The 57,168-nt window shown below is 66.0% G+C and carries 50 protein-coding genes and 1 tRNA gene (2 of these 51 cut by a window edge); 39 read left to right on the top strand and 12 right to left on the bottom strand.

Going from position 1 to position 57,168, the window contains the following annotated elements; translation table 11 throughout:
- Both ACQY78_RS27080 and ACQY78_RS27085 read right to left on the bottom strand, forming a co-directional pair.
- A protein-coding gene (locus ACQY78_RS27080) for a thiol-disulfide oxidoreductase DCC family protein (RefSeq protein WP_428681143.1) crosses the window boundary here: on the bottom strand, positions 1-214 show its 5' portion. 218 nt of this gene lie to the left of the window's left edge; the window shows 214 of its 432 coding nt (coding positions 1-214); it begins with the start codon at positions 212-214; its stop codon lies beyond the left edge, outside the window.
- The gene (locus ACQY78_RS27085; protein WP_428686521.1) at positions 211-816 is read right to left on the bottom strand and encodes an HAD family hydrolase; all 606 of its coding nucleotides are present in this window, start codon (positions 814-816) and stop codon (positions 211-213) included. Before ACQY78_RS27085 ends, ACQY78_RS27080 begins: the two co-directional genes overlap by 4 nt.
- A gap of 213 nt (positions 817-1,029) precedes the next feature.
- Between ACQY78_RS27085 and gyrA the strand changes: the two genes are divergently transcribed.
- The 13 genes from gyrA to ACQY78_RS27150 all read left to right on the top strand — a co-directional run bounded on the left by gyrA (position 1,030) and on the right by ACQY78_RS27150 (position 14,698).
- Complete coding sequence (gene gyrA / locus ACQY78_RS27090) at positions 1,030-3,885, top strand: DNA gyrase subunit A (RefSeq protein ID WP_428681145.1); 2,856 nt, start codon at positions 1,030-1,032, stop codon at positions 3,883-3,885.
- A 55-nt stretch (positions 3,886-3,940) separates the two neighbouring features.
- Positions 3,941-4,447: a pantetheine-phosphate adenylyltransferase gene (coaD, locus tag ACQY78_RS27095; protein WP_428681147.1), complete on the top strand. Its 507-nt coding sequence runs from the start codon at positions 3,941-3,943 to the stop codon at positions 4,445-4,447.
- Between the two features lie 86 nt (positions 4,448-4,533).
- Positions 4,534-4,608: transfer RNA gene (locus ACQY78_RS27100), tRNA-Lys, on the top strand.
- 28 nt (positions 4,609-4,636) lie between these two features.
- Complete coding sequence (locus ACQY78_RS27105) at positions 4,637-5,515, top strand: ABC transporter permease (protein ID WP_428681149.1); 879 nt, start codon at positions 4,637-4,639, stop codon at positions 5,513-5,515.
- Positions 5,493-6,299 carry an ABC transporter ATP-binding protein gene (locus ACQY78_RS27110; RefSeq protein ID WP_428681151.1) on the top strand — a complete coding sequence of 269 codons (807 nt, stop codon included), beginning with the start codon at positions 5,493-5,495 and terminating at the stop codon, positions 6,297-6,299. Before ACQY78_RS27105 ends, ACQY78_RS27110 begins: the two co-directional genes overlap by 23 nt.
- A gap of 6 nt (positions 6,300-6,305) precedes the next feature.
- A complete protein-coding gene (locus tag ACQY78_RS27115; RefSeq protein ID WP_428681153.1) occupies positions 6,306-7,472 on the top strand; it encodes a glycosyltransferase in 1,167 nt (388 codons plus the stop codon).
- Positions 7,469-7,852, top strand: coding sequence for an STAS domain-containing protein (locus tag ACQY78_RS27120; RefSeq protein ID WP_428681155.1), 384 nt, complete (start codon positions 7,469-7,471; stop codon positions 7,850-7,852). Before ACQY78_RS27115 ends, ACQY78_RS27120 begins: the two co-directional genes overlap by 4 nt.
- A 155-nt stretch (positions 7,853-8,007) precedes the next feature.
- The gene (locus ACQY78_RS27125) at positions 8,008-9,096 is read left to right on the top strand and encodes a polysaccharide biosynthesis/export family protein (RefSeq protein ID WP_428681157.1); all 1,089 of its coding nucleotides are present in this window, start codon (positions 8,008-8,010) and stop codon (positions 9,094-9,096) included.
- Between the two features lie 86 nt (positions 9,097-9,182).
- Positions 9,183-10,136: an HlyD family secretion protein gene (locus ACQY78_RS27130; RefSeq protein WP_428681159.1), complete on the top strand. Its 954-nt coding sequence runs from the start codon at positions 9,183-9,185 to the stop codon at positions 10,134-10,136.
- Entirely contained in the window at positions 10,136-11,410 is a 1,275-nt protein-coding gene (locus ACQY78_RS27135; RefSeq protein ID WP_428681161.1) for a hypothetical protein, read from the top strand. The genes ACQY78_RS27130 and ACQY78_RS27135 overlap by 1 nt, the downstream gene beginning before the upstream one ends.
- A 5-nt stretch (positions 11,411-11,415) precedes the next feature.
- The gene (locus ACQY78_RS27140) at positions 11,416-12,129 is read left to right on the top strand and encodes an ABC transporter ATP-binding protein (RefSeq protein WP_428681163.1); all 714 of its coding nucleotides are present in this window, start codon (positions 11,416-11,418) and stop codon (positions 12,127-12,129) included.
- 15 nt (positions 12,130-12,144) lie between these two features.
- Positions 12,145-13,389 (top strand): glycosyltransferase family 2 protein, encoded by a 1,245-nt coding sequence (locus ACQY78_RS27145; RefSeq protein ID WP_428681165.1) that lies wholly within the window; start codon positions 12,145-12,147, stop codon positions 13,387-13,389.
- A gap of 10 nt (positions 13,390-13,399) precedes the next feature.
- Positions 13,400-14,698 carry a glycosyltransferase gene (locus ACQY78_RS27150; RefSeq protein ID WP_428681167.1) on the top strand — a complete coding sequence of 433 codons (1,299 nt, stop codon included), beginning with the start codon at positions 13,400-13,402 and terminating at the stop codon, positions 14,696-14,698.
- Here the strand turns inward: ACQY78_RS27150 and ACQY78_RS27155 are convergent.
- From ACQY78_RS27155 to ACQY78_RS27170, 4 genes are read right to left on the bottom strand one after another with little or no spacing between them, the layout of a single operon-like run.
- Positions 14,695-15,657, bottom strand: coding sequence for a hypothetical protein (locus ACQY78_RS27155; protein WP_428681169.1), 963 nt, complete (start codon positions 15,655-15,657; stop codon positions 14,695-14,697). The genes ACQY78_RS27150 and ACQY78_RS27155 overlap by 4 nt on opposite strands.
- Before the next feature lie 2 nt (positions 15,658-15,659).
- A complete protein-coding gene (locus tag ACQY78_RS27160; RefSeq protein WP_428681171.1) occupies positions 15,660-17,066 on the bottom strand; it encodes a mannose-1-phosphate guanylyltransferase/mannose-6-phosphate isomerase in 1,407 nt (468 codons plus the stop codon).
- A gap of 26 nt (positions 17,067-17,092) precedes the next feature.
- On the bottom strand, positions 17,093-18,784 hold the full coding sequence (locus ACQY78_RS27165) for an FAD-dependent oxidoreductase (RefSeq protein ID WP_428681173.1): 1,692 nt from the start codon (positions 18,782-18,784) through the stop codon (positions 17,093-17,095).
- Positions 18,781-19,989: a cyclic nucleotide-gated ion channel gene (locus ACQY78_RS27170; RefSeq protein WP_428681175.1), complete on the bottom strand. Its 1,209-nt coding sequence runs from the start codon at positions 19,987-19,989 to the stop codon at positions 18,781-18,783. Before ACQY78_RS27170 ends, ACQY78_RS27165 begins: the two co-directional genes overlap by 4 nt.
- 94 nt (positions 19,990-20,083) lie before the next feature.
- On the opposite strand from ACQY78_RS27170, the gene ACQY78_RS27175 reads away from it, so the two are divergent.
- The 8 genes from ACQY78_RS27175 (at position 20,084) to ACQY78_RS27210 (ending at position 31,793) form a co-directional block, all read left to right on the top strand.
- Positions 20,084-22,162 carry a hydantoinase/oxoprolinase family protein gene (locus tag ACQY78_RS27175; RefSeq protein ID WP_428681177.1) on the top strand — a complete coding sequence of 693 codons (2,079 nt, stop codon included), beginning with the start codon at positions 20,084-20,086 and terminating at the stop codon, positions 22,160-22,162.
- A 10-nt stretch (positions 22,163-22,172) separates the two neighbouring features.
- Positions 22,173-23,846: a hydantoinase B/oxoprolinase family protein gene (locus ACQY78_RS27180; protein WP_428681179.1), complete on the top strand. Its 1,674-nt coding sequence runs from the start codon at positions 22,173-22,175 to the stop codon at positions 23,844-23,846.
- Between the two features lie 56 nt (positions 23,847-23,902).
- Positions 23,903-24,916 (top strand): TRAP transporter substrate-binding protein, encoded by a 1,014-nt coding sequence (locus ACQY78_RS27185; RefSeq protein WP_428681181.1) that lies wholly within the window; start codon positions 23,903-23,905, stop codon positions 24,914-24,916.
- A complete protein-coding gene (locus ACQY78_RS27190) occupies positions 24,913-25,497 on the top strand; it encodes a TRAP transporter small permease subunit (RefSeq protein ID WP_428681183.1) in 585 nt (194 codons plus the stop codon). Before ACQY78_RS27185 ends, ACQY78_RS27190 begins: the two co-directional genes overlap by 4 nt.
- A gap of 23 nt (positions 25,498-25,520) precedes the next feature.
- On the top strand, positions 25,521-26,825 hold the full coding sequence (locus ACQY78_RS27195) for a TRAP transporter large permease (RefSeq protein WP_428681185.1): 1,305 nt from the start codon (positions 25,521-25,523) through the stop codon (positions 26,823-26,825).
- A gap of 28 nt (positions 26,826-26,853) precedes the next feature.
- A complete protein-coding gene (locus ACQY78_RS27200; RefSeq protein WP_428681187.1) occupies positions 26,854-28,218 on the top strand; it encodes a glutamine synthetase family protein in 1,365 nt (454 codons plus the stop codon).
- A gap of 72 nt (positions 28,219-28,290) precedes the next feature.
- On the top strand, positions 28,291-30,759 hold the full coding sequence (locus ACQY78_RS27205) for a GcvT family protein (protein ID WP_428681189.1): 2,469 nt from the start codon (positions 28,291-28,293) through the stop codon (positions 30,757-30,759).
- Between the two features lie 23 nt (positions 30,760-30,782).
- Positions 30,783-31,793: a putative 2-aminoethylphosphonate ABC transporter substrate-binding protein gene (locus ACQY78_RS27210; RefSeq protein ID WP_428681191.1), complete on the top strand. Its 1,011-nt coding sequence runs from the start codon at positions 30,783-30,785 to the stop codon at positions 31,791-31,793.
- On the opposite strand, the gene ACQY78_RS27215 is transcribed toward ACQY78_RS27210, so the two are convergent.
- Positions 31,794-33,479, bottom strand: a complete 1,686-nt coding sequence (locus ACQY78_RS27215; RefSeq protein ID WP_428681193.1) for a Na/Pi cotransporter family protein — start codon at positions 33,477-33,479, stop codon at positions 31,794-31,796. It abuts the gene before it with no gap.
- A gap of 69 nt (positions 33,480-33,548) precedes the next feature.
- Complete coding sequence (locus ACQY78_RS27220; RefSeq protein ID WP_428681195.1) at positions 33,549-34,415, bottom strand: LysR substrate-binding domain-containing protein; 867 nt, start codon at positions 34,413-34,415, stop codon at positions 33,549-33,551.
- A 73-nt stretch (positions 34,416-34,488) separates the two neighbouring features.
- Between ACQY78_RS27220 and ACQY78_RS27225 the strand changes: the two genes are divergently transcribed.
- From ACQY78_RS27225 to phnY, 3 genes are read left to right on the top strand one after another with little or no spacing between them, the layout of a single operon-like run.
- A complete protein-coding gene (locus ACQY78_RS27225) occupies positions 34,489-35,640 on the top strand; it encodes a 2-aminoethylphosphonate--pyruvate transaminase (protein WP_428681197.1) in 1,152 nt (383 codons plus the stop codon).
- Between the two features lie 10 nt (positions 35,641-35,650).
- Positions 35,651-36,907 (top strand): phosphonoacetate hydrolase, encoded by a 1,257-nt coding sequence (gene phnA / locus ACQY78_RS27230; RefSeq protein ID WP_428681199.1) that lies wholly within the window; start codon positions 35,651-35,653, stop codon positions 36,905-36,907.
- A 12-nt stretch (positions 36,908-36,919) separates the two neighbouring features.
- A complete protein-coding gene (gene phnY, locus ACQY78_RS27235; protein WP_428681201.1) occupies positions 36,920-38,374 on the top strand; it encodes a phosphonoacetaldehyde dehydrogenase in 1,455 nt (484 codons plus the stop codon).
- A 9-nt stretch (positions 38,375-38,383) separates the two neighbouring features.
- Here the strand turns inward: phnY and ACQY78_RS27240 are convergent, their stop codons facing one another.
- Together ACQY78_RS27240 and ACQY78_RS27245 are read right to left on the bottom strand one after the other, a co-directional pair.
- Entirely contained in the window at positions 38,384-39,316 is a 933-nt protein-coding gene (locus ACQY78_RS27240; protein WP_428681203.1) for a DUF2950 domain-containing protein, read from the bottom strand.
- Positions 39,313-40,629 (bottom strand): DUF3300 domain-containing protein, encoded by a 1,317-nt coding sequence (locus tag ACQY78_RS27245; protein WP_428681205.1) that lies wholly within the window; start codon positions 40,627-40,629, stop codon positions 39,313-39,315. Before ACQY78_RS27245 ends, ACQY78_RS27240 begins: the two co-directional genes overlap by 4 nt.
- A gap of 244 nt (positions 40,630-40,873) precedes the next feature.
- Here ACQY78_RS27245 and ACQY78_RS27250 point away from each other — a divergent pair, with 244 nt between their 5' ends.
- From ACQY78_RS27250 to ACQY78_RS27260, 3 genes are all read left to right on the top strand, one after another.
- Positions 40,874-41,725, top strand: a complete 852-nt coding sequence (locus ACQY78_RS27250; protein ID WP_428681207.1) for a bile acid:sodium symporter family protein — start codon at positions 40,874-40,876, stop codon at positions 41,723-41,725.
- 65 nt (positions 41,726-41,790) lie between these two features.
- Positions 41,791-42,615, top strand: coding sequence for an isocitrate lyase/PEP mutase family protein (locus ACQY78_RS27255; protein ID WP_428681209.1), 825 nt, complete (start codon positions 41,791-41,793; stop codon positions 42,613-42,615).
- 9 nt (positions 42,616-42,624) lie between these two features.
- Positions 42,625-43,254, top strand: a complete 630-nt coding sequence (locus tag ACQY78_RS27260; RefSeq protein ID WP_428681211.1) for a hypothetical protein — start codon at positions 42,625-42,627, stop codon at positions 43,252-43,254.
- Between the two features lie 3 nt (positions 43,255-43,257).
- Here the strand turns inward: ACQY78_RS27260 and ACQY78_RS27265 are convergent, their stop codons facing one another.
- A complete protein-coding gene (locus ACQY78_RS27265) occupies positions 43,258-43,638 on the bottom strand; it encodes a rhodanese-like domain-containing protein (protein ID WP_428681212.1) in 381 nt (126 codons plus the stop codon).
- Positions 43,639-43,758: 120 nt separating this feature from the next.
- Here ACQY78_RS27265 and ACQY78_RS27270 point away from each other — a divergent pair, with 120 nt between their 5' ends.
- From ACQY78_RS27270 to ACQY78_RS27280, 3 genes are all read left to right on the top strand, one after another.
- Positions 43,759-44,130: a RidA family protein gene (locus tag ACQY78_RS27270; RefSeq protein ID WP_428681214.1), complete on the top strand. Its 372-nt coding sequence runs from the start codon at positions 43,759-43,761 to the stop codon at positions 44,128-44,130.
- 65 nt (positions 44,131-44,195) lie between these two features.
- Positions 44,196-45,680 (top strand): flavin-containing monooxygenase, encoded by a 1,485-nt coding sequence (locus ACQY78_RS27275; RefSeq protein WP_428681216.1) that lies wholly within the window; start codon positions 44,196-44,198, stop codon positions 45,678-45,680.
- The gene (locus ACQY78_RS27280) at positions 45,681-46,946 is read left to right on the top strand and encodes an MFS transporter (protein WP_428681218.1); all 1,266 of its coding nucleotides are present in this window, start codon (positions 45,681-45,683) and stop codon (positions 46,944-46,946) included.
- A 143-nt stretch (positions 46,947-47,089) separates the two neighbouring features.
- Here the strand turns inward: ACQY78_RS27280 and ACQY78_RS27285 are convergent, their stop codons facing one another.
- Positions 47,090-47,746 carry a 2-keto-4-pentenoate hydratase gene (locus tag ACQY78_RS27285; protein ID WP_428681220.1) on the bottom strand — a complete coding sequence of 219 codons (657 nt, stop codon included), beginning with the start codon at positions 47,744-47,746 and terminating at the stop codon, positions 47,090-47,092.
- Between the two features lie 39 nt (positions 47,747-47,785).
- On the opposite strand from ACQY78_RS27285, the gene ACQY78_RS27290 reads away from it, so the two are divergent.
- From ACQY78_RS27290 to speB, 9 genes are all read left to right on the top strand, one after another.
- On the top strand, positions 47,786-48,604 hold the full coding sequence (locus tag ACQY78_RS27290; RefSeq protein ID WP_428681222.1) for an isocitrate lyase/PEP mutase family protein: 819 nt from the start codon (positions 47,786-47,788) through the stop codon (positions 48,602-48,604).
- The gene (locus ACQY78_RS27295) at positions 48,601-49,083 is read left to right on the top strand and encodes a MarR family winged helix-turn-helix transcriptional regulator (protein ID WP_428681224.1); all 483 of its coding nucleotides are present in this window, start codon (positions 48,601-48,603) and stop codon (positions 49,081-49,083) included. Before ACQY78_RS27290 ends, ACQY78_RS27295 begins: the two co-directional genes overlap by 4 nt.
- Before the next feature lie 92 nt (positions 49,084-49,175).
- The gene (locus ACQY78_RS27300) at positions 49,176-50,222 is read left to right on the top strand and encodes a putative 2-aminoethylphosphonate ABC transporter substrate-binding protein (protein WP_428681226.1); all 1,047 of its coding nucleotides are present in this window, start codon (positions 49,176-49,178) and stop codon (positions 50,220-50,222) included.
- An 82-nt stretch (positions 50,223-50,304) separates the two neighbouring features.
- The gene (locus tag ACQY78_RS27305) at positions 50,305-51,372 is read left to right on the top strand and encodes a putative 2-aminoethylphosphonate ABC transporter ATP-binding protein (protein ID WP_428681228.1); all 1,068 of its coding nucleotides are present in this window, start codon (positions 50,305-50,307) and stop codon (positions 51,370-51,372) included.
- A 13-nt stretch (positions 51,373-51,385) separates the two neighbouring features.
- Positions 51,386-53,074 (top strand): putative 2-aminoethylphosphonate ABC transporter permease subunit, encoded by a 1,689-nt coding sequence (locus ACQY78_RS27310; protein WP_428681230.1) that lies wholly within the window; start codon positions 51,386-51,388, stop codon positions 53,072-53,074.
- A 20-nt stretch (positions 53,075-53,094) separates the two neighbouring features.
- Complete coding sequence (gene prpF, locus ACQY78_RS27315; protein WP_428681232.1) at positions 53,095-54,282, top strand: 2-methylaconitate cis-trans isomerase PrpF; 1,188 nt, start codon at positions 53,095-53,097, stop codon at positions 54,280-54,282.
- Positions 54,279-55,421, top strand: a complete 1,143-nt coding sequence (locus ACQY78_RS27320) for an NAD(P)/FAD-dependent oxidoreductase (RefSeq protein ID WP_428681234.1) — start codon at positions 54,279-54,281, stop codon at positions 55,419-55,421. Before prpF ends, ACQY78_RS27320 begins: the two co-directional genes overlap by 4 nt.
- 29 nt (positions 55,422-55,450) lie before the next feature.
- The gene (locus tag ACQY78_RS27325) at positions 55,451-56,788 is read left to right on the top strand and encodes an aspartate aminotransferase family protein (RefSeq protein WP_428681236.1); all 1,338 of its coding nucleotides are present in this window, start codon (positions 55,451-55,453) and stop codon (positions 56,786-56,788) included.
- A gap of 17 nt (positions 56,789-56,805) precedes the next feature.
- A protein-coding gene (gene speB / locus ACQY78_RS27330) for an agmatinase (RefSeq protein WP_428681238.1) crosses the window boundary here: on the top strand, positions 56,806-57,168 show its 5' end (the start). The gene runs 612 nt beyond the window's last position; the window shows 363 of its 975 coding nt (coding positions 1-363); its start codon is at positions 56,806-56,808; the stop codon falls past the right edge of the window.

Raw genomic sequence — 57,168 nt, forward strand, 5'->3', positions numbered from 1 at the left:
CCAGCAGCAAGATCGTGTGGTCCAGCGTGTCATGGGGCAGGTCGAGGGCGGCGAGGACCCGCTTGCCAAGGGCCGACTGTGCGCTGGCGAACCTGAGGCGCCCGTCGGCATCGCGCTTCAGGCAGAAGGCGACGAAGCGGCTGCACAGGACGCATTGGCCATCGAAGAAGTAGAGCGGCTGCGGCAGTTCCGCCAGAGCCGGAGGTATCTTCATGCCGGAAGGCCGAGGGCCCGCAGTTCGGCAATCGTCTCTTCTGCCGAGCGGTGATGGATGGCGCTCATGCCGGTGGCCCGGGCCCCCTCCACATTCGCCACCACGTCGTCGATGAACACCGCATCCTGTGGACTGAAACCGCCGGTGTCGCAGGCAAGCCGGTAGATGGCGGCGTCGGGTTTCCAGCAGCGGACGTTGCCGGAGACGATGAAGTCGCGGAAGCGACCGACGAAGGGGTGTTTTGTCTTTGCCGGTCCGCGCAGCCACGCGTCGAGGAAGCCGGGCGCGTTGGACAACAGGTAGAGCGGCACGCCGGCGTCGCCTAGGCGCTCGACAAGGGCGGCCATCGCCGGGAAGGCGTGGTCGAGCATCTCGTCGAAACGGTCGTAATAGGCCGAAATCAGCGCCTCCTTGCCCGGATGACGCGCCTGCAGCTCGCGCGTGGCGGTGGCGGGATCGCCATCATAGTCCTGCCGCATGTGCCATTCGCGGGTGGTCACGTTGGCCAGGAATGCCTCCATCTCCGCCTTCTGCGGGATCAGCTTCCGGTAGAGGTGTCGCGGATTGTAGTCGATCAGCACGCCGCCCATGTCGAAGACCACGACGGAGGTGCGGGACGGGGCATTTTCTGGGGGCAATTCTCGGCCTTTCCGCGAGGTATTTTCGGTGCGAATTTAGTCAATAATATCAAAGCATTAAAGGGCAGTTCTTCGGGCGATTTTTGTTGGTCTTCCGGGGCATGTTTGGTAGGTTGCGAAATACCCCTGCCGGAGTCTCCGGACGGGCTGCAAGAACGAGAAAAATCCCAGGTCTCCGTGAGCGACGATACGACACTGCCGCCGGCGCCGCCGCCGCCCTCCGACGCGCCTCCGCCCCCGTCATCTCCGCACGATATCGCCCCGATCACGATCGAAGAGGAGATGCGCCGCTCCTACCTCGATTACGCCATGAGCGTGATCGTGTCGCGCGCTCTTCCCGATGCGCGCGACGGCCTGAAGCCCGTGCAGCGCCGCATCCTCTACGCGATGAAGGAGGGCGGCTACGACTCGACGCGGCCCTTCCGCAAGTCGGCGCGCATCGTCGGCGACGTGATGGGCAAATATCACCCGCACGGCGACAGCGCGATCTACGACGCCATGGTGCGCATGGCGCAGGACTTCTCGATGCGCCTGCCGCTGATCTCGGGGCAGGGCAACTTCGGCTCGATGGACGGCGATCCGCCGGCGGCGATGCGCTATACCGAGGCGCGTCTGGCCAGCGTCTCCGAGACGCTGCTTGAGGACATCAACAAGGACACGGTCGAGTTCCAGCCGAACTACGACGAGCGCGAGAGCGAGCCGACGGTGTTGCCGGCGGCCTATCCGAACCTGCTGGCCAACGGCGCCGGTGGAATCGCGGTCGGCATGGCGACAAACATTCCGCCGCACAATCTCGGCGAACTGATCGATGCCTGCCTGGCGCTGATCGCCAATCCGGAGCTGACCGTGCCGCAGCTCACGGAATACGTGCCGGGTCCGGATTTTCCGACCGGCGGCATCATCCTCGGCCGCAACGGCATCCGGGCTGCTTTCGAGCTAGGCCGCGGCTCGATGATCATGCGGGCCAAGACCAACATCGAGGCGAAGTCCGGAGGCCGCGAGTCGATCGTCGTCACCGAGATACCTTACCAGGAAAACAAGGCCCGGCTGCACGAGCGCATCGCTGAGGTGGTGCGCGACAAGAAGGTCGAGGGCATCTCCGAGATTCGCGATGAGAGCGACAGGGATGGCGTGCGGCTGGTGATCGACCTGAAGCGCGATGCCATGTCCGATATCGTGCTCAACCAGCTCTATCGCTTCACGCCGCTGCAGACGAGCTTCAGCGTCAACGCCCTGGCGCTTGACGGCGGCCGTCCGAAGCTGATGAGCCTCAAGGAGCTGCTCGAGGCTTTCATCCGGTTCCGGGCCGAGGTGATCACCCGGCGCACGCGCTTCGAGCTCAACCATGCGCGCGACCGCGCCCATGTGCTGGTCGGTCTCGCGATCGCCGTCGCCAATATCGACGAAGTGATCGAGATGATCCGTCGCTCGCCCGACCCGAACGTGGCGCGCGAGCGGTTGATGGCCAAGGACTGGCCGGCTGCCGATGTGAAGCCGTTGATCGACCTGATTGCCGAGCCCGGCCGCGAAGTGTCGACCGAGGGAACCTACCGTCTGTCCGAGGTGCAGGCCCGCGCGATCCTCGAACTGCGCCTGCAGCGCCTGACCGGCCTGGAACGCGACAAGATCGCCGAGGAGTTGACCGAGGTCGCGAAGCTGATCGAGGGCTATCTCGAGCTGCTGGGCGATCGCGGCAAGCTGTTCGCGCTGATGGGCGAGGAGCTCCGCGAGATCAAGGAGAAGTACGCCACGCCGCGGCGGACCCAGATCGTCGACAACGAGTTCGAGCAGGACATCGAGGACCTGATCCAGCGCGAGGACATGGCCGTCACGGTGACCCATGGCGGCTATGTGAAGCGAGTGCCGGTGTCGGCCTATCGCGCGCAGCGCCGAGGCGGCAAGGGCCGCTCGGGCATGGCCACACGCGAGGACGATTTCGTGTCGAGCCTGTTCGTGGCCAACACGCACACGCCGGTACTGTTCTTCTCCAGTCGCGGCATCGTCTACAAGCTCAAGGTCTGGCGCCTGCCACTGGGCGCGCCGCAGGCGCGCGGCAAGGCGTTCGTGAACCTGCTGCCGCTCGGCGAGGGCGAAACCATCAGCGCCGTCATGCCGATGCCCGAGGACGAATCGAGCTGGGCGAAGCTGAACGTCATGTTCGCGACGGCGCGCGGCGGCGTGCGTCGCAACGAGCTCAGCGATTTCACCAGCGTCAACCAGGGCGGCAAGATCGCCATGAAGTTCGAGGGGGAAGACGCGGGCGATCGGCTGATCGGCGTAAGCGTCTGCTCCGAGGAGCAGGACGTTCTGCTGGCGACGCGCCAGGGCCGCTCGATGCGCTTCCCGGTCTCCACCGTGCGCGTATTCGCCAGCCGCAACTCGACCGGCGTGCGCGGCATCGCGCTGGCCGAGGGCGACGAGGTGATCTCGATGTCGCTGGTCGACGGCGGCAAGGGAATCCCCACCGAGGACCGCGACGCTTACCTGCGCCAGTCGCGCGCGCTGCGTCAGGCGGAGAACGCGGTGGACTCCGGCGAGCCGGTCGCGGAAGCGGCAGAGGAGGAGGCGGTCGCGGGCGAGGAGGCATCTTCGACGACCTACACCCTGTCGCCCGAGCGTTTTGCGGAGTTGCAGGCCAAGGAGGAGTTCGTCCTCACGGTGGCCTCGTCTGGCTTCGGCAAGCGCACCTCGGCCTACGAGTATCGGGTGACCGGTCGCGGCGGCAAGGGCGTGGAACTGATGAGTCTCGCCAAGGGTGGCGAGATCGTCGCGGCACTGCCGGTGCTCAACACCGACGAGATCATGCTGGTGACAGATGCCGGCACGCTGATCCGTTGTCCGGTGGATGGAATCCGCATCGCGGGGCGGGCGACGCGCGGCGTGCGCATCGTCAACGTGAGCGAGGGCGAGCGCGTCGTGACGGCTGTGCGGATCGGCGACGACGATGCCGGCAACGTCGGAAATGGCGACATCCAGGCGGAGCCGGGTACGGGAACAGAGCAGGACTCCAGTTCCGAAACAAACGGTGGATAAGGATCGGTCGTGTCGCTAAGACTTCGCCGTCGCAGTCTGCGCACAAGGGGGAGACATGGCCGTAGAACGCACCGGGGTGTATCCGGGCACGTTCGATCCCATCACGAGCGGGCACATGGAAGTGGTGCGGCGCTCGCTGCGCCTCGTCGACAGGCTGGTGATCGGCCCGCACATCAACGTGGGCAAGGGACCGCTGTTCTCGCTCGAGGAGCGGATCGAAATCATCAACGAGGACATCGCGGATTTTCCACAGGCGGACCGCGATCGCATCACGGTGGTGCCGTTCGAGGGGCTGCTGATTCACTTCGCCCGCGACGTGAACGCGTCGGTCATCATCCGCGGACTGCGGGCCGTCTCGGACTTCGAGTACGAGATCCAGATGGCCAACATGAATGCGCGCATGGAGCCTGCAATCGAGACGATCTTCCTGATGGCGTCGGACCGTCACCAGTTCATCGCCTCGTCCCTCGTGAAGGATATCGCCCGTCTGGGCGGCGACACGTCGCAATTCGTGTCCAAGAGGGTATTCGAGCGTCTGAAAGCCAAGTTCAGCAAGGCGTGAGGCCGGCAAGGTCGCGTTGACCATCGGCCCCCCGCACTTTATATGGGCGCCGCGCGGCGGAGAAGCCCGCGGCGCGGAACCGGAAAGAGCCCGTAGCTCAGCGGTAGAGCATCTGACTTTTAATCAGAGGGTCGTGGGATCGTACCCCACCGGGCTCACCACTGGACCCAAGAAGGAGAAGAACGGCTCATGCCGTCGGTGAAAGTCGTCAACGGCAAGCAGATCGTGGTCGAGCATCTCGGTCCGATCGAGCGCCTCTTCAGCTTCATCGTGAAGCCGTTCGTCCGCATGCTTCAGCATCGCGACCTGATCGCTGCCATCCTGCGGCGTGAAGTGCGCGAACGCTTCAAGGGATCGATCGCCGGATGGATCTGGGCGATCATTGCGCCCCTGCTGATGATCGCCGTCTATTCCTTGGTGTTCAGCACGGCCCTGACTCTGCCGCTGCCCGAAAATCTGGCCAAGAGCCAGGCCGGTTACGCCCTATTCATCTTCGGCGGCCTCATCATCTTCAATTTCTTCTCAGAGATGGCATTTCGTGCACCGATGCTGCTGCACGAGTACACCCATTTCATCAAGCAGACGATCTTTCCCAGCGACATGCTGGCGGTGATCTCGACGCTGCGCGCCACGGCCTATACGCTGATCTCCCTGGGGGTGATGCTGCTGTTCCAATTGGCGGTGATTGGCGAGCTGCCCGTGACGGTGCTGTTGCTGCCGTTCATTTTCATCCCGTTCATCGCGTTCTTGATCGGCATGTCATGGTTCTTGGCGGCTCTCGGAGCATTCACGCGCGATGCCGGCTATCTGATGATCACGATCGTGCCTCTTTTCATGTTTGCGACGCCGATTTTCTATCTGCCGTCGATGGTGCCGGCGCCCTACGATTTTTGGATGTATGGCAATGCGCTGGTTTGCTTTGTCGAAATTCTGCGCGACTTGGTGCTGGGGGGCAGATTGCCCAACATGATCCTCTACGGCTGGACATTGTTTATTTCGCTGTTCAGCTTCTATTTCGGCTACTGGTTCTTTGACAGGTATCGGAATGTCATCGTCGACGTCCTCTGAGATCGTCGTTGAGGCGAAGAACCTCGGCAAGGCTTTCCAGCTCTATGCTCACCGCAATGACTGGTTGAAGCAGGTCCTGTTCGGCTGGTGGAAGGCGTACTTCAAGCCGTTCTGGGTGCTGCGCGACATCAGCCTCGAGGTCAGGAAGGGCGAGAGCATCGGCATCCTGGGTCGCAACGGCTGCGGCAAGTCCACTCTGCTGCAGGTCGTCTGCGGCATGACGCTGCCCAGCCATGGTGAACTCAGGGTCAATGGCCGCATCGCACCGGTGCTGGCCCTGGGCTCGACCTTCGACATGGAGTTGTCGGGTCGCGAGAATGTCCTGATCGGAGGCGCCGTGCTCGGGCTGAAGCGCAGCGAGGTCCTGCGCAAGTTCGACTCGATCGCCGAGTTCGCCGGCATCGGCGAATATATGGACCAGCCGGTGAAGCACTATTCGATGGGCATGCGCACACGCCTGGCCTTCTCGATCTGCGCCCATGTCGAGGCCGAAATCCTGGTCGTCGACGAAGCGCTGTCGGTCGGTGACGCCGCGTTCCAGCGCAAGTGCCTCGACTGGATCGACAATTTCCGCAAGACGGGGACGCTGCTCTTCGTGTCCCATTCGATGGCCGAGGTCCGCCGCCTGTGCACGCGCGCGATCTGGATCGAGGAGGGACGCATCCGCGAGCAGGGCGATCCGAACGACGTCATCCGCTCCTACCATCGTGCCCTGCTGGTCGAGAAAGACGACGTCCAGCGCTTCTCCTCCGGCAACGCCAAGCAGGTTGCTGCGGGCGAGTAGTGCCGCATGGAGCCGGGCATCCTGGCATGGCTCGGCTTCGGCTGGTGGTCGCTCGGCTCGGCCATCCAATGGACAAGTGCCGCACTGGCGCGGTCCCCCCGGCAAACCCTCGCTGCGAGCCACACGCCGCGTGATTTCAGCATCGTGGCGCCCATGGCCGGCGTCGAGGATGCGACGGCGGACTATGTGCTGGTCCTGCGCCGGCTCGCGGAGGCCGGTGCGGAAGTTCTGATCTGCGTGGCGCGCGACGACGATCCCGCGGTGGCGCCGACGATAAGAATCTGGCCGGAGGCGCAAATCCTCGTCGGCACAGACGATACCTTCAATCCCAAGATGAACAATGTGCGGAAGGGGCTCGAGGCGGCCAGCCGGGAAGTCGTCGCCCTGTGCGACGCCGGCATCCAACTCAGCCTTGAGGAGTTGACCCGGGCAGCCGCGCCGCTCGCGGCAGGGACGGGGCTGGTGCTCGCTCTCAAGGCGGCCGACGCGCCGCAGAACTTCGCGGCCGAGATCGAGCGTGCCTACATCGACGGCCATCAAGCGAAGTTTCTGTTTGCCGCCGATCGGCTCGGTCTCGCCGTGGCCTCCGGCGGCGTTACGATCATGACCCGCGACACGCTGCAGCGGATCGGCAACTGGAGGGGCTTCAACCGCTGGATTGCCGACGACTATTCGGTCGTGCGCTCGGTTCGCGAACTGGGCCTGCCGACATCTCTCGGGGCGGTGATGCCGCGCCTGCCACTCGGGGAGCGGTCCTGGTCGACCGTGTGGCGGCGTCAGGTGCGATGGGCCCGCACGCGATTGCGTCTGCCGGTCTGGCCGCTCGTCCTCTGGGAGCCCGCGATCGGCTGGGCCGCTACGGGCGCGGCCGGCGTCGCCGCCCTCGTCTGTTCGGGGGCGAACGGGGGGCTCGTCGTTGGCGCCCTGTTGCTCCATACCCTTGCCTGGCTGTTGGCCGAGAAATGGTTCATGACGGGACGCGGCCTGCCGTTCGGGATGCGCGGAGCGACCGCGGCGCTGGTGCGAGAGCTCCTCGCACCCGTCTTGATCGTAAGTGCTTTGTCGGGTCGTGCCATCCAGTGGCGTGGCACCGATCTCGGAGGCCAGTGGCGGGATCGACGCGGACCCGCTGAAGACTCGTCGAAGAATACCGAATCCGGGAAGCCCACATGAACAGCAACAGTAGCAGGCAGCCGATTTCCACCGTGATGTTGCCGGCGAAGGTCGACACGGTGACCGTATCGGCGGTCGAGGGCATGTTGTTGGCAGCCCTGCGCCCTGGAGCGCGTGTCATCGTCGACGGAAGCGAGGTCGCCTACATGAGTGCTGCCGGCGTGCGAACCTTCGCGACCGTGATGCACAAGGCGGCTAAGGTGCAGGCGCAGATCGTTTTCTGTCGCTTCGGAGGCGCCGCCTGGGACTGTCTCCTGGTCAGTGGCTTTTCCGAACTTCTCGAAATCGCCGCGACGACCGAAGAAGCCGCGGCACGACTTGAGAAGGATCCGCGCCCATCCACTGGGGAAAGCTTGCACCGGCGCCGTACCGCGGGTTAACTACGGTTTGGGCTGAGAGCGATATCAATGAGTTGGGACAAGGCGCGACGCGAAGCGTGGCGACAGTTCCGGACGGAGATTGGGATTTGACAATCTGGAGCTGGCTGCGTGCTACCGCGCGCCCTACCGCCATTGTCCTCGGCTTGGGAGTTGGCTTGGCGGCTTGTACCGCCTTGCCAGGCGATGGCCCCTGGATGGGAGGCGCATCCTCTGCTGCGACCGATGCGTTGCCGTTCGATGTGATCGACCTCACGCCCACGACCATTGCGAACTACCGCCAGCCCCCGCCCATCGACAGACCCTCGACGGTAAGCCAGCTACCGGCTGGAGCCAGGGTCGCGGTTGCCCCGGGTGACGCCATCAAGGTCCGGATCTTCGAGCCCTACGAAGGCAGCATTTTCCCGACCATTCAGCGGCCGGGAGCGGATTTCGGTGTCCAGCGCGTAACCGACGACGGGACGATCAACGTGCCCTTCGTCGGCACGGTCAAGGTTGCAGGCCTCGACCTGAGCCAGATCGAGAAGAAGGTTGCCCAGCAGGTGGCGGCTTCCGGCAAGGCCCAGGACCCGCAGGTCATCGTCGAATTCGTCGCCGACCGGACGCACACGGTCATGGTCTCCGGCGATGTGAGGAACCCCGGGCGGGTGTCCCTGCTTGAAGGGGTGCGCTCCGTCGTCGAGGCCATCAACAAGGCGGGCGGTCCGTCCGGCATCGGCGGGCAGGCCCCCAACGGCGTCGGCGCCAACCAGTTCGAAGTGGTCGTCCGCCGCAACGGCCAGATGATCCTGCAGTCGCAATTCTCCGACCTGCTCGCCGGGGCGGACATCGCTCTCCAGAAGAACGACGAGATTGTCGTGCGCCCCAATCCGCGGATGTTCACGGTGCTTGGCGCTGTGATCAAGGCGGGCAATGTCGACATGTCCAAGCACACGATCAGCCTGCTCGAGGCCATGGGCATGGTCGGTGGGCTCAATGATGCCCGTGCGAACAAAACGGGCGTTTATGTGTTCAGGATGGGGGATTTGCAGAACAATCCCACGGCCCGGGCGCGCGTTTTCCGGCTGGACCTTTACCAGCCCGTGTCTATTTTCATCGCGCAGCAGTTCCCGGTGCTGCCGAAGGACGTCGTCTATATCACCAACGCCCCGCTTTACGAGTACGACAAGATATTGACATCAATCTATCGTACTTTCTCGATCGTGGGGGTCGCGCGAGGAAATCTCGTCACGTCGACCAGCTTCTAACTAGGGGCAGCGTGCCCGAGGGTTTTCTGGTACCATCTATTATGGCGCAGGCAAAAAAGTTCACTTGGGGCGCCGCAGGATTCGCCGTGTTGCTCGTTGCCGCGGCGCTGACCCTGTGGATCATGCCCAGTCGGCAGACGAGTAGCGCTCAGGACGGACCACGTCCGGTGGCGCCGCTGATCACGCGGGGATACACCGATGCTCCGGCCGGCACGGCGCTGATTGCCGGCGATCCCGCCGGCGGCGGCGTGCTGATCGAACTCAAGATCTCCGACGGCCAGAAGGTGAAGCGCGACGAGGTCATCGCCGTGCTCTCCAATTATCCCAAGGCCGACATAGCCGTGCGTACCACGGAGGCTGAACTCTCGAAGACCCGGCAGGCCCGCGAAGCGATGGTCAGCGGCTATCGTGCGGCCGAGATCGCCATGCAGGAAGTCGTGGTCAAGTCGACGGCCGAGGAGGTCAAACTCAAGAACCTCGAAATGCAGCGTTCGGGTAAGCCGCCGGATCAGAAGCAGCTCGAGCAGAGCATTTCCCTCCAGAGTCTTGAGCGCGAGCAGGCCAAGCTCCGCGTTCTGAAGGAGACGCTGCAGACTGATCTTCAGCAGATCGATACCGATATTTCCATCATCCAGGCGAAGCTCGACAATGCGCGCAACACGCGCGAGCAGGCGCTGGTGCGTTCGCCCCTCGATGGGATGGTGATCCAAGTTTATACGCGCCAGGGCGAGCGCGTCTCGCAGAACGGGATCGCCAAGATCGTCGACCTGTCGCAACTCCGCGTTCTGGCGGATGTCGACGAGTTGAACGTCGGGCGAATTGCGACCGGCGGGAAGGTGGAGGTGACGTTCCGCGGCAGCCCCACCGTCTACTACGGCACGATCTCGCGCGTTGCGCCGACCGTGAAGCGCATGCAGCGCATGGAGCCCGATGGCGGTTCCTCGACCGACGCGCGCGTGGTCCAGGTCGAGATCCAACTCGATGACCCGTCCAGCATGCCGCAGGTCCTCGGCCGCGAGACGCGCGTCACCTTTCTCTGATGGCGTTGACGCTGCCAGCGGTCAAGTCGCTGCCGCGGCGCTGGGCTAACTGGCGTCCGAGCTTCTCGCTCGCCCGGTTGCGTGCAGCAGCTATAACCGCCACGCGCATGCCGCTGGGCTCCCAACAGCTCAAGCGCCAGCGTACGAGCACACTTCTGTCGCTCGCCGGTGTGACGGCCAGTTTGCTGGTGATCTTCGCACAGCTCGGCATCGAGCGTGCCGTATACGATTCGGCGATCCGTCTTCATCGCTCGGTGGTGGGCGATCTCGTCCTAGTGCCCTACGGCTTCAAGTCGCTGCAGCTCCATGCCGAGGTGCCGGCGTCCTTGACCGACGTCGTTGCAGCCAACCCGGCGGTAACCAACACGCTGCCGTTCTGGTTCGGCGTCATGTCGATCATGCACAAGGGCATGGAAAGCGCACGCCGCATCGCCTGGTATGCCGTCGATGTCGAGCGGCCTGCGATCGACGTTCCCGGGCTGCGAGAGAATCTCTATCGCCTGCGCGAAGCCCGCAGGATGCTCTACGATCGCGAATCACGGCCCTATTTCGGCGACCTCGCAGATCAGGTCGGCCCGGGCAAGCCGGAGTTCCAGGTTCTGGGGCCGCCGGACAATCGCGGCCTGCTGCGCCAGCTTTTCGTGGTCGGCAACTTCTCGCTCGGTCCCAACGTGCTGAACGACGGCTCGATCATCATGTCGGAGGACACGATGGCCGAGGTGTTCGGGTCGTGGTGGTCGGACCGGCCGGCGTTCATTGCGATCCAGCTCGCGAAGGGCTCCGACGTCAGCGCCGTTCGCCAGGAAATCAACACGGCCCTCGCCGGCCGAGGTGAGGTCCTCACGCTGCGTGAATTCGAGAAGCGCGAGCGCATCTACTGGTCGCGCGAGACGCCGGTCGGCTACATCACCGATCTCGGTTTCGTCATGGGCGTGATGATCGGCATGGTCTTCATCTACTATGCCCAGTACCAGATCATCCGCTTCTACCTGCCCGAATATGCCATCCTGAAGAGCCTCGGTTACGACTGGTGGTTCTTCCTGTTCATGATCGGCCAGATCGGCGCGGCCATCATCACGCCGGCCTTTCTCGTGGCCTTCACGCTCGGTCGCTTCGTCTACGGCGCCACGGAAGCGGCCATGCATCTGGGCATGACGATGGGCCTGCGCGAGATGGTCGTGGCGCTGGTCGCCTGCCTGATCATGACGCTCGTCTCCAGCCTGTTCGCCATCCGGCGGCTGTGGCGGGTCGATCCCATCATGCTGTTCGAGTGACCGAGATGTCAGACACGCAGGGGTTCGGGCCGGCGGTCGTCGAGGCGGTGGATGTTCACCACCACTACGGCGAGGGGCCGCAGCGGGTGGACGTGCTGTACGACATCAACATGCAGGTCCGCGAGGGCGAGCTGGTGATCGTCACCGGCCCGTCGGGCTCGGGCAAGACGACGCTGCTCACCATTCTCGGCACCATGCGCAAGCCGTCGGAAGGCAAGCTACGGCTGCTCGGCACCGACATCGTGGGGCTGGGCGGTTCGGACCTCGACGTCCTGCGCAATCGCATCCGCTTCCTGTTTCAGAAGCGCAACCTCCTGTCCTCGCTGACGGCGCTGCAGAATGTGGTCGCCGGCGTATCGACGACGCCGCTCGCCGATCCGGCGTGGGACGAACTGCGGGCGCGGCATCTGCTCGGCATGCTTGGCCTCGGCGACAAGGCATCCGCTTGGCCGGACGAGCTGTCGGGCGGCCAGCAGCAGCGCGTCGCGATCGCCCGTACCATGATCGGGCTGCCCGATTTGATCATCGCCGACGAACCGACCTCGGCGCTGGACCGCGTCTCGGGCCGTCTGGTGGTCGACCAGCTCAAGGATCTGTCGATGCGCGCCAAGTGCGCGGTGGTCCTGTCGACACACGATGAACGCATCTTCGACGTCGCCTCGCGTCGCCTCCACATCGAGGACGGCCGCTGCTTCGAAGTGCCCATTCACTATCACTGAGAGCGGCGGCCCGGCATGCTGCTGTTCCTGATCGATCTCCTCGTTTTCCTGTGCCTGGCCGCGCAGTTCGCGATCGCGGGCTATTTCCTGTATCTCGTCTACTGGCTGTTCGAATTGCCGCGCGACGAAACCGCGGCGCCGTCATTGCCCGAGGAACTGCCGCGCGTCCTGGTACAGGTGCCTGTCTACAACGAGCCGCTCGTGGTCGAGCGCTCAATGGCCGCGATGGGCGCGCTCGACTGGCCGCGCGACCGGCTTACCATCCAGCTCCTCGACGACAGCACCGACATCACCTCCGACATCGCCGCGCACGCCATTGCGCGCCTGCGCCGGGAAGGCATCGACGCGCATCACGTCCGCCGCAGCGACCGCGGCGGCTTCAAGGCCGGTGCGCTGGCGGCCGGCCTGGCGCTCGACGATGCGCCCTATGTCGCGGTGTTCGACGCCGATTTCGTGCCGCCGCCCGGCTGGCTGAAGCAGGCCATGGCCGCGATGCTGAGCCATCCGCGCGCCGCTTTCGTTCAGACGCGCATTGAATGGGGCAATGGCGAGCGCAACTGGCTGACGCGCGCCCAGCGCCTCATGCAGGACGCGCACTTCGCCGTGGAGCAGGATGTGCGGGCTCGGCGCGGTGTGCCGTTCCAGTTCAACGGTACCGGAGGCATCTGGCGCCGGGCTGCGGTCGAGGAGGCAGGCGGCTGGTCGCACGACACGCTGTCGGAGGACCTCGACCTGGTTCTGCGCACCTACCTGAAGGGCTGGACCGGCGTGTTTCTGATGGACACGCATGTGGTCGGCGAGCTGCCGCAGAAGGTCGAAGACTTCGGCGCCCAGCAGAGCCGCTGGTCGAAGGGCTTTGTGCAGGTTGCCCGCAAGCTCCTGGGACCGATCTGGAGGTCGGCCTGGCCGACCGAGGCCAAGCTCACCACGACCGTGGCGCTTGCCCAGCAGCTGATCTTTCCGCTGCTCGTGGTCGGAGTCCTGAGTCTGGTCGTTTCGATCCTGGGCCATGGCCGGGTGCTCGGCCTTTTCCGTTTCGGTCTCTGGCTGTGGCTGATCGGCATGCTCGCCGTGCTTTTCGGCATGACCTGGGGGGCCTATCGACGCCTGAAGCGCGGCGGAACGGTGCGCTACCTGGTCACGGCTGCCAGCGTGCCGGCGCTCATCGTATATCTTGCCGTCGCCAACGCCACCGCGATCGTTGGCGCAGGCTTCGGAAAGAAGACAGAGTTCAACCGCACCCCCAAGACGGGTACCTGAGGCAGCGTCGATGGCCATTCTCGCCACCCTGGCGCTTCTCTTTGGCGCTGTCTTCGCGATCTGCTGCGTATTGCTCGCGGCCTTCATCGGCAGCCTTCTCTACATGGTCGTGCTGCATCATCGCCTGAAGCCTGCGGGCCTTCGTCGTGAGGAGCTCCTCCTGGCGACGCCACTGCCGCGCGACGCCGACCTGCCGCATGTCGTGGTGCAGATACCGTCGTTCAACGAAGGCCCTGTGGTGCGTCGCGGCGCCGAATCGGCGGCGGCGCTCGACTGGCCGCGCGACAAGCTCCATATCCAGCTCCTCGACGACAGCACCGACGAGACGGCGGAGATGGTGCGCCAGGTCGCAGCCGAGCTGCGCGCGAAGGGCTTCGACGTCGTGGCGCTGCAGCGCACCGACCGCAGCGGCTACAAAGGCGGTGCCCTGCACGAGGCGATGCAGAAGACCCCTTACGACTTCTTCGCGATCTTCGACGTCGACTACATTCCTCCGGTGGACTTCCTGCGCGTCTGCATGCGCCCGTTTTTCGCCGAGCCGAAGACGGCCTTCGTCCAGGCGCGCTTCGATTTCCTCAATCCGCACGAGAACGCCCTGACCGAGATGCAGATGGTCACGCTCGACGCCCATCTCGGCATCGAGCAGGCGACGCGCTGCTGGGCCGGCCATCCGCTGCCCTTCAACGGCACCTGCGGAATCTGGCAGCGCGCGGCGATCGAGGCCGGCGGCGGCTGGAAGGGTGACACGGTCACCGAGGATCTCGATCTCACGTATCGCGGCTGGGTGAAGGGCTGGCGGGCCCTGTTTTTGACCAGCGTCGGCGTGCCGGGCGAACTGCCGGCCGACACCAAGACTTGGCTGCGTCAGCAGCAGCGCTGGCAGGACGGGTTCCGCCACGTTTCGATGCGGATGTTCCCCGAGATTCTGAAGAGTCGCGACATCACCCCATCTGCCAAGCTGGCGGCCCTGCTGCATCTGTGCATGGCGCTGAACCAGCCGGTGCTCCTGGTCGGCGTCGCGTCGGGCATCCTTGCGGGCCTGCTGGCGCCGTCGCTCGTGCCGCTTCTGCTCACGCTGTTCGTCGTGACGGTGGCATGGGTTCTGGTCTGTGCGACCACCTTCCTGCGGGCCGGGCACAACTTCATCCGCGGCGGCGAGATCCCGCCGCTCCAGTTCGCCGTGGTGCTGCTGCGCTTCGTGGGCGGGCAGGTCGCGACCGTGGTGCGCTCGCTCGGTGTCCACGTGAAAAAGCTGTTCAGCAAGCCCAAGCCGGTCGTCTTCGACCGCACGCCCAAGCGCGGAACCTAAGCCAGCACGCTCTCGCGCAGCAGCGGATGGTGGGCACAGCGCAGGCCGCCCCCGGTCCTGATCGGCCCGTCGAAGAGAAGCGGGATGACGTCGACCTTGCGCTTGCGCAATTCGTCGATCACGTGCCGGTTGTCGGCGTCGATGATGACCCGCCCCGGTTCGAGGACGAGGGCATTGGTGGCGAGAAGCGTGGCTTCCTCAGGCGAGACCTCGATCTTGTCCCAGTCGCGCAGCGACATCGGCAGGCCGTCGATCAGCTTTTGCGGGCAGTGGATGACCAGGCCGGGCTGGATCAGCGCCATCGCGCAGTCGAGATGGAGGACGTGCGACTTCAGCGCGACCGGGATCACGCGATAGCTGTCGCCGAGCAGGGCCTGCAGCCAGTCGGCGCCGGCGAGATCGGAGGCGCAGCCCGAGATTCCCACATAGATTTCGCGGCCGTTGAGCAGCGTATCGCCGCCTTCGAGGAAGGGGCCGTCGACGCATCCCGGCGAGCCCAGCGGGACGCTCGACCATTGTGCGCCCTTGGTTGCGACGGCCTTCTGGACGACCGGTCGCAGGCCATAGCGCTCGCGCTGGCGGCACTTCAGGCGCAGCGACGCATCGATCACGTGCCTGTCGACGACGATCATCCCGTCACGCGCAAAGAGCTGGGCGCCTTCGCCGTTCGGGGCGAGGAAAGTGCGCTCCTCGCCCTTCAGCCGCTGCGGGCGGTGAACAGTGACGCCCTCGCGGGCCACGAGTTCGGCCAGCGCATCGACTTGGCGCTCTATGCGGTGCGCCCATTCGGGATCGACGTCGATCAGGCGCTGTCCGGCGTGGCGACGGCTGAATTCGAGTCCCTCCGGCGTCAGCCAGCGGCAGGACTCCTCATGGAAGACGACAAAGTCTTCGGCCGGCGAGATGCCGATCACTACTTCGTGCAGCTTGCCCCACTCATGATGTGCGCCGAACAGCATGCTCAGACCCGGGCGTAGATGTCCTCGTAGCGGACGATATCGTCCTCCTCGACATAGTCGCCGGTCTGCACCTCTACCACTTCGAGCAACTCGGTCCCCGGATTGGCGAGGCGATGGACGCCGCCGATCGGAATGTAGGTCGATTCGTTCTCGCGCAGCGTCATGATCCTGCCGTCGAGCGTGACCTCGGCGATGCCCTTCACGACGACCCAGTGCTCGGCGCGGCGGTTGTGGCTCTGTAGGCTGAGCTTGGCGCCCGGCTTCACCGTCAGCCGCTTGGCGCGGAAGCGCTCGCCGCGATCGATGTCCTGATAGCTGCCCCATGGACGATGCATCACCGCATGCTCGGTCGCGGCCCGGTGCTTACCATCGGACATGCGCTGCACGACGTCCTTGAGACGGGGGAGGTTGTCGCGATGGCCGACCAGCACGGCGTCGTTCATCGACACCACGACGACGTCCTCCACGCCGATCACGGCCGTGAGCGGACCATCGGACCGGATGTAGGAATTGCGCACATGGTCGATCTCGACCGGACCTTCGGTGACGTTGCCTTCGCTGTCGGCATGACCGACATCGAGCAGCGCGTCCCAGGTGCCGAGGTCGGACCACCGGAAGCGGGCGGGCACCACCCAGCATTTGTCGGTGCGTTCCATCACGGCATAGTCGATCGACTTGGCCGGGGCCTTGGCGAAGGCCTCGGCGTCGAGGAACACCGTTGAGCCGGTCGTCCTGGCCTTGGCCACGGCCTCTTCTGCCGCGGCAGCCATCGCCGGCTCGAAGCGGGCCATTTCCGACAGCAGGAGGGCGGGGGCGAACAGGAAGTTGCCACTGTTCCACAGCAGCCCTTCGGCGATGTACTGCATCGCCTTCTGGGCGTTGGGCTTCTCGACGAAGGCCGCGACTTTCATCACCGGGCCGATCTTCTCGCTGCCCGGACGGATGTAGCCGTAGTCGGTCTTGGGCTCCGTCGGCGGAATGCCGAAGGTGACGATGCCGCCCTGTTCGACGGCCGCGAGGCCTTCGCGGCATCCGGCGAGGAACTCTTCCGCGCCGATCACCAGATGGTCGGAGGCCAGCGCCAGAACCGCCTTCGCGCCCAGGCCGCGCGTGTAGGCGGCGGCGGCGGCCATGGCCGGTCCTGAATCGCGTCGGGACGGCTCGACCAGGATGTCGATGTCGACGCCGATCTCCCCGGCCTGGCTCTCGCACATGAAACGATAGGCGTCGTTGGTCGCGATCACGGGCTTGCCGAACAGGCCGCGATCGGCCACGCGCAGCAGGGTCTGCTGGAAGGTCGACTGCTTGCCGAGCAGCGGCACGAACTGCTTGGGCATGCTTTCGCGCGACAGCGGCCACAGGCGCTTGCCGGAGCCTCCGACGAGGATAACGGGCGTGATGAGCGACATTTCGACGGCTTTCGTTACGGAGGGGCTTATTGGCCGGCTTCTGCGGCGGCGTGCCGGGCCGCGATATAGCCGAAGGTAAGGGCCGGGCCAATGGTGATGCCAGCGCCGGGATAGGTGCCGCCCATGACGCTGGTCATGTCATTTCCGGCGGCATAGAGGCCGCGGATCGGGTCTCCCGCGGCGTCGAGGACGCGGGCGTGGCCGTCGACCCGCAGGCCGAGGAAGGTCCCGATGTCCCCGGGCAGCATTTTCATCGCGTAGAAGGGCCCTTGCTCCAGCGGTGCCAGGCAGGGATTGGGAGCGTGCGTCGGGTCCCCGTTGAAGCGGTGATAGGCATCGGTGCCCTTGCCGAAGTCGGGATCTTCGCCTCGTGCAGCATTGGTGTTGAAGCGACGGATCGTATCTTGCAGATCGTGTGAATTGATGCCGATCTTTGCGGCAAGGGCCGACCAGTCGACCGCCGTCAGAAGATAGCCGTTCCGCAAGTGCGGTCCGAGCGGCAAGGGGGCGGGGCCGATGGCGCCCATGCCGTAACGCCGGATGGCGCGGTGATCGCACAAGAGCCAGCAGCTCGTCTCGCTGCGACCGCGGCAGGCCTCGACCATGGCCGGAACGAAGTCGTGATAAGAGGCCGATTCGTTGGCGAAGCGGCGGCCGGTCGGATCGACGGCGATGTAGCCGGGCTTGCCGCGCTCGTAGAAATGCGGGAACGGCAGGGTCGAGCCATCGGGCTGAGGGACCAGCGAAACGGGGACCCAGGCCGCAGGATGGGCGACGTCTTCCGCCATCGCGCCGCCGGCCGATTGACCGAGCCGGATTCCGTCGCCGCGGTTGCCCGGCGGTGGTGCCGAGCGATGGAAGTGCCCGTCCCGCACATGGCCGTAGTACCGACCCTTGAGCTCGTCGTTGGCGGGGAAGCCGCCACAGGCCAGCACGACGCCGCGACGCGCCCGGATCTCCTGGCGCTTGCCCTCGCGCAGCACGATCACGCCGGTGACAGCGCCATCGCGCTGCGACAGCTCGATCACCGGACTGTCCAGCCAGAGTTCGATACCGCGCTCCTCGGCCGAAAGAGCGAGAGCGGCGATCAGGCCGTTGCCGTTGGTGAGGCGTGTGCCCCGATCGTGGTTAAGCCGGTCGACCGCGTACCGTGCCGTCATGCCCGCTACATGGAGTGCCGAGCGGACGGACCGGGTCATCTTGAAGACGTGGGGCAGGTCGTTGCGGCCGAGCATCATGCCTCCGAAGGCCATCATGGTGCGCAGCGGCGCCCGCAACTGGTCGAACCGCTTGCCCAGCCGCCGTCCGTCGAACGGCAGGGGCAGTAGCGATCGGCCGCCCTGCGCGGCCCCCGGCTTGGTCGGATGATAGTCCGCCCAGATCGGCACGGCCTCATAGCGGACGTGCGTGTTGTTCTCGATGAACTCGACGGCGGGGTTGCAGTTGTCGAGGAAGGCGTTGGCTAGTTCGAGGTTGAGGCGGTTTCCGGCCTCGTGTTGCAGGTAGGTCAGCGCGTCTTCCTTGGAATCGGCGATGCCGAGGGCGCGTCCGTGCCGGTTGCCGGGGATCCAGATGACCCCGGCCGAATAGGCCGTGGTCCCGCCGAACAGTTTCTCCTTTTCGACCATGAGCACGTCTAGGCCGGCATGGGAGGCCGTCAGCGCGGCCGAGAAGCCGGCGGCGCCGGAGCCCACCACCAGCAGGTCGGTTTCGATCACGGTTTCGTCCCACCGGGCGAAGAACCCTCCGACTGCCGCCCGAGATTCTCCTCGTGCCGGCGCCGGGCTTCGTTCTCCACCGCCTCGGCAAGGGCCGGGATGTGGGACGCGATCTCGTAGAAGTCGCTGGCATAGAGAACAAGAAGGGTGGTCGGGGCCGTCGTGACGATGGAGGCGGCCCGAGGCTGGCGATTGAGAAGCGACATTTCGCCGAAGAAGGCGCCATCGCCCAGGCGCACGGTGCCGCCGGTCGGCAGCCGCACCTCGACCTCGCCGTTGCAGATGAAGAACATCGAATCGCCGGGATCGCCACGTCGCAGCACCAGCACGCGCGCCGGGTAGTAACGGGTGCGTAGCTTGCCCACGATCTCCGAGAGCGTCACCACGCCCAGCGACGCGAAGATCGGGACCCGCGTCACCTGGTCCCAGACCCGCAGATACTCGCGCCGCCGCTCTTCCTGCGCGAAGCCTGTGGCGAGGACGCCGGTCATCAGTGCCAACACCGCGATGCCGCTGATCATCAGCAGCGAGCCGATGATGCGGCCCATTGGCGTGAGCGGTACCACATCGCCGTAGCCGGTCGTCGTCAGGGTGACCACCGACCACCACATGGCGTTGGGGAGGCTGCCGAACTGCTGCGGCTGGCCATCACGCTCCACGATGTGAGCGCCGGTGGCCGCAGTCATCAGCAGGATCGCGAACACGATCAGCACGCTGGCGATGGGCGCGCGCTCGTTGGAGATCACGCGCGCCAGGGTACCGAAGGCCGGTGCGTGGAGCCCCAGCTTCAATATCCAGAGGATACAGAAAATGGAGGCAGCATCCGTCCCGGCGATGCTGTACCCACCCGCCAACATGATGGCGGGCATGATCGCGAGCAATCCGATCAGGCCGGGTATGCTGCCCGCCCAGCGCAGCCTCGCCGTAGAGGGAGACATGTCGGCCATGTGAGGCAGTTCGGGCGCCGCCCATAGGCGCGCCACGTACTCGACGAGGAAGAAGAGCGTCACACACCAGATCGCGCCACGCAGCATCACCCGCTGGGAGGACGACATTTCATCGATCGACAGCAGAATCACGGCGAGCAGCCCGACGCCGAGAACGACCAGATGGGCTTTCCGCCACCGGCGGGCGCCCGGCGTGGGGACGTTAGGGCGCAGGATGTCGAACAGCTGCGCGCGGAGCTTCTTGTTTGGAGCCGTCACGGAGTGACCATAGGCGCGCTGGCCTGCGAATTGCAACGCGGGGGCGCCCAGTCTACCGTCAGGGCCTTTCCCCAGACAGAGGTTTGCATTCAAGGTGGTCAACGATTTGCGCATTGCCGTCGACATTGGCGGCACGTTCACGGACGTCGTGTTGGAAGAGGGAAGCCGTCGGATCACGCGCAAGCTGCTGACGACGCCGCAGAGACCCGAGGAAGCTGTTCTGGAAGGGGTACGCCTTATCCTGGGGGATGCGGGCAAAGGGTTCGGCGATGTGGGCGTCTTCGTGCACGGCACCACGCTGGCCACCAATGCCGTCATCGAGCGACGCGGTGCGCGCACGGCGCTGATCGCCACGGAAGGCTTCCGCGACGTGCTCGATATCGCCAACGAGAGCCGCTACGACCAGTACGATCTCGGCATCGAGAAGCCCAAGCCACTGGTTGCACGGGCAATGCGCTTCACCGTGCCGGAACGCACGGATGTTCATGGCAAGGCCCGCCTGGCTCTGGACGAGGACGCGGTTCGGACCTTGGCCAGAACGCTTGAGGCCGAGGGAATCGAAAGCGTCGCCGTCGCCTTCATGCACTCCTATGTAAATCCGGCCCATGAACGGCGGGTGCGCGAAATCCTGAAGGCGGAGTTGCCGAAACTGTGGGTGACGCTGTCGAGCGAAGTCTGTCCCGAGGTCCGTGAGTACGAGCGGACGTCGACCGCGGTGGCCAATGCCTACGTGCAGCCGCTGATGGACTCCTATCTCGAGCGCATGCAGGCGGCCCTGGCCGCGGAGAAATTCACAGGCACGATCTATCTCGTGACCTCCGGCGGCGGTCTCACCGCCATCGAGACCGCGCGGCGCTTTCCGGTGCGTCTGGTCGAATCCGGTCCGGCCGGCGGCGCGATTTTTGCGGCGCAGGTGGCGGCACGGGCCGGCGAGGCGCGGGCGCTGAGCTACGACATGGGAGGCACCACGGCCAAGATCTGCCTGATCGACGACTACCAGCCGCACACCGCGCGGCTGTTCGAGGTCGATCGTGCGGCGCGCTTCCTCAAGGGCTCCGGCCTGCCGGTCCGCATCCCGGTGATCGAGATGGTCGAAATCGGCGCAGGGGGCGGCTCGATCGCCCGGCTCGATGCCCTGAAGCGCGTCACGGTCGGCCCGGAAAGCGCGGGCGCCGAGCCTGGGCCTGCCTGCTACGGGCGCGGCGGCCGGCATCCGGCCGTGACCGACGCCAACGTCGTGTTGGGAACGATCGACCCGGCGCATTTCGCCGGTGGCTCGATTGCGCTCGATATCGACGCGGCGCGCGGCGCCATCGAGCGCGACGTGGGCGAAGGCCTCGGCCTCTCGACCGAGATGGGTGCCTACGCCGTGTATGAGATGGTGTCGGAGAACATGGCGAGTGCGGCGCGCGTGCACGGCGTCGAGCGTGGCGCCGTCGTCAACCAGTACACGCTGATTGCGTTCGGCGGCGGTGCGCCGCTCCATGCCGCGCGCGTGGCCGAGAAGATCGGCGTTCAGCGCGTGATCGTACCGCCCAATGCCGGCGTCGGCTCGGCGGTCGGCTTTCTGGCGGCACCCGTATCATTCGAGCTGGTGCGTAGCCGCTACATGCGCCTCGACACGTTCGACGCGGCCGGGGCAACCGAACTGCTGGACGAGATGAGCCGGGAGGCGACCGCGCTTGTGGTGCCGGGCGCACGCGGCCTGCCGACCTTCGAACGCCGCGTCGCCTTCATGCGTTACGTCGGCCAGGGCCACGAGATCATGGTGACCCTGCCGCAGCGGCCGCTGACGGCGTCCGATACCGAGGCGCTGCGCGAGGCCTATGAGCGCGACTATGGCGTGCTGTTCGAGCGCCACATTCCCAACGCCGCCATCGAGATCCTGAGCTGGTCCGTCCAGGTGTCGACCGAGGCCAAGCGGCCCGAGGTGCAGGGCAAGGCGGGCAGCGTCCCCGCGCCGCAGCCGGTCGGGCGCCGGCCGGTGTTCGACGGCCGCAGCGGCAAGACTGCCGATGTGCCGGTCTATCGCCGCGAGAAGCTGCCGCCCGGCAGCATCTTCAGCGGCCCGGCGATCGTCGCCGAAGACGAGACCTCGACCTACATCTCGGCCAGTTTTGCCGCGCATATCGATGCCTCGGGTTGTATCGTCATGGAACGCAAGGCAGCGTGAGGAGCCACAGATGAGCCAGTCCAACAGCGTCGGCCTGATCGATCTCCAGATCATGTGGAACCGCCTGATCGCGGTGGTGGAGGAGCAGGCGCAGACCTTGATGCGCACCGCCTTCAGCCCGATCGTGCGCGAGTGCGGCGACCTTTCCGCCGGCGTATTCGACCTGCAGGGGCGCATGCTCGCGCAGGCCGTCACCGGTACGCCGGGCCACGTGAACTCGATGGCCGAGTCGGTGAAGCATTTCCTGCGCTTCTTCCCGATCGAGACCATGAAGCCGGGCGACGCCTACATCACCAACGATCCGTGGATGGGCACCGGCCATCTCAACGACTTCGTCATTACAACGCCGTGCTTCCGCAACGGCAAGCTGGTGGCGCTGTTCTCCTGCACCAGCCATCTCATGGACATCGGTGGCATCGGCTTCGGCCCTGACGCGACCGACGTGTTCATGGAGGGGCTCTACATCCCCATGCTCAAGCTGTTCGACCAGGGCAAGGCGAACGAGACGCTGATGGCGATGATCCGCGCCAACACGCGCCAGCCGGTCGACACCGAGGGCGACGTCTACTCGCTGGCCGCCTGCAACGATGTCGGCGCCCGCCGGCTGATCGAGATGATGGACGAGTTCGCCATCGACTCGCTGGACGAGCTCGGCGACCATGTCATCGCACGCTCGCGCGAGGCGGTGCTGGCTGAGATCGCCAAGCTGCCCAAGGGCACCTGGCACAACAGCATGACGGTCGACGGCTACGACGAGCCGGTCACCCTGAAGGCGGCGCTGACCATTTCCGACACCGGCATCCATGTCGATTTCTCGGGCACGACGGGCGTGTCGCGGCGCGGCATCAACGTGCCGCACGCCTACACGACGGCCTACACGGTCTTCGGCCTGGGCTGCGTGGTCTCGACGAACATCCCGAACAATGCCGGTTCGCTCGAGCCGCTTACGGTTTCCGCGCCGGAGGGTTGTATCCTGAATGCGCCCAAGCCGACCGCGGTCGCGTCGCGCCATGTCGTCGGCCAGATGCTGCCCGACGTGGCGTTCGGCTGCCTGCGCCAGGTCGTGCCGGACCGCGTGCCGGCCGAGGGCACCTCGTGCCTTTGGAACATCAACGTGCGCGGCCGGATCAAGGGCGGCGACGGCGGCAACTACGGCTTCGGCATGGCGATCACGTCCAACGGCGGGACCGGCGCGCGTCCCGACAAGGACGGGCTGTCGGCCACGGCCTACCCCAGCGGCGTGCGCGGCACGCCGGTCGAGATCGCCGAAACGCAGACGCCGCTGATCTTCTGGCGCAAGGAGTTCCGTCCTGATTCGGGCGGCGCCGGTCGCACGCGCGGCGGCCTCGGCCAGATCATGGAGATCGAGAGCGGCATCGACGAGCCGTTCGACCTGCTGGCCGCCTTCGATCGTATCGACTATCCGGCGCGCGGCCGCGACGGCGGTGGCGACGGCGAGGCGGGTGTGGTGGCGCTCAAGTCCGGCAAGACCCTGAAGGGCAAGGGCTTCCAGCTCATCCCGCCGGGCGAGCGGCTGATGGTCCTGACGCCGGGGGGCGCCGGCATCGGCGCGCCGAAGGAGCGCGATCGCGTTCAGGTGGCCAATGACCTGGCCGACGGGCTGATCTCGGGGGAAGCGGCCGAGAAGCTCTACGAATTCAAGCCGTCGCAGGCCGCGGAGTAGGGCGACGTCGGCTGAATACGGGGAAAGCAATCAACTCGATAACGATGGGGGCTTCGATGAAGTTGGGACGCAGGAACGCCTTGAAGGCTGGCGTGGGAGCGGGGGCGTTGGCGATGGTCGGTGCGCCGGCCGTGGTGATAGGACAGGCGGCGCTCAAGCTGCCGCTGGCGACCGTATGGCCGGATGGGAATTTCCACACGGTCAACGTCAAGCGCTTCGCCGAGGACGTGAAGAAGGAGACGAACGGCGCCGTCGAGATCGACGTCAAGGCGGGCGGCCAGCTGGGCTTCAAGGGCCCCGAGCAGATGCGCGCCGTGCGCGACGGCCTCGTGCCGATGGCCGACATCCTGAACATCCAGCAGATCGGCGACGAGCCGATCTTCGGGGTCGAGGGAATCCCCTTCATCTGCAACAACATCGAAGAGCTGAAGGTGCTGCACAAGTATCTGCGGCCCGAGTACGAGAAGGTTCTGCTCAAGAACAACCAGACGATGCTCTACACGGTGCCGTGGCCGACGCAGTACCTGCACCTCAAGATCAAGGCCGAGTCTCTGGACGCGCTCAAGGGCATCAAGATCCGCGTGCCCGACAAGAACGCACAGGAAATGTGCAGCGCCATCGGCATGGCGCCGGCACTGATTCCCTGGGGTGAGACGATTGCGGCCCTGTCGTCGGGCGCGGTTTCGGGCGTGTCGACCTCGTCCGTCTCGGCCGTGGACGGCAAGTTCTGGGAATTCCTGAAGTTCTTCCACCAGACCAATCATGCCTGGTCGTCGGAGATCGTCACGATCAACAACGACACCTGGAAGAAGATCTCGCCGGCCAACCAGAAGATCATCGTCGATCTCGCGAAGAAGCTCGAGCCGGAGTTCTGGCAGTCGTCGTTGCAGGCCGACAAGGACAGCAACGCCCGCCTGATCGCCGGCGGCATGCAGCTGGTCATTCCGCCGCCGGCCATGACGGCTGAATTGCAGAAGAAGACCGCGCCGATGATCGCCGAGTTCTACAAGCGCGTCCCGGCGGCGGAGAAGCCGATCAAGGCCTATCTCGCGGAGATGAAGCGGACGTGAGCGGCCACGGCCCCAATCCCAACGCCGGCGCGCCACCCGTGCTGCGCGCCTTCCTCGACGGGGTCGACATGCTGGGCCGCCTCGACGGTTGGATGGGCGCCGCCTGCCTGGTGGCGCTCACCTGCCTAATGCTGGGCGAGGTCCTGGTCCGGGCGTTGTCGGACATCTTCCCCTGGGTCCCGGCCGACATTCCCGTCGCCTGGGAATATAGCTCCTACCTCATGGCGGCGGCCTTCACCTTCGGGGCCGCCATGACCCTTCGGGCCGGCGGCCATATCCGCGTCACGCTCGTGCTGGCGCGGATCGGCCCGAAGGCCCGGCGCTGGCTGGAAACGGTCCTCGCGGCGCTGGGCGTCGGCTTCTCCGGCTATCTCGCGCTGGCGATGGTGAACTTCACCTGGCGCAGCTTCGTGTCCGACCAGGTGTCGATCTCCAGTGCGACACCGCTGTGGATTCCGCAGGCGCTGGTGACGTTCGGAATCTGTCTGCTGGTCATGCAGTTCGTCGCGCGATTCTTCCAGGCCCTGTTCGGCCTGCCGCTCGAGGACCTCAACATGCGCGCCGGTTCCGTCTCTGAGTAGTTTTTCGCGCGAGTTGAGATCTCATGTTTGAAGTTGTCCTCACCATGTTCGTCGTGCTGTTCGCCTTCCTGGCGGGCGGCCTGTGGATCGGCTGGACCCTGGCCGTTACCGGCACGGTGCTGCTGGCGATCTTCCGCGACATTCCCCTCGACAAGCTGCTGGCCCAGTACACCTGGAACATCCTGACCACGCAGGAACTGCTGGCCCTGCCGCTGTTCATCATCATGGGCGAGATCCTGTTCCGGACGCGGCTGTCGCAGACGCTGTTTCGCGGCCTGTCGCCGTGGGCGGCGATGCTGCCGGGGCGGCTGCTGCACGTGAACGTCATCGGCTGCACGATCTTCGCCGCCATCTCGGGCTCGTCGGCGGCGACGACCCAGGTGGTGGGCCGCATCTCGCTGGCGGAGCTGCTGAAGCGTGGCTATTCGAAGGACGTGGCGGTGGGCTCGCTGGCCGGAGCGGGCACCCTCGGGTTCCTGATTCCGCCCTCCAACATCATGATCATCTATGGCGTCCTGGGCGACGTCTCGATCGCCAAGCTGTTCACGGCGGGCTTCATTCCCGGCTTCCTGCTGGCGGGCTGCTTCATGGGCTGGATCATGATCTACACCGCGCTGAAGCCCGAGCTGGTGCCCGAGGCGGAGCGCAAGGTGCGCATCGCCTCGGCGGCGGAGTTCCTGACGTCGATCCGCGACCTGGGACCGGCCGTGTTCCTGATCCTGTGCGTGCTGGGGTCGATGTACGGCGGCCTCGCGACGCCGTCGGAAGCCGCGGCGGTGGGCGTGCTGGGCGCGCTGGTCGTGGCCGGGATCCAGCGGGAACTGTCGCTGCCTGCGTTGAAGGCCATCGCCATCGGCTCGGTGCAGACCTGCGCCATGATCGCCCTGATCGTGCTGGGCGCCTCGATCCTGGGTAGTGCCGCAGCCTTCCTCGGCATTCCGGCGGCCGTCGCCGAGTTCGTGAGCAGCCTCGGACTTTCGTCGTTCATGCTGATCGTGGCCCTGATCATCTTCTACCTGATCCTGGGCTGCTTCCTCGACGGCTTCAGCATGATCGTGATGACTCTCCCGATCGTCATGCCGATCGTGAAGGCTGCCGGATTCGATCCGATCTGGTTCGGCGTCTTTCTCGTCCTGGTCGTCGAGATGGCGCAGATCACGCCACCCGTCGGCTTCAACCTGTTCGTCATCCAGGGACTGACCGAGGACGGGCTGGGCTATATCGCCCGCGTGACCTTGCCCTTCCTCGCGATCATGGTGTTGTTCACCATGGTCATCGCAGTATTTCCTGATATTGCCCTCTGGCTTCCGCGCTATCTCAGCAGCTAGTCTGCCGCGGGGTAGCGAGGGGAGTTGGATGGAACCGCGACAGGTCAAGACGGCTGCAGATGCGCTGAGAATCGTCAAACAGCGGGGACTCACCCACGTGAAGGTGGGCGTCCACGACATCGACGGCATCCTTCGCGGCAAGTACATCCACGTCGACAAGTTCCGGTCCGCGCTCGAGGGAGGCTTCGGTTTCTGCGACGTGGTGCTGGGCTGGGACATGAACGACCAGCTCTACGACAACGTCACCTACACGGGCTGGCATACCGGCTATCCCGACGCCAACGTCCGCATCCTGCCGGAGACCTGCCGCGAGATCGCGACGGAGCCCGGCAACCTGTTCTTCCTCTGCGAATTCGTCGACAAGGCCGAGGAGATCTGTCCGCGCGGCACCCTGCGCCGCGTGCTGGCGCGCGCCAGGAAACTTGGCTTCGATGTGAAGGTCGGTTTCGAGTACGAATTCTTCGTCTTCGCTGAGACACCCGAATCGATCCGCGAGAAGGGCTATCGCAACCTGAAGCCGATCTCGCCGGGCTTCTTCGGTTACTCGGTCCTGCGCAACTCCGTCCTGTCCGACTGGTACCGTGACCTGCTCGCCATGTGCGAGACGATGGACATGGGCATCGAGGGTCTGCACACGGAGACCGGCGCCGGCGTACTCGAAGCCGCGCTTCGCGTCGACGATGCGCTGGCCGCCACCGACAAGGCCGCCCTGTTCAAGATCTTCACCAAGGTGCTGGCACAGAAGCAAGGCTGGCTCGCGACCTTCATGGCCAAGTGGTCGAAGGACTGGCCGGGCTGCGGCGGCCACATGCATATGTCGCTGTGGAAGGGCGGCAAGCCGGTCTTCTTCGACGAGAAGGCGCCGCATCGCATGAGCAAGACGATGCGCCAGTTCGTCGGCGGGCAGGCCGCGCTGATGCCCGAGTTGCTCGGCATGGTCGCCTCCAACGTGAATTCCTATCGCCGCCTGATCCCGGGTTTTTGGGCGCCGACCGCCTCGACCTGGGGTGTGGAGAACCGCACCACCTCGCTGCGCGTGATCCCGGGATCGGCCAAGTCGACCCGGGTCGAGTATCGTGTCGCTGCTGCCGACGCCAATCCCTATCTTGCGATCGCCGCCGCGATCGGCTCGGGCCTGTGGGGCATCGAGAACGACATCGATCCCGGCGAGCCCGTCACCGGCAATTCCTACGAGAAGAAGCACCCGGCGAAGTCGCAACTGCCGCGGACGCTCATGGAGGCGGCGGGCCGGCTCAAGGCCTCGAAGCCGGCGCGCGACCTCTTCGGCGACGCCTTCGTCGATCATTATTCCGCAACACGCGAGTGGGAAGAGCGGGAGTTCCGCAAGGCCATCACGGACTGGGAACTCGACCGCTACATGGAAATCATCTGATGTCGTCTCCGGCGCCGGATTCGACTAGTCCCGCGCCGGACAATGGCCCGAGGTGAGCAAGGACCGCAGCACATGACAGTTCCGTCCCAGGCCCGCGTCGTCATCATCGGCGGCGGCATCATGGGCTGCTCGACCGCCTATCATCTGGCCAAGCTCGGCTGGAAGGACATCGTGCTGCTGGAGCAGGGGCGGCTGAGCGGCGGTACGACCTGGCATGCGGCGGGGCTCGTGGGCCAGTTGCGCAGCGTTCAGAACCTGACGCGGCTGATCCGCTACAGCACAGAGCTCTATTCGAAACTCGAGGCAGAGACCGGTCTCGCCACCGGCTGGAAACAGTCGGGCTCGCTGATCGTGGCGCGCACCGAGGAGCGCATGACGCTGTTGCGCCGTTCCGCGGCCATGGCCAAAGGGCAGGGTGTGGAGTGCGAGCCGCTGACGCCGCAACAGGCCGGCGACAAGTATCCGATCATGCGCACCGACGATCTCGTCGGCGCGGTATGGCTGCCGGGCGACGGCAAGGCCAACCCGGCCGACATCACCCAATCGCTGGCCAAGGGCGCGCGCAACGGCGGCGTCCGCATCTTCGAAAAGGTGCGCGTCACCGCGATCGACACGGAAGAGGGGCCGGGCGGCCCGCGGGTCACTGGCGTGCAGACAACCGAGGGGCCGATCAAGGCCGACATCGTCGTCAATTGTGCGGGCCAGTGGGCACGCCAGCTCGGCCGCATGGTCGGCGTGACGGTGCCGCTCTATTCTTGCGAGCACATGTACATCGTCACCGAGAAGATGGAGAACGTGCCGCGCGACCTGCCGGTGATGCGCGATCCCGACGGCTACATCTACTTCAAGGAAGAGGTGGGCGGCCTGCTGATGGGCGGCTTCGAGCCCGAGGCCAAGCCCTGGAACAAGGACGTCATCCCCGACGATTTCGAGTTCGGCATGCTGCCGGACGACTGGGACCAGTTCCAGATCCTGATGGACAATGCGCTGATCCGTGTGCCGTCGCTCGAGAAGACCGGCATCAAGACCTTCATGAACGGGCCGGAAAGCTTCACGCCCGACATGAACTACATCCTGGGCGAGGCACCGCAGGTCCGCGGCTTCTATGTCGGCGCCGGCTTCAACTCGATGGGCATCGCGAGCTCCGGCGGCGCCGGCATGGCACTGGCCGAATGGATCGTCGCCGGCGAGCCGACGATGGACCTCTGGCCGGTCGACATCCGGCGCTTCGCGGGCTTCCACGGCAACGATGCTTGGCTGCGCAGCCGGGTCGCCGAGACTCTGGGGCTGCACTACAAGATGCCGTGGCCGCAGCGCGAGCAGGAGAGCGGTCGGCCGTTCCGCCGCTCGCCGCTCTATGATCGTCTCAAGGCGCGCGGCGCCTGGTTCGGCAACAAGATGGGCTGGGAGCGGCCCAACTGGTTCGCGGGCGACGGCAAGACGCCCGAGATGGAATATGGCTGGGGCCGCGCCGCCCCTGGCGGTTGGTTCGACGCGGTCGCCGCAGAGCATCGCGCGACCCGCGAAGGCGTCACGGTCACCGACGAGACCTCATTCGGCAAGCTGCTGGTGCAGGGCCGCGATGCCGAGGCTGTGCTGCAGCGTCTTTGCGCCAATGATGTCGCCGTGCCGGTCGGACGCACCGTCTATACCGGCGTGCTGAACGAGCGCGGCACTTTCGAGAGCGATCTCACCATCGCGCGGTTGGCCCGCGACAAATTCATGGTCATCACCGGTTCGGCCCAACCCATTCGCGACATGGACTGGCTTGGCCGGCATATGCCGCCCGATGCCAACGCGGTGCTGACCGACGTGACGTCGGGCTGGACCGTGCTGTCCGTCATGGGACCGAAGAGTCGCGCGCTGCTGCAGAAGGTGAGCAAGGCCGACTTCTCGAACGATGGCTTCCCCTTCGCCACGATCCGCGAGATCGGCGTTGGCTATGCCACCGTGCTGGCCTCGCGCCGCACCTACATGGGCGAGCTGGGCTGGGAGCTCTACGTGCCGGTCGAGTTCGCCGTCACCGTATTCGAGACGCTGCACGAGGCGGGCGCCGAATTCGGCCTGCGCGATGCGGGCTACTACGCGATCGACACGCTGCGGCTGGAGAAGGGCTATCGCGCCTGGGGCCGCGAGCTGACGCCCGACGACACGCCGTTCCAGGCCGGCCTCGGCTGGGCGGTGAAGCTCGACAAGCCGGGCGGCTTCATCGGCCAGAAGGCGCTGGTCGAGGCCAAAGCGAAGCCGCTCGCCCGGCGGCTCGTCTCGGTGGTCCTCGAAGACGGGGAACCGCTGCTGTGGGGCGGCGAGGCTTTGCTGCGCGACGGCAAGCCGGTCGGCGATCTCACCTCGGCAGGCTACGGCCACACGCTCGGCGCGTCGGTCGGGCTGGGCTACGTGAAACGCGGCGACGGCGGAACAATCGACACGGCATGGCTGGAGGGCGGCCGCTTCGAGGTCGACCTGGCCGGCACGCGACTTGGCGCGCGGGTCTCGCTGCGCGCGCCCTACGATCCGACGGGAGCGCGGATCAAGCTTTAAAGAACTCAAACGGGGAGTGGGGCATGCGTCTGTTTGTGATTCTCGCGACGGCAGTGCTCGCACTGTCGGGCGTCGCACGGGCTCAGGAAGTCGTCGTCTATACTTCGTACGAACGCGAGGATCTCGCGCCCTACAAGGCGCGCGCCGAGAAGGATCTGCCGGGCATCACCATCCGCTGGGTACATGATGCCAACGGCGTCCTGACGGCCCGCCTGCTGGCCGAGAAGGCCAATCCGCGTGCCGACGCGGTCTGGGGCGTCGCGGCCTCGAGCCTGGGACAACTCGCCGATGCCGATGTGCTGTTGCCCTATGCACCGCCCGGCCTCGACAAGATTCCGACCAAGTTCCGCGATCCCGCCAACCCGCCCCGCTGGTTCGGCAACTCCGCCTGGGTGGCCGCCATCGTCTACAACGAGGCAGAGGGCAAGAAGCTCGGGATTCCCAAGCCCGAGACCTGGGCCGATCTCACGAAGCCCGTCTACAAGGGCAAGGTCGTGATGCCCCATCCGCTGTCGTCCGGCACCGGCTTCCTCGACGTCTCGGCCTGGCTGCAGGCCTTCGGCGAAGCGGAGGGCTGGAAGTTCATGGACGGACTGCACGAGAACATCTGGCGCTACACGCACTCGGGCTCTCAGCCCGCGACCCTGGCGGCGCGCGGCGAAGCGGTCGTCGGCATCGCCTTCGACATCCGCGCGGCACGCGAGCTGGCGCAGGGCGCGCCGGTGGCCATCGTGTTTCCCGAGAAGGGGCTGGGTTGGGAGATGAATGCCTTCGCCGTCGTGAAGGGCGCACCCCATATCGAGGCAGCGAAGAAGCTCGCGGACTGGGCCGCCTCCGATGCGGCGATGCAGATGTACGCCGAGAGCCGGGCCGTCGCGGCGCGGCCGGAATTCTCCAAGCCGGTCAAGAACCTGCCAACCAACCTCGCGGACCTGTTGATGGTGAACGACTTCGCCTGGGCGGCGGCCAATCGCGAGCGCATCCTGGCAGAGTGGTCCAAGCGCTACGACAACAAGGCCGATCCTAAGAAGTGATCAGAGAGAAGGGGCGGCCTGGCCGGCTGTCTCTGTCGCGGTCGTCCTGAGGCGGGTTTCGGCAAGTTCGCCGGCCGCTTCAAGGATCGGATAGGCAACGGTCGCGAAATGGCCGTTGATGCGCTTCAGGTCGCGGATCACGTCCATGTGGATCGAGCTGGTCTCGATCGATTCGGGGCGTCCCTCGCGCAGGCGCGCATAGTGGCTGTCGGCGGCGCGGGCCTCGGCCTCGCGCATCGCGGTCTTCTCCGCGACCAGGCGGCGGGCCAGGGTGATGTCGCGAGTCGTGAAGACGTTCAGCGCCAGCCGCAGATTGTCGAGCACACGGGCGTGGAAGGCGCGCAGCTCCGCCGTGCCCTCGGCCGAGAAGGCGTAGCGGTTCTTGATCTTCTTGGCCGCCAGTTCCATCAGGTTCTTGTCGATGATGTCGCCGGCATGTTCGAGATTGGTCACGAAGGTCAGGATCTCGACGTAGCGCTTGCCGTCGTCTTCCCCCAGTTCCGTGCGCGATGTCTGGATCAGGTAGAGCTTGATCGCCTCGTAGAGGCTGTCGACGGCATCGTCGGCGGCCTCAATCGACTTCACCGCGCGGGCATCGTTCTTCTCGAACACGTCCATGGTCTGGCGCAGCATGTCGGCGACCCTGTCGCCGAGATTGAGCGTCTCGCGCATGGCGCAGCCCAGCGCCTCTGCCGGCGTGTCGAGCACGTTGGGGTCGAGATTGCGCGGCTTGCCGGGGTCGTCGGTCTGCGGCCGGTCGGGGACCAGACGCCGGCACAGCGTGGCGATGGGATCGATCAGCGGCAGGAAGACGATGGCGGCCACCACGCTGAAGGCGGTGTGGAAGTCGACCAGCAGCCGCCCGGGCGCCGGATCGATCATCATTAGCCATTGGTGGAACTGCCCCAGGAACGGCAGCAGCGCCACGCCGACCAGGACACGCGTGATGAGGTTGCCGAGCGGCAGGCGCCGCGCCTCGGTGTCGGTGGCCGCCTGGTCGAAATAGGGGGCGACCGCGCCGCCGATATTCGCGCCGATCACCATCGCCATGCCGAGCTTGGGATCGATGATGCCGCTCGACGCGAACGACATGACCAGCAGCACGGTCGAAAGGCTGGAATGGATGAACCAGGTGGCGGCGGCCGCAACCAGGACGCCCATGACATACTCGTTCTGCAGGCCCGATAGCACGGCCACGAAGGCCGGCGCGGAGCGCAGCGGCAGGGCGGCGGCCTCCAGCAGGTGAAGCGACAGCAGCATCAGGCCGAGGCCGATGGCGACGCGGCCGAGATGGCGGGCCCGGTCGGAGCTGTTCGACAGGAAGGCGATGACGCCGCCCGCGATCATCAGGGGCGAGACCCAGCCGAGAGGGAAGGACAGGATCTGCGCCGTCAGCGTCGTGCCGACATTGGCGCCCAGCATCACCGCAAGCCCGATCGACAGCGAGATCAGTCCGCGTCCGGCGAACGAGGCGAGCAGCAGGGCGGTCGCGGTGCTCGACTGCAGGACACCCGTCAGCACGACGCCGCCGGCGAACGCCGAGAATCGGTTGCGCGAGCAGGCGCCGATGGCGCGGCGCAAGCTGGCGCCGAAGGCGCGCGTGAGGCCCGTGCGCACCATGCGCACGCCCCACAGCAGCAGGCAGACGCTGCCGAGAACGTTCAGGATGGTGTCGACGCCTTGCATTATCGCGGAATCCTACGCCTCGTCGTTCGACGATGAAAGTTTTTTGACAATTTTGTTACGTCGACTGCGTCAAGAGGCAAGCCGCGTCGCTTCATCCATGAAGGCTCGAACGAGCGCCACGCGCCGACGCTCCTGCAGGCACACGGCATATTCAGCGACCGCGAGATCCTGATCGGCGATGGTGATGCGGCGGAAGCGGCGATCCTCGCCGAGCTCGCTCGCGAACACCGCGCCGATTCCAAATCCGGCCGCCACCGCTTCGCGCACGCCCTCGCGGGTCTGCACCTCGACGATCGACGCCGGCCTGATATCGGCGGCCGCCATCGCCTGTTCAAGCACTTCGCGCGTGATCGATCCGCGTTCGCGCAGCACCAGGTCCTGGCCGGCCAGCGCCGAGAGGGGCGTGCGGCCGCGTCTGGCGAGGGCATGAGCGGCGGGCGCAAACAGGACCAGCCGGTCGGTACGCAACCGCACCGCATGAAGGCGCGGGTCGGACAGGCTCTTGGCCATCACCGCGACATCGGCTTCGTGGCGCAGCAGGCGCTCGAGCACCACGGCGGAATTGTCGATCGAAAGCGCGAAGGTGAGGCCGCCGGCGCGTTCGCGCAGGGCGGCCATGATCGGCACGACGTGGTGGGCGGAGTCGGCCGCGATCCGGAGATGCCCGCGCGTCAGCGCCTGCTCGCCCAGCAGCAGCGCCTGCGCCTCGTCCTGCAGGGAGAACAGACGGGTGGTGACGCCGTGCAGCTGGCGGCCGGTTTCAGTCGGCGTCACGCTGCGGCCGCGCCGGTCGAACAGGTGCACGCCATAGGCCTTCTCCAGCGCCGTCACCTGTCCGGAGAGATTGGGCTGGCTGAGACCCGACGCGCGGGCTGCGGCCGAGAACGAACCGGCCTCGGCCACGAGGTGGAAGGCGCGGAGCTGGGTGGGCGTCATATATGGGAAACCGATAGTTAACATATGGATTATATACTGGACGGATAGAAACAGCGAGACGATCATCCGCGCCATGACCACCAAGCCTGCTGCCTCCGAAACCGGCGATCCGCTGCTGCTGACGCCCGGCCCGCTCACCACCTCGGCCAGCGTGAAGCAGGCCATGGTCCATGACTGGGGCTCGCGCGATCAGGGCTTCATCGCCATCAACAAGATGGTGCTGGAGAAGATCGTCGAGCTGGCCGGTGCCCAAGGAACGCACGTCACCGTGCCGGTCCAGGGTTCCGGCACCTTCGCCGTCGAGGCGATGATCACGAGCTTCGTGCCGAAGTCGGGCAAGCTCCTCGTCGTCATCAACGGCGCCTATGGTCAGCGCGCGAAGAAGATCGCCGAGATCGCCGGCCGTGCGGTCGCGACCTACGAGACGCCCGAGGATACGCCTCCCGATCTCGCCAAACTGGAAGCGATGCTGGTCGCCGATCCGGCCATCACGCACGTCTTCGCCGTCCATTGCGAGACGACGTCGGGCATTCTCAATCCGATCGGCGAGCTTGCCGCGCTGGTGAAGAAGCAGGGGCGCCGGCTGCTGGTCGATTCGATGTCGGCTTTCGGCGCGATCGAGATCGACGCGCGCACCGTCTACTATGACGCCCTCGCGGCCTCCTCGAACAAGTGCCTCGAAGGCGTGCCGGGCCTCGGCTTCGTCGTCTGCCGCAACAGCGCCCTCGCCGACTGCAAGGGCAACGCGACCACGCTGGTGCTCGACCTGTTCGACCAGGCCGAGGGCTTCGCCAAGACCGGCCAGTATCGCTTCACGCCGCCGATCCACGTGATCGTGGCGCTGGGCAAGGCGATCGAGGAGCATTCCGAAGAGGGCGGCGTCGCGGGGCGCGGCAAGCGCTACCGCGAGAATGCCAAGGTGCTGATCGACGGCATGCGCGCCATGGGCTTCCAGACGCTGTTGCCGAACGACCTGCAGGCGCCGATCATCATCACCTTCCACATGCCGACCGATCCCAAGTTCGTCTTTCAGCGCTTCTATGACGGGCTGAAGGATCGCGGCTATGTGATCTATCCGGGCAAGCTCACCGTGGCGGATTCGTTCCGCATGGGCTGCATCGGCCGACTCTATCCCGACCACATGCGCGGCGCCCTGGCGGCGGTCCGCGAGGTGCTGGACGAGATGCGGGTCACCAACGGCGGCCCGGCACTGGCCGCAGAGTAGGGGAACGAACATGGCACCCGACAGCATCAACGTCAGTGGCGGCGACATCTCCGTCAACGGCCGCAGCTACCGCCTGCCCAAGCAGCCCGTCGTCGTGGTCTGCGTCGACGGCTCGGAGCCCGGCTATATCGAGCGCGCCGTCGAGGCCGGCCAGGCGCCGTGGTTTGCGAAGGTCCTGAAAGAGGGCACCAACCTGATCGGCGAGTGCGTGGTGCCGAGCTTCACCAATCCCAACAACCTGTCGATCGTCACCGGGCGTCCGCCGGCGGTCCACGGCATCTGCGGCAACTACTTCCTCGACCCCGAGACGGGCAAGGAAGTGATGATGAACGATCCGAAGTTTCTGCGGGTCGAGACGCTGTTTCCGGCCTTCCAGCGCGCCGGCTGCCGCATCGCCGTCGTGACCGCCAAGGACAAGCTGCGCGGCCTGCTGGGCAAGGGGCTCGAGCTGGGCGCCGGCAAGGCCTGCTCTTTCTCGTCGGAGAAGTCCGATAAGGCGACGCTTGCCGACAACGGCATCGACCATGTGAACGAGGTGGTGGGCATGGGCGTGCCGGACGTGTACAGCGCCGGCCTCTCGGAGTTCGTGTTCGCCGCCGGCGTCAAGCTGATGGAGCGCGACCGGCCGCAGATCATGTACCTGTCGACCACCGACTACATCCAGCACAAGCACGCGCCGGGCACGCCTGTCGCCAATGCCTTCTACGCCATGATGGACGGGTACCTGGCCAGGCTGGACGCCATGGGCTGCACCATCGTCGTCACCGCCGACCATGGCATGAACGCCAAGTTCGGCAGCGACGGCCAGCCGGACGTGATCTACCTGCAGGACGTGTTCGACGGCTGGGTGGGCAAGGACAAGGCCCGCGTCATCCTGCCGATCACCGATCCCTATGTCGTGCATCACGGCGCGCTGGGCTCGTTCGCAGTGGTCTATTGCGACAACCCGCAGGAGTGGGCGGCCAAGCTGAAGGCCATGCCGGGGATCGAGGCGGCGCTCACCAAGGAAGAGGCCGCGGCCCGGTTCGAGCTGCCGGCCGATCGCCTGGGCGATCTCATCGTCGTGTCGACCAAGCACAAGGTGCTGGGCACCTCGGCCTCGCGGCACGATCTTTCGGGCCTCACCGAGCCGCTGCGCAGCCACGGCGGCGTCTCCGAGCAGCGCGTCCCGCTGCTCTGCAACCGCAAGCTCGCGAACGCTGACACCGGTTCGCATCGCTGGCGCAACTTCGACGCCTTCGACCTCGCCCTCAACCTCGTCGCCTGAGAGACCGCCCAGATGGATACGATCACCCGCACGGGCTCCGACGTCCGGCACGAATATCTCCGCATCGCCGGGAAGAAGGTCGAGACCAAGGCGCGCCTCGAAGTGCGCTTCCCCTGGGACAACCGCCTGGTCGGCACCGTGCCGCGCGCCACGCCCGAGCTGGTGGCCGAGGCCTTCCAGATCGCCCATGACTACAAGCCGAAGCTGACGCGCTATCAGCGCCAGCAGATCCTGCTCAAGACCGCGGACCTGCTGGTTTCGCGCAAAGAAGAGCTGTCGCGCCTGATCACGCTGGAGTCGGGTCTCTGCCTCAAGGACTCGCTCTACGAGGTCGGCCGCGCCTACGACGTCTTCACCTTCGCAGGCCAGCTCTGCATGCTGGACGACGGACAGACCTTCTCCTGCGATCTCACCCCGCACGGCAAGTCGCGCAAGATCTTCACCCTGCGCCAGCCGCTGAACGCCATCTCGGCGATCACGCCGTTCAACCATCCGCTGAACATGGTGGCGCACAAGCTGGCGCCGGCCTTCGCGACCAACAACTGCGTCGTGCTGAAGCCCACCGAGCTGACGCCGCTCACGGCGCTGTTTCTGGCCGATACGCTCTACGAGGCGGGCCTGCCGCCAGAGATGCTGTCGGTCATCACCGGCAATCCGTCCGACATCGGTGACGCGATGATCGTCGATCCGCGCGCCGATCTCGTGACCTTCACGGGCTCGGTCCGGGTCGGCAAGTACATCGCCGAGAAGGCGGGCTACAAGCGCATCGTGCTGGAGCTGGGCGGCAACGACCCGCTGATCGTCATGGAGGATGCCGACCTCGACAAGGCAGCCGAACTGGCCGTCGCGGGCGCCACCAAGAATTCCGGCCAGCGCTGCACCGCGGTGAAGCGCATCCTGGTTGTCGACAAGGTGGCCGATGCCTTCGTCGAGCGGGTGCTGGCCAAGGCCAAGAAGCTGAAGGCCGGCGATCCGCTCGATCCCGAGACCGATGTCGGCACCGTGATTCACGAGCGCGCCGCGACGCTGTTCCAGAACCGCGTGAGCGAAGCGGTGGCGAAGCACGGCGCGAAGCTTCTGCACGGCAACGACCGCCAGGGCGCGCTCTTCCCGCCGACCGTCGTCGATCATGTCGACCCGCAGGCCGAACTGGTACGCGAGGAGACATTCGGCCCGGCGATCCCGATCATCCGCGTGAAGGACATCGCCCACGCCATCCAGGTTTCCAACGGCACCGCCTATGGCCTGTCGTCGGGCATCTGCACGGATCGTCTCGACTACATCACGAAGTTCGTCGACGAGCTTCAGGTCGGCACGGTGAATGTCTGGGAAGTGCCGGGCTATCGCATCGAGATGTCGCCGTTCGGCGGCATCAAGGATTCAGGCCTCGGCTACAAGGAAGGCGTGCTCGAAGCGATGAAGAGCTTCACCAATGTGAAGACCTGGTCGCTGCCTTGGCCTGGCTAGAGACCGCCGTCACGGCGGCGTTACGTCTGCCTTCTCCCAGCTCTTGTCCGGATTGTAGACGTTGATCGCGGCGGCCTTGGCTGCCGTGTCGGGGCCGAGATCCTGTTCGTAGACGACGCCGTCCTGGTTGACCATGAAGCTCATCACGCCGGTGTCACCGTAGCGGACCGGCCAGGCGAGGATGGCGAAGCCGCCGATCATCCGGCCTTTCACGAGATAGTCGTACGCGCCGCCCGGCGCGTCGGGGCCCTGTGAATAGAGCAGGCGGAAGCGGTAGCCGTAGTAGCCGTCTTCGGTGCCGCCCTGTCCCTGCGCCTGTGCGGTTGCGAGGGCTGGACCGATCGGGCTCTCCGGTTCGCCGGGCGCGGCATCCCAGTAAAGCCCGTCCTTCTTGCCCGGCGAGCTCAGCAGCCGCCGCGCATAGACCGGCGCGCCCACCTTCATGGGGTCGAGGGCCGCGTATTCATGCTCCGCATCGACCAGCGCCAGCAGGCTCTGGATGACCGACAGCTCGTTGCGGCCGATCTGCCGGGCGATGATTTCCTTGCGGCCGGCTTCGACGTCGAAGCGCCACTGATCGCCATCCTTTACGAGCGGGATGGGACCGGCCCAGCCACTCGTGCCGACCTCGATCGTCGCCTTGTTGCCGTCGATGACGACCTTGTGGCCGGCATCCCAGGCCTGGAGAAACTTCTCGCGCACGCGCTCCTCGTCCTCGGGCCGGCCGAGGACAAAGTCGCGCCAGCCGGAGCCCAGCGCGGCGCTAACTGCCTTGTCGTCGTCGCGACGGATCGCCTCGGTGAGTGCATCGGCAGCCGCCTCTGGTGTCGCGAAGCCCTGCGGCTTGGCTGGCTGCGCCCATCCGATCGTCGACAATCCGGCTGTGAAGCTGCCGGCCAGGAGGAGGGCGAGGATCGCCCTCTTGAGCAGTGAAGCGTTCATCGCCGTCCTCCTCCATGGGCACCGCCGCCGGCGTGGCCACCGCCGCCACCACCGCCGCCACCACCGCCGCCACCACCGCCGCCACCACCGCCGCGCGCAGCGCCTCCGCCTCCGCCTGCACGCGCGCCACCGCCGCCGCCGCCGCCGCCGCCGGATGCATGCGTCGCCGCCCGGGATTGCTGCGCCCGGCCGCGTGCGGCCTCGCGATTGACCTGCTGGCCATTGTTGACGCCGCGGATGGCGCCGCCGCCGCGCGGGGCGCCGGCGTGATTCTGGATATTGGGATGCTGGCCACCCGCGGCGCGATTGGCGACGTTGGGCCGCTGCGCCGGGCCCCCTCCAGCCGGGCGGTTCGGCAGGTTGGGTCGCGCGTTGGCTTGTCCGCCGCCTGCGGGGCGGTTCTCGAGGCGGCCGCGGAATTCCTGGCGCTGGTCGGCGCCCGGGCGCACCTGGTTGAAGCGCTCACGGGTCGCGGGATCGCGGTAGGCCACCCCCTTGCGGTGGATCGGCTCGTGCTGCCAGCGACCGTTGTTGATGTTGTTGACGTTGAAGTTGCGGTCGATGTTGACCGCGCGATTGACGTTCACGTTGACATAGCTGTTGCCGCGTCCCCAGTTCCAGCCGCCGAAGATCGCGCCGGCGGCTGCGATGCCAACCCCGAACATCAGGCCGCGCAGCAGGGCGGAGCCATAGCCGTAGCCGGGCGGCGGCGGATAGTAGGTCGGCGGATAGGCCGGGTAAGGCCAGGTGCCATATACGGTGTTGGGATTGTAGGCCGGCACGTAGATCACTTCCGGATTGGCCGGAGCGATGACGATCGTGCGGTCGCTCCCCGATCCCTGCGAGGTGACCGTCTGCTCCTTGCCGCTCTGCAGATTGCCGGCGTCGGCCGCCTTGGCGCGCAGGCGCTGGATCGAATCGGCGACATCCTGCTGCTGGGCAATCATCGCGTCGCCAACCTTCTGCATCCAGTCGAGATTGTCGCTGAGCTGGCTGAGGACCTGCGGGAAGGCAACCAGTGATTTGACGCTGACGTCCCAGCTCTTGTCGTTGACGGCCGCGACCGCGGCGTCGCCCTTCAACGTCGGATTGGCCTTGGACCAGCGTGCCGCTTCGACGACCTCCAGGGGATAGCTCGCCGCCATCAGGGTCTGTGCGAGTACGGCATCGGGATAGAGCGCGATCGGGGCCAGCATCTGGTCGAGCTGTTCGGACGTGAATGGCTTCTTGCCCGTGTCCTGTGCCCGCGTGGCTTGCGAAACCCCGACCGCGAGCGTGGCGGCAAGGGCGGTCATCAGGCTACGACGCTGCATGATATTCTCTCCCCGAGACCGCGGTCCGTCGACGATGCAGTCTGCTCTTGTGGCAAACTCTGCGCGATCAGGAGCCATTTGCGCGCTTCGGCAGTGCCGCTGCAAGAAGAATTGATCTCCCGTCGCGGCCAGTCCGCGCGCAAGTCGGGCTATTGACCGGTCTGGGCGAAAAATCCAGCCCAAGGGAACGACCTGTTAATTATTGGCGGGCTGATGAGTCACTGGCCATGCGATAGCTTCCATCATGACCGTCGCACTTCTCGTCCTCCTCAAGATCACCGTCACGATCATCATCTTCGGCATCGGCCTCGACTCGACCCTGCATGACGCGGTCCGCCTGTTCCGCCAGCCCGCGCTGCTGTTACGCTCCCTGCTGGCCATGTACGTGCTGGTGCCGCTGGCGGCCGTCGGACTGGTCATTCTGCTGCCGCTGCCGGCGGGAGCGGAGGCCGGCCTGCTGGTGCTCGCGGTCTCTGCCGGAGCGCCGCTGCTTCCGCGTAAGCTATTGGGCATCGGCGACGGTGCCTACACCTTCAGCCTGGTCGCGGTCTCTTCCGTCCTGGCTGTGATTCTCGTGCCGTTGTGGCTCGAGATGCTCGGTCCGATGTTCCCTCGACTGCCGCGCCTCGCGCCGGAGAAGACGGCGCTGGTCCTGGGCGAGTCGTTCTTCCTGCCGCTGCTGGCGGGCATGGCCGTGCGCCGATACTTCCCGAAACTGGCCGCCTGGACCGGCGGGCGGGTGGTCGGCCTGGCAGGACTGGCCATGACGCTGGCGGCGGTCGTGTTGTTGGCCGTGAACTGGCATGTGGTGCTCGAAGTCAGATGGCAGGGTATCGCCGCTCTCGCGCTCCTGATCCTGATGGCACTGATCATCGGACACCTGGTCGGCGGACCGAAAGAGGAAGACCGCTCGGCGCTCGCCGTTGCCTGCGCCACCCGCCACATCGGCATCGCGGTGGCGGTCGCGACGTCGCTGCCCGGGGCACGCACTGCTGTCGTGATTTCAATCTATATCGCCATCTCAGTGGCGATCACGCTGCCCTATACGCGCTGGCGCCGGGTCGTTGCGGGCAGGCATGGGGCGCCGTTGAAATAATCTCGATTGTCCCGCAGAGGGCGGGCGAGACAAACTCCATCCGGTTGTTCGAACGAGGGAAGTCCATGAGTGTGAGCCAGGCCGAGAAGGCTCGAAAATTCCGGGCGCTGCACGAGGCGTCCGGCGCATTCGTCATTGCCAATCCGTGGGATGCAGGCTCGGCGCGTATCCTGGCCGGGCTCGGATTCGAGGCCCTGGCAAGTTCGAGCGGTGCCAAGGCGGGCGTGTTGGGCAGGCGTGACGGCCGGGTGACGCGTGAGGAGGCGCTGGCCAACGCACGGCTGATCGTGAACGCCACAGACCTGCCGGTAGCGGCCGACCTCGAGAAGGGCTTCGGCGATTCGCCCGATGATGCGGCCGAAACGATCCGCCAGGCGGCGGGCGTGGGCCTGGTCGGCGGTTCGATCGAGGACGCGACCGGCAACCCGGACCAGCCGCTCTTCGATATCGAAACGGCGACGATGCGCATCAAGGCTGCGGCCGACGCGGCGCGTTCACTGCCGGTACCGTTCGTCCTGACGGCGCGCGCAGAGGGGTTCCTGAGGGGCAAGCCCGATCTCGGCGACGTGATCAAGCGGCTGCAGGCCTACGAGGCGGCGGGCGCCGATGTCCTGTTCGCGCCCGGCTTGCCCGATCTGGCTTCGGTCAAGAAAGTCTGCGGCGCGCTCCGCAAACCCTTCAACTTCATGGTCGGCATCAAGGGGAAGTCCTTCAGCAAGGCAGAACTCGAGGCAACCGGCGTGAAGCGGATCAGCCTCGCCACCTCGCTCTATCGCGCGGCAATGACCGGCCTGATCGACGCAGCGACCGAGGTGAAGGAGAAGGGCACTTTCACCTATCTCGACCGGGCGATTCCCACGTCCGATTTGAATGCGTTCATGAAAGAGTAGACTCGCGAGATGCTGACTGAAGACGAGATGAAGCGCATCGCAGCCGAGGAGCGCTATCGCCATTCGATCCGCAAATCCCTGGAAGAGGAGTCCGGAGGGCCCGCGCCTGAGCCGCCACCCCCTGCGGCCCCGCCGGGCTTCGGCTCCAAACTCTACGAGTTCCTCAACAGCTCGGTGGGCATGTGGCTCTTGTCTTCGGTCGTGCTCACCGGTGGCGCGGCCTTCCTGCAGCAGGTGCAGCACCAGCATGAGATCGATCAGAAGAACAGGGCAGACCTGATCAGCCATCGCTTCGAGATCGAACACCGGCTCGACGGCATGAACTTCCTGCTCCGCCGCGCCGTCACGGTGGGGGACGCAAAGGCGGCCCTGAGCGGGGTATTCAAGAGTGCGATCCCGGTCACGCCGGAGCTGGAGAACCGCAGCCTCGCCTCGCTCTATCTCTCGGTCTATCCCTTGCTTGCCGGCACGGAAAAAGAGAAGACCAACAAGGCCTACCATCTCGTGAAGGAGCTGGAGGACGTCGAGCTGTTGTTGCAGCCTCTGCCGGACAACAAGCCGCTCGACGACGCCCAGCGAACCCAGATCGCCAAGCTGATGAAGGCGATCCAGCAGCTCAAGTTCGACGACGGAAAGTAGGCGTCAGCCCTTGTCGACGGCGCCGCCGCTGTCGACCCAGTCCTTGAAGGCACCGAGGTTGAAGACGTTGGCGTAACCGAAATCCTTCAGCACCTTGCCGCTGAGGGCCGAGCGGCCGCCGGAGGCGCAGTAGACGATCACCGTCTTGTTCCTGTCGAAGGCCTTGTCGTGTGCGGGCGACTCAGGGTCTGCCCGGAACTCGAGCATGCCGCGCGAGACATGGACCGCGCCCGCGACCTTGCCGCTGTTGGCGACCTCGGCCGCGTCGCGCACGTCGACGACGAGCGTATTGCCCTTGGCGATCATCTCCCTGGCCTCGACCGGCGTGACCCTCGGCACGGCGGCGTTGGCCGCTTCCATCATCTGCTTGACGCTCGTGGACATGAGATCCTCCCTCGGGGTGGCGTGGAGGGGTAACCTAGCACGGCGCGTTGGCCGGCCTCCGCTGTTTGTCTGCGGTCGCGTCGGGTTCATAATGTCGACGTTTTGCGAGGGAGTTGGAATATGAGTACCAGTGACATCACGCGCGTGCCCAATCCGAGGGTGCCGGCCAAGTCTTCGGTCGCCGTCTACCGGCTGCCCGGCGGCGGCGGCTTCCTGTGGGGCGTCGCGACTTCGCCGGACCGGACCCAGGACATCCGTGTCCAGACACTGGGCGCGCTGGGCGTCATTGACGGCTACCTGAAGGACGCCGGCCTCGACCGGACGCGCATCGTGAAGGCCGAGATCGTCGTCACCGATCACGACAACAAGCCGGCCTTCGACGAGGCATGGGCCACCTGGATGCCCGCCAACCATGGCCCTGTCCGCTCTTTCGTGCAGTCGGTCATGCCCGAGGGCGACCTCATCGAGATCATCATTACGGCGGCGCTCTAGGACGAGGCGGGGCACGCCGGGAAAGGCGAGTTGCCAGTCCCATTTCTTTCCGCGATGAAGTCTGGATGGATACCATAGTCGCCCCCGCGCCTCAGGGCCGCACTGCCTCTGAACATTTCGACGTGCTGATCGTCGGGGCCGGGCTCTCGGGCATCGGCGCCGCCTGGCATTTGCAGAAGAACTGTCCGGGCAAGAGCTACACGATCCTCGAGGGGCGCGGCGCGAGCGGCGGGACGTGGGACCTGTTCCGATATCCTGGCGTGCGCTCGGACTCTGACATGTACACGCTGGGCTACCGCTTCCGGCCGTGGAAGGACGCCAAGGCGATCGCCGACGGCCCGTCTATCCTGAGCTACATCCGCGAGGTCGCGAGCGATCACGCTATCGATCGCCATATCCGCTACGACCATCGCGTCGTGGGGGCCTCCTGGTCGACGCCCGACGCGAGATGGACGGTCGAGATCGAGCGCGGCGGCGAGCGCGTGTCCCTGTCGTGCGGCTTCCTGTGGATGTGCAGCGGCTACTATCGCTACGAGGCGGGGTATCTGCCGGACTTCCCCGGCATCGACGGCTTCAAGGGCAGGGTCGTCCATCCGCAGCACTGGCCGCAGGATCTCGACTATGCCGGCAAAAAGGTCGTGGTGATCGGCAGCGGTGCCACCGCGGTGACGGTGGTGCCGTCGATGGCCGAGACCGCCGGTCACGTCACCATGCTGCAGCGTTCGCCGACCTACGTCGTGGCGCGTCCGGCGCAGGACCCGTTCGCCAACAAGATGCGGCGCCGGCTGCCTCTCAAGCTCGCCTATATGGCGACACGCTGGAAGAACGTGCTGATGGGCATGTATTTTTACCAGATGTGCAAGCGCAAGCCGGAGAAGGTGAAGAGCCTGATCCTGGGCGGCGTGCGCCAGATGCTGGGTCCGGACTACGACGTCGCCACGCACTTCACGCCGAAATACAATCCCTGGGACCAGCGGCTCTGCCTGGTGCCGGACGCCGACCTGTTCCGCGCTATCCGCAAGAAGAAGGCGTCGGTGGTCACCGACCAGATCGAGACCTTCACCGAGACGGGCATCAAGCTGAAATCCGGCGCCGAGCTCGAGGCCGACGTGGTGGTGACGGCGACCGGCCTCGTGGTGCAGCCGCTGGGCGGCGCGAAGCTGGTGGTCGACGGCAAGCCGGTGAAGCCGTCCGACACCATGATCTACAAGGGCATGATGTATTCGGACGTGCCGAACCTCGCGTCTGTCTTCGGCTACACCAATGCCTCGTGGACCCTGAAGGCCGACCTGGTCTGCGAATATGTCTGCCGGCTTCTGAACTACATGGACCGCAAGGGCTTCAAGCAGGCAACGCCGCACAACAGCGACCCGGCCCTCACGGAGGAGCCGTGGGTCAACTTCTCCTCCGGCTACATCCAGCGTGCCCTGCCGCACCAGCCCAAACAGGGCAGCAAGCGGCCATGGAAGCTCTACCAGAACTACGTGCTCGACCTGCTTACCCTTCGCCATGGCTCGCTGCGGGACAAGGCGATGGTCTTCTCCAAGTAGATGGGCGCGCAGGTAAACTCGCCGGCCCGCATCCTGGTCGCGAGTCTCGTCGGAACGACGATCGAGTTCTTCGACTTCTACATTTTCGCCACGGCGGCGGTGCTGGTCTTTCCGCACCTGTTCTTCCCGACCAGCGATCCCGCCTCGGCGGTGCTGCAGTCGTTCGCGACCTTCTCCATCGCCTTCTTTGCCCGACCGCTGGGTGCGGCGGTGTTCGGTCACTTTGGCGACCGGATCGGCCGCAAGGCCACGCTGGTGGCCGCGCTCACGACCATGGGCCTGTCGACGGTCCTGATCGGCTTCCTGCCGGGATATGAGACGATTGGCGTCTTTGCACCGCTGCTGCTGGCCATCTGCCGCTTCGGCCAGGGACTCGGTCTGGGCGGCGAATGGGGCGGCGCCGTCCTGCTGGCCACGGAGAACGCGCCGCCTCACCGCCGAAGCTGGTATGCGATGTTCCCCCAGTTGGGCGCGCCTCTCGGCTTCGTCCTGTCGGCGACGTCTTTCCTGCTGCTGACGGAGACCCTGACCAACGCCCAGTTCCTGGCCTGGGGATGGCGGCTGCCCTTCATCGCCAGCCTGCTGCTGGTGATGCTCGGCCTGTATGTCCGGCTGAAGATCACCGAAACGCCCGAGTTCCAGAAGGCCGTCGATACCGAGGCCAGGGTCGCCGTCCCGCTCGTGGTCCTGATACGGAACCACAAGCGCGCGCTGCTTCTGGGCACGCTGGTCGCGCTGGCGACCTTCGTGCTGTTCTATCTCATGACGGTGTTCTCGCTGAGCTGGGCCACCAGCAAGCTTGGCTATTCACGCGAGCGCTATCTCGAGCTTCAGCTGATCGGCGTGGCCTTCTTCGCCGCGACCATTCCCCTGGCGGCCTGGCTGAGCGACCGCTACGGCCGGCGCGGTGTGCTCGTGATCGCCACCGCCTGCACCGGCCTGTTCGGCCTGTTCTTCGAACCGCTGCTCGCCAGCGGCCTCACCGGCGCGCTCGCCTTCAACGTCGTGGGCCTTGCGCTGATGGGCTTCAACTACGGCCCGATCGGGGCGGCGCTCGCGTCGCCGTTCCCGGTTTCCGTGCGCTACACCGGCGCCTCGATGACGTTCAACCTGGCGGGCATATTCGGCGCATCGCTGGCGCCCTATATCGCCACCTGGCTTGCGATCAATTTCTCGCTGGCCTGGGTCGGCTACTATCTCCTTGGTGCCTGCGTCCTCACCCTGGCCGCGATGCTGATGAGCCGCGACGTCGAACTGTCGTCCTGACGCAGGGCTGCCGCCCCTTGGGGGCGGTCAGGTGAAAGAGACCGTGACCGAACCGAACGGGCCGAAATCCGCCACGTAGGTTTCGCCTTGCTTGGGCGCCAGCATGCCGGTGAGGGTGCCGGTGCTGACCATCTGACCTGCCTTCATGCCGACGCCGGTGCGCGACAGTTCGTTGGCGAGCCGGTCAGCGGGACCATGGGATGGTCGAGCGCTGCGGCCGCCGTTCCCTTGCGGCGCGGGCGGCCATCGGAGGAGAGGGTAGCTTCCTGGCCCGCAATGTCGCGGTTCCGCCAGTCGTCGATGGCCGGGCCATAGACGATCGTGCCGGAGCCGGCGCCGTCGGCCAGGATCGCGGGCAGCGGCGGAAAGGAGTTGTCGTGAAGGAAGCGGCACTCCGCCAATTCTAGTCCGGGATGCAGTGAGGCAACCGCGTCGGTCACTTCGTCGACCGTGTAGGGCTTTTCCCGCGGTGGCAGATCGCGACCGAGCCTTGCCTGGTACTCGACCTCGGGGATCGGGCTTGCAAGCGTTGCATGCACGGCGGTGTGCGGCGTCTCCGTCGCGAAGTAGACGCGGCCGTAGATCGGCGAATCCGTCCGCAGCGCCTGCTGCATCTCCTCCTTCATCGCCGCGATTTTCCAGCCCAATACCGGCCAGCCCAGTTCCTCGGCGACCATGCCGGCGATCCGATAGGCCGTCGCCTTGTCCGGCGGCACGAGATGCGGGGCGAGTCCGCTCTGGCTGCGCAGCTCGCGGCGCAGCGAGGCGAGGAGGCGGGCGAGTTCCCGTTGCGCTGTCATGTCCATCGGTGTTCCTTATCAGAAAGCGGAGGAGACGAGATGCGCAACCAGGCCGAAAAGGGACGGGTGTTTCGCGAGCTGCACGAGCGGCCCGGACTGCTGCTCCTGCCCAACCCGTGGGATGCGGGCACCGCCAGGCTGCTGCAGTCGCTGGGCTTCGAGGCGCTGGCTACGACGAGCCTCGGCATGTCGAACGCGCTGGGCCGCGTCGACGGCGACAATGCGGTGAGCCGCGCCGAGCTGCTGGAGAATTGCCGCGTCATCGCGGGCGCCACCGACCTGCCGGTGAATGCCGATCTCGAGAACGGCTATGCCGACGATCCGAAGGAGGCCGCGACCATCCTGCGCGATGCCGCGTCGGTCGGTATCGTCGGCGGTTCGATCGAGGATTGGAGCGGCGAGCGGATCTATGACTTCAACCATGCGGTCGAGCGCGTGGCGGCCGGCGCCGAGATGGCGCGGTCGCTCGATGTGCCCTTCACCTTCACCGCGCGGGCGGACAATCTGATCCGCGGCGTGAAGGACCTCGACGACACGATCCGCCGGCTGCAGGCCTTCGAGAAGGCCGGCGCCGACGTGCTCTATGCACCGGGCCTTCGCGATCTCGCGACCATGCGCACGGTGGCCTCCGAGGTGACGAAGCCGCTGAACGTCGTGATGAGCGCCGGCGATCCCGACCTGAGGGCGGAGCAGATCGCGGCGACCGGCGTGAAGCGGATCAGCGTCGGCGGCGCACTCTCAAGACTGGCGCTGGCGGCCTTCATGAAGGGGGCGAATGACATGAAAGCGGGCAGTTTCCAGTGGATGCGCGACACGATGCCGACGAGCGACCTGAAGAAAGTGTTCTCCGGGGCATGACCCGCAAGGCGAAGCCCGCTCCCGCGATCCCGGATGCGGGTGAGGGCAAGCGCGGCCCGGAAGGCCATCTCGGCTACCTCGTTAGGCAGGCCCATGCGGCGGTGCGCGGGGCGATGGAGAAGGCGCTGGCCGACCTCGACGTCACGCCGCCGCAATTCGCCGTTCTGACCATGGTCGTGAACTATCCCGGCATCTCTGGCGCGGAGCTTGCTAGGCTCACCTTCCTGACGCCGCAGACGATCAACGTGATCGTTCGCAACCTGGTCAGGGCGGAACTGGTCGGGAAGTCCGCCGATGCCGCGCACGGCCGCATCCTGCGGCTCCATGCGACGGCCCGGGGCGAGGCTTTGCTGAAGCGATGCCGGGCCCGGGTCATGGAGCTCGAGGGTCGGCTATCGGGAATGTTGGGGCAGGATGAGGAGCGGGTCGTTCGGCAATGGCTCGCCGCCGTTGGGGAGAAATTGACCGAAGAAGATTGAGTGCACTCTTCGCGAGTGCTGTAACATAAGGTCATGAACGGCCTGTAGCTGCAGGCGTTCGAGGGGCTGACAAGACAGGGGGATTTCCAAAAATGATCGATCGGACCATCTTCAGGCGTGCCACGCTGGCGGGCGCCGCTGCACTCGCGATGTTCGGCCTGGCATCGCCGGCCTTCGCTCAGAAGACCAAGCTTACGGTTTACACCGCGCTGGAGAACGACCAGCTCGACCCGTTCAAGAAGGCCTTCGAGGCCGACAATCCCACGATCGAGATCGCCTGGGTGCGCGACTCGACCGGTGTCGTTGCCGCGAAGCTGATGGCCGAGAAGGACAATCCCCGCGCCGACATAATCTGGGGTCTCGCCGCGTCCAACGTCGGCCTGATGGCCGCGTCCGGCATGCTGGAGCCCTACACGCCGGCTGGCTCGACCTCGTTGAACCCGATGTTCCTGAGCGGCAAGTCGCCCCAGACCTGGGTCGGCATGGACGCCTATCTCTCGCTGGTCTGCTTCAACACGGCAGAAGGCAAGAAGGGCAACAAGCCGGTCCCGACGAGCTGGGCCGACCTGATCAAGCCGGAATACAAGGACTCGATCGTGATGCCGAACCCGGCATCGTCGGGCACCGGCTACCTCACCATCGCGGCGTGGCTGCAGATCATGGGCGAGGAAGCAGGCTGGAAGTACATGGACGCGCTCCATCAGAACATCGCGCAGTACATCCACTCGGGTTCGGCGCCCTGCGTCCAGGCCGCCAAGGGCGAGCGCCTGATCGGCATCGGCCTCGACACCCGCGGCGCCTCGGAGAAGACCAAGGGCGCCCCGCTCGAACTGGTGATCCCGAAGGAAGGCCTGGGCTGGGAGCTCGAGGTCACGGCGATCGTCAAGGGCACCAAGAACCTGGACGCCGCCAAGAAGCTCGCCGACTGGGCCGCCTCCAAGAAGGCCAACGAGCTCTACGCCAAGACCTATCCTATCGTCGCCTATCCGGGCGTCGCCATTACACCGCCGAACTATCCGCCGAACCTGGAGAAGGTGATGGTGAAGAGCGACGTCGAATGGATGGCCAAGAACCGCGACCGCATCCTGGCGGAGTGGACGAAGCGCTACGACGGCAAGTCCGCGCCCAAGGCCAAGTGACGCAAGTCATCCCGAGCATCGCGAGGGATTCTTCAACGAGCCGTAAAGATCCTTCGCTTCGCTCAGGATGACACCAGCTGCCATGGCGAACTACCTCGAGGTCCGCAACCTCTCCAAGCGGTTCGGCGACTTCTCGGCCCTCGGCGACGTCTCGCTCGACGTCGTCGAGGGTGAGTTCGTCTGCTTCCTCGGCCCCTCGGGCTGCGGAAAGACGACGCTCCTGCGGGCCATTGCCGGCCTCGATCCCCAGACCTCCGGCACGATCCGCCAGAAGGGGCGGGACGTCTCGGCGCTGCCCCCCGCGCAACGCGACTTCGGCATCGTCTTCCAGTCCTACGCGCTGTTCCCCAACCTCACCGTCACCGACAATGTCGGCTACGGACTGGTGAGTCGCCGCCAGAACCGGGCGGCGATCCTGAAGCGCGTCACCGAATTGCTGGCGCTGGTCGGCCTGCCCGATGCCGGCCCGAAATATCCCGCCCAGCTTTCGGGTGGCCAGCAGCAGCGTGTGGCGCTGGCCCGCGCGCTCGCGACCTCGCCCGGCCTGCTGCTGCTCGACGAGCCGCTGTCGGCACTCGACGCGCGGGTCCGCCTGCGTTTGCGTCACGAGATCAAGGCGCTGCAGCGCACGCTCGGCGTCACCACCATCATGGTGACGCACGATCAGGAAGAGGCGCTGACCATGGCCGACCGGATCGTGGTCATGAACCAGGGCGCCATCGAGCAGGTTGGCACGCCGCAGGAGATCTACCGCAGGCCCACGACCGCCTTCGTGGCCGATTTCGTGGGGTCCATGAACTTCCTCGCCGGGACCCTGATGGCGCCGGACAAGGTGAGGGTCGCCGGCATCGATTTCACCTGTCCGGTCCAGGACGGGCTGGCGCCCGGCCAGAAGGTGAGCCTCTGCATCCGGCCGGAGGACGTGCGCGTGCGCGACCTGCCGGCCGACATCGCCAATCGCGTTCCGGTCGAAGTGGCGGAGCTGGATTTCGTCGGCGCCTTCTGCCGCGCCACGCTGCGGGCACGGGCGGCGGCCGATGTCGCCGTGACGGCCGACTTCTCCAGCAACCTGATCCGCGACCTCGGCGTCGACATCGGCACGAAGCTCGACATTGCCCTGCCGCCCGACCGGCTCAGGGTCTTCGCGTGAGGGGACGCCGCCCGTGAGCCTGGCGATACCGGGACTGAAGGTCGGCCTGTCGCGCGACGACCTGATGATGCGCGCCGGTGTGGTCGTGCTGGCGGGCGTACTGCTGGTCATGGTCGGCCTGCCGCTCTGGGCGCTGCTCGCCAAGGGCTTCGAGGACCGCGACGGCAAGTTCATCGGCCTGGCCAACTACGTCTCGTATTTCGCGACGCCGGCGCTGTTCCAGTCGGCGCTGAACAGCTTCCAGGTCGCCTCGATCACCACCGTGATCGTCGTCCCGCTGGCCTTCCTCTACGCCTATGCGTTGACGCGCACGATCCTGCCGATGCGCTGGCTGTTCCAGGGCATTTCCCTGATCCCGATCTTCGCGCCGTCGCTATTGCCGGGCATTGCGCTGATCTACCTGTTCGGCACGCAGGGCTTCTTCAAGGCGCTGCTGGGCGGCGGCTCGATCTACGGCATCGACGGCATCGTAATCGCCCAGGTCTTCTACTGTTTCCCGCACGCCACCCTGATCCTGACGACCGCGCTCGCGACCTCTGACGCCCGCCTGTACGAGGCGGCGGACGTGCTGGGCGCCTCCAAGCGCCGCGTGTTCTTCACGGTCACGTTGCCCGGCGCCAAGTACGGGTTGATCAGCGCCGCGCTGGTCGTGTTCACCCTGGTGATGACCGATTTCGGCATCGCCAAGGTGATCGGCGGCAACTTCAATGTGCTCGCCACCGACGTCTACAAGAAGGTGATCGGCCAGCAGGATTTCTCGATGGGCGCCGTGGTCGGCATGGTGCTGCTGGCGCCGGCGGCGCTCGCCTTCCTGGTGGACCGGCTGGTGCAGCGCAAGCAGGTGGCGCTGCTGACCGCGCGCGCGGTGCCGCTGGTGCCGCGGCCGAAGTTCGCGCGCGACCTGTTCTTCACCCTGTTCTGCGCGGCGGTGTCGGCGGCCATCCTCGCCATCCTCGGCATGGCGATCTGGGGCTCGCTGATCAAGTACTGGCCGTACAATCTCAGCCTCACGCTCGAAAATTACGACTTCGCCAAGTTCGACTCCAACGGCTGGGATTCCTACTGGAACTCGGTGCGGATGGCGTTGGGCGCGGCGGTCTTCGGCACGGTGCTGATGTTCACCGGGGCCTGGCTGAACGAGAAGACGCGCGGCTTCGGCATGATGCGCGGCGTCGTGCAGCTGCTGGCGTTTTTGCCGATGGCGGTGCCCGGCCTTGTGCTGGGCCTCGGCTACATCTTCTTCTTCAACGCACCCAGCAACCCGCTCAACTTCCTCTACGCCACCATGGGCATCCTGGTGCTGAACACGGTGGCGCACTTCTACACGGTGGGCCACCTTACGGCGACGACGGCGCTGAAGCAGATCGATCCGGAGTTCGAGGCGGTCTCGGCCTCGCTCAAGGTGCCGATCTGGAAGACGTTCGTTCGGGTGACGGCACCGATCTGCCTGCCGGCGATCCTCGACATCGCCATCTACCTGTTCGTCAACGCCATGACGACCGTCTCGTCGGTGATCTTCCTCTACGCCCCCGATACCAAGCTCGCCTCGGTGGCGGCCGTGAACATCGAGGAGGCGGGGACGACCGCTGCTGCGGCGGCGCTTTGCGTCGTGATCGTGCTCACCTCGGCCGCGGTCAAGGCCGCCCACCTGATCGCCGACCGCTTCCTGTTCGCCCGGCTGCAGGTGTGGCGGCGACGCTGATTTCGCGCGAACATCGTGCCATGAAGCAGCTCCGTATTCCCGCCGTCTACATGCGCGGCGGCACCAGCAAGGGCGTGTTCTTCCTGGCGCACGACCTGCCGTCCGATCCCGCGGCGCGCGACCGGCTGCTGCTGCGCGTGATCGGCAGCCCGGACCGCTACGGCAAGCATACCGACGGGATGGGCGGGGCGACCTCGAGCACCAGCAAGGTGGTGATCCTGTCGAAGTCGGAGCGCGAGGGCTGCGACGTCGACTATCGCTTCGGCCAGGTGGCGATCGATGCGCCGGTCATCGACTGGTCGGGCAATTGCGGCAACCTCAGCGCCGCGGTCGGGCCTTGCGCGCTGGGCATGGGCCTGGTCGAGGGACCGGCCGACGGCACCGCGACGGTGCGGATCTGGCAGGCCAATATCGAGAAAGTCATCGTGAACCACGTGCCCATGCGGGGCGGCGAGGTACAGGAGCTGGGCGACTTCGAACTCGACGGCGTGGCCTTTCCGGCCGCCGAGGTGAAAGTCGAGTTCCTCGATCCTGCGGCCGACGAGGAGGGCGGCGAAGGCGCGGGTGGGGGCGCCATGTTCCCGACCGGCAATCGCATCGACGTGCTGGACGTGCCGGGTGTCGGCAGGATCGAGGCGACGCTGATCAATGCCGGCAATCCGACGATCTTCGTCGATGCCGCGAGCCTCGGTCTCAAGGGCACCGAGTTGCAGGGCGACGTCAACGGCGACAAGGACCTGCTGAAGCGGGCGGAGGCCGTGCGTGCGCTGGGCGCTGTCGCGATGGGCCTTGTCGCCACGCCCCAGGAGGCGACGGAAAAGCGCCCGCACACGCCCAAGCTCGCCTTCGTGGCCAGGCCCGCGGCCTACACCGCTTCCGACGGCAAGAAGATCGACGCCGGCGCCATCGACCTGCTGGCCCGCATCTTCTCGATGGGCGTCCTGCATCACGCCATGACCGGCACGGGGGCGGTGGCCATCGCCGCCGGCGCCGCGATCCCCGGCACGATCGTGAGCCGCGTCGCGCCCGCCGGCGGCGATGGCAGGATCCGCTTCGGCCACCCGTCGGGCAGCCTCAACGTCGGCGCCGAAGCCCGCGAGGAGGGCGGTCAGTGGACCGTCAGCAAGGTCATGATGAGCCGCTCCGCCCGCCGCCTGATGGAGGGCTGGGTGCGGGTGCCGGGCGAGCCGAGGCCGGGCGTAAGATGAAATCAGATGTCGTGGTGATCGGCGGCGGGGCGATGGGATCGTCGGTCGCCTACCATCTGAAATCCGATCCTTCCTTTGCGGGGACGGTGACCGTGGTCGAGCGCGATCCGGCCTATATGCGCGCTTCGTCGGCCCTATCGGCGAGCTCGATCCGGCAGCAGTTCTCGACGCCGCTCAACATCCACCTGTCGCGCTTCGGGATCGGCTTCCTGCGGCGCGCGCGGGAGCTGCTGGGCGTCGATCTCGGTCTCAAGGAGCCGGGCTATCTCTTCCTCGCCAGCCCGGCCGGCGAGGCCGTATTGCGGGCGAACTATGCCGTCCAGAAGGGCGAGGGATGCGCGGTCGAACTGCTCGATCCTGCAGCCTTGAAGGCTCGCTTCCCCTGGATCTCGGAGGACGGGCTGGCGCTGGCCTCGCATGGCACGGCCAACGAAGGCTGGTTCGACGGGCCGTCGCTGATGCAGGGGTTCCGGCGTACGGCGCGGGATCTCGGCGCGACCTACATTGCCGACGAGGTCGTCTCGTTCGATGCGGGCGGCGTCGATCTGAACGAAGGCGGGCGCCTGGAGGCGCGCACGGTCGTCCTGGCGGCGGGCCCTTGGTCCGGAGAGGTGGCGGCGCGGTCCGGCATCGCCCTGCCGGTGGAGCCGCGGCGGCGCTCCGTGTTCGTCTTCGACGTCCGCGAGGCGCCGGGCCTGACGCCACTCACCATCGATCCGTCGGGTACCTGGTTTCGGCCGGAGGGCCGCTTCTATATCGCCGGCACCACGCCGGCCGAGGGCAACGATGCGCCGGGCGCGCCACTCGAGGTGCAGCACCAGGAGTGGGACGACATCGTCTGGCCGACGCTGGCGGCCCGCGTGCCGGCCTTCGAGGCGGCCAAGGTCGTTAACGCTTGGGCCGGCTACTACGAGTACAACACGTTCGACCAGAACGGCATCGTCGGCCGCCATCCGAGAATCGAGAGCCTGATCTTCGCCACCGGCTTTTCAGGCCACGGCATCCAGCAGTCTCCGGCGGTGGGCCGCGCCGTCGCTGAACTGATCGTGCATGGGGATTACCGAACGCTCGATCTCAATACTTTTGGTTATAACCGCATTGAATCGGGCCGGCCTATCCGGGAGCTCAACGTCGTGTGATACTCGCCGCCTCATCCGAGGAGAGTGACGTGCCCGATCAAGCGCTGGTGAATTCCGATTTGCAGTCCGCCCTGACGGAGGCCAAGCAGGCCTATGTCGACCGCAATCCGAAGAGCTTCAGCCGTCACCAGGATGCCTGCGTCGCCATGCCGGGCGGCAACACCCGCACCACGCTCCACAATTCGCCGTTCCCGCTCACGGTGGTGCGCGGCGCGGGCTGCAAGCTGTGGGACGCGGACGGCCACGAATATATCGATGTGCTGGGCGAATATACCGCCGGCATCTACGGCCATTCCCATCCGGTGATCCGCAAGGCGATCGACAAGGCGCTCGACCATGGCTGGAACTTCGCTGGCCGCAACGAGAGCGAAGGCAAGCTCGCCAAGCTCGTGGTCGACCGCATACCGTCGATCGACCTGGTGCGTTTCACCAACTCCGGCACCGAGGGCAACGTGATGGCCCTCGCGGGCGCGCGCGTCTTTGCCCAGCGCAAGGGCCGGACCAAGGCCACCAAGGTCATGGTGTTCCACGGCGGCTATCACGGTGGCGTGCTTTACTTCGTGAGCGGCGGTTCGCCGGTCAACATGCCCTACGAGTATGTCGTGGCGCCGTACAACGACGTCGAAGGCACCCGAGCGCTGCTCGCCAAGCATGGCGAGGAGCTGTTCGCCGTTCTGCTCGAGCCGATGCAGGGTAGCGGCGGCTGTCTGCCCGGCAATCTCGACTTCCTGCAGATGGTCCGCAGCGAGACCAAGGCGCGCGGCATCACCATGATCTTCGACGAGGTCATGACCTCGCGGCTGTCGCCCGGCGGCCTGCAGGAGAAGACTGGCGTGATTCCCGACATGACGACGCTCGGCAAGTATATCGGCGGCGGCATGTCGTTCGGTGCCTTCGGCGGCCGGCGCGACATCATGGAGCTGTTCGATCCGACCAAGCCCGATTCGCTGCCGCATGCCGGCACGTTCAACAACAACGTGCTCACCATGGCCGCGGGCGTCGCGGGCTATGGCGAGGTCTATACGCCCGAGGCGGCCAAGGAGCTGAACGATCGCGGCGACAGGATCCGCGAGCGGTTGAACGCGATCTGCCGATCCGCGGGTGTCGAGTTTCAGTTCTCCGGCATCGGCTCGATGATGACGGCGCATGCCACGACGCGGCCGATCAAGAACGCGGCCGACCTCGCGTCGAGCAACCAGGACGCCAAGGAATTGTTCTATTTCGACATGGTGGCAGCTGGCATCTGGATCGCCCGCCGCGGCTTCGTGGCGCTGAACATCATGATCGGCGACGCCGAGGGCGACCGTTTCGTGGCGGCGGTCGAAGAATTCGTTTCGGCGCGAAAGGCCCTTTTGCAGCCGTCGTAACGGCTTACACTGGGGGAATGACCAGGAGCCAGGACTTCCCCCAGCCGGTCGCCGGCACCGTGGTGCCGCGCTTCGGCGACGTCGCCACCTTCATGCGCCTGCCGCTGTTTCGCGACCCGGCCGAGGTCGAGATCGGCATGGTCGGCGTGCCATGGGACGGCGGCACGACAAACCGTCCCGGCGCGCGGCACGGCCCGCGGCAGATGCGCGATCTCTCGACGATGATGCGGCGCATCCATCACGTGACGGGAATCGCGCCCTATGAACTGGCCCGGTGCGGCGATCTCGGCGACGCGCCGGTCAATCCCGCCAGCCTCGACGACTCGCTCGACCGCATCGAGAAGCACTATGCCAGGCTCCATGCCGCGGGCGTGGTGCCC

This window comes from Reyranella sp. (assembly GCF_965279625.1).
Taxonomy (GTDB): Bacteria; Pseudomonadota; Alphaproteobacteria; order Reyranellales; family Reyranellaceae; genus Reyranella.

What these genes read in the sequence shown, in the direction of transcription:
- ACQY78_RS27290 (WP_428681222.1), top strand. Translation starts at nt 47,786, where the DNA reads ATGCGCAACCAGGCCGAAAAGGGACGGGTGTTTCGCGAGCTGCACGAG.
- ACQY78_RS27285 (WP_428681220.1), bottom strand. Translation starts at nt 47,746, where the DNA reads ATGACAGCGCAACGGGAACTCGCCCGCCTCCTCGCCTCGCTGCGCCGC.
- ACQY78_RS27195 (WP_428681185.1), top strand. Translation starts at nt 25,521, where the DNA reads ATGTTTGAAGTTGTCCTCACCATGTTCGTCGTGCTGTTCGCCTTCCTG.
- ACQY78_RS27280 (WP_428681218.1), top strand. Translation starts at nt 45,681, where the DNA reads ATGGGCGCGCAGGTAAACTCGCCGGCCCGCATCCTGGTCGCGAGTCTC.
- prpF (WP_428681232.1), top strand. Translation starts at nt 53,095, where the DNA reads ATGAAGCAGCTCCGTATTCCCGCCGTCTACATGCGCGGCGGCACCAGC.
- ACQY78_RS27305 (WP_428681228.1), top strand. Translation starts at nt 50,305, where the DNA reads ATGGCGAACTACCTCGAGGTCCGCAACCTCTCCAAGCGGTTCGGCGAC.
- ACQY78_RS27320 (WP_428681234.1), top strand. Translation starts at nt 54,279, where the DNA reads ATGAAATCAGATGTCGTGGTGATCGGCGGCGGGGCGATGGGATCGTCG.
- ACQY78_RS27200 (WP_428681187.1), top strand. Translation starts at nt 26,854, where the DNA reads ATGGAACCGCGACAGGTCAAGACGGCTGCAGATGCGCTGAGAATCGTC.
- ACQY78_RS27265 (WP_428681212.1), bottom strand. Translation starts at nt 43,638, where the DNA reads ATGTCCACGAGCGTCAAGCAGATGATGGAAGCGGCCAACGCCGCCGTG.
- ACQY78_RS27115 (WP_428681153.1), top strand. Translation starts at nt 6,306, where the DNA reads ATGGAGCCGGGCATCCTGGCATGGCTCGGCTTCGGCTGGTGGTCGCTC.
- ACQY78_RS27160 (WP_428681171.1), bottom strand. Translation starts at nt 17,066, where the DNA reads ATGTCGCTCATCACGCCCGTTATCCTCGTCGGAGGCTCCGGCAAGCGC.
- ACQY78_RS27225 (WP_428681197.1), top strand. Translation starts at nt 34,489, where the DNA reads ATGACCACCAAGCCTGCTGCCTCCGAAACCGGCGATCCGCTGCTGCTG.
- ACQY78_RS27185 (WP_428681181.1), top strand. Translation starts at nt 23,903, where the DNA reads ATGAAGTTGGGACGCAGGAACGCCTTGAAGGCTGGCGTGGGAGCGGGG.
- ACQY78_RS27140 (WP_428681163.1), top strand. Translation starts at nt 11,416, where the DNA reads ATGTCAGACACGCAGGGGTTCGGGCCGGCGGTCGTCGAGGCGGTGGAT.
- ACQY78_RS27240 (WP_428681203.1), bottom strand. Translation starts at nt 39,316, where the DNA reads ATGAACGCTTCACTGCTCAAGAGGGCGATCCTCGCCCTCCTCCTGGCC.
- ACQY78_RS27245 (WP_428681205.1), bottom strand. Translation starts at nt 40,629, where the DNA reads ATGCAGCGTCGTAGCCTGATGACCGCCCTTGCCGCCACGCTCGCGGTC.
- phnA (WP_428681199.1), top strand. Translation starts at nt 35,651, where the DNA reads ATGGCACCCGACAGCATCAACGTCAGTGGCGGCGACATCTCCGTCAAC.
- ACQY78_RS27295 (WP_428681224.1), top strand. Translation starts at nt 48,601, where the DNA reads ATGACCCGCAAGGCGAAGCCCGCTCCCGCGATCCCGGATGCGGGTGAG.
- ACQY78_RS27145 (WP_428681165.1), top strand. Translation starts at nt 12,145, where the DNA reads ATGCTGCTGTTCCTGATCGATCTCCTCGTTTTCCTGTGCCTGGCCGCG.
- ACQY78_RS27300 (WP_428681226.1), top strand. Translation starts at nt 49,176, where the DNA reads ATGATCGATCGGACCATCTTCAGGCGTGCCACGCTGGCGGGCGCCGCT.
- ACQY78_RS27120 (WP_428681155.1), top strand. Translation starts at nt 7,469, where the DNA reads ATGAACAGCAACAGTAGCAGGCAGCCGATTTCCACCGTGATGTTGCCG.
- ACQY78_RS27275 (WP_428681216.1), top strand. Translation starts at nt 44,196, where the DNA reads ATGGATACCATAGTCGCCCCCGCGCCTCAGGGCCGCACTGCCTCTGAA.
- ACQY78_RS27180 (WP_428681179.1), top strand. Translation starts at nt 22,173, where the DNA reads ATGAGCCAGTCCAACAGCGTCGGCCTGATCGATCTCCAGATCATGTGG.
- coaD (WP_428681147.1), top strand. Translation starts at nt 3,941, where the DNA reads ATGGCCGTAGAACGCACCGGGGTGTATCCGGGCACGTTCGATCCCATC.
- ACQY78_RS27135 (WP_428681161.1), top strand. Translation starts at nt 10,136, where the DNA reads ATGGCGTTGACGCTGCCAGCGGTCAAGTCGCTGCCGCGGCGCTGGGCT.
- ACQY78_RS27210 (WP_428681191.1), top strand. Translation starts at nt 30,783, where the DNA reads ATGCGTCTGTTTGTGATTCTCGCGACGGCAGTGCTCGCACTGTCGGGC.
- ACQY78_RS27155 (WP_428681169.1), bottom strand. Translation starts at nt 15,657, where the DNA reads ATGCTGTTCGGCGCACATCATGAGTGGGGCAAGCTGCACGAAGTAGTG.
- ACQY78_RS27205 (WP_428681189.1), top strand. Translation starts at nt 28,291, where the DNA reads ATGACAGTTCCGTCCCAGGCCCGCGTCGTCATCATCGGCGGCGGCATC.
- ACQY78_RS27255 (WP_428681209.1), top strand. Translation starts at nt 41,791, where the DNA reads ATGAGTGTGAGCCAGGCCGAGAAGGCTCGAAAATTCCGGGCGCTGCAC.
- ACQY78_RS27110 (WP_428681151.1), top strand. Translation starts at nt 5,493, where the DNA reads ATGTCATCGTCGACGTCCTCTGAGATCGTCGTTGAGGCGAAGAACCTC.
- phnY (WP_428681201.1), top strand. Translation starts at nt 36,920, where the DNA reads ATGGATACGATCACCCGCACGGGCTCCGACGTCCGGCACGAATATCTC.
- ACQY78_RS27260 (WP_428681211.1), top strand. Translation starts at nt 42,625, where the DNA reads ATGCTGACTGAAGACGAGATGAAGCGCATCGCAGCCGAGGAGCGCTAT.
- ACQY78_RS27215 (WP_428681193.1), bottom strand. Translation starts at nt 33,479, where the DNA reads ATGCAAGGCGTCGACACCATCCTGAACGTTCTCGGCAGCGTCTGCCTG.
- ACQY78_RS27250 (WP_428681207.1), top strand. Translation starts at nt 40,874, where the DNA reads ATGACCGTCGCACTTCTCGTCCTCCTCAAGATCACCGTCACGATCATC.
- ACQY78_RS27150 (WP_428681167.1), top strand. Translation starts at nt 13,400, where the DNA reads ATGGCCATTCTCGCCACCCTGGCGCTTCTCTTTGGCGCTGTCTTCGCG.
- ACQY78_RS27105 (WP_428681149.1), top strand. Translation starts at nt 4,637, where the DNA reads ATGCCGTCGGTGAAAGTCGTCAACGGCAAGCAGATCGTGGTCGAGCAT.
- ACQY78_RS27220 (WP_428681195.1), bottom strand. Translation starts at nt 34,415, where the DNA reads ATGACGCCCACCCAGCTCCGCGCCTTCCACCTCGTGGCCGAGGCCGGT.
- ACQY78_RS27270 (WP_428681214.1), top strand. Translation starts at nt 43,759, where the DNA reads ATGAGTACCAGTGACATCACGCGCGTGCCCAATCCGAGGGTGCCGGCC.